This window comes from Pseudomonas sp. GW821-FHT02A08, from assembly GCF_059422045.1.
This window is the reverse complement of record NZ_JBWKWD010000048.1, coordinates 1-44541: the sequence shown is the minus strand read 5'-3', so window position 1 is coordinate 44541 and position 44541 is coordinate 1. Positions and strand designations below refer to the sequence as shown.

38 protein-coding genes and 6 tRNA genes are annotated in these 44541 nt (G+C 60.9%); 12 read left to right on the top strand and 32 right to left on the bottom strand.

Annotation, left to right across the window (positions count from 1 at the left end):
* Window position 1: 1 nt before the first annotated feature.
* The 17 genes from AC07W4_RS25170 to leuC form a co-directional block, all read right to left on the bottom strand.
* Window positions 2-77: transfer RNA gene (locus AC07W4_RS25170), tRNA-Val, on the bottom strand.
* Between the two features lie 218 nt (window positions 78-295).
* Window positions 296-1072 (bottom strand): SDR family oxidoreductase, encoded by a 777-nt coding sequence (locus AC07W4_RS25165; protein ID WP_495034377.1) that lies wholly within the window; start codon window positions 1070-1072, stop codon window positions 296-298.
* A complete protein-coding gene (locus AC07W4_RS25160; protein ID WP_008047312.1) occupies window positions 1069-2280 on the bottom strand; it encodes an O-succinylhomoserine sulfhydrylase in 1212 nt (403 codons plus the stop codon). Before AC07W4_RS25160 ends, AC07W4_RS25165 begins: the two co-directional genes overlap by 4 nt.
* A 73-nt stretch (window positions 2281-2353) precedes the next feature.
* On the bottom strand, window positions 2354-3859 hold the full coding sequence (purF, locus tag AC07W4_RS25155; protein WP_007975670.1) for an amidophosphoribosyltransferase: 1506 nt from the start codon (window positions 3857-3859) through the stop codon (window positions 2354-2356).
* Between the two features lie 41 nt (window positions 3860-3900).
* On the bottom strand, window positions 3901-4461 hold the full coding sequence (locus tag AC07W4_RS25150; RefSeq protein ID WP_007975669.1) for a CvpA family protein: 561 nt from the start codon (window positions 4459-4461) through the stop codon (window positions 3901-3903).
* 98 nt (window positions 4462-4559) lie between these two features.
* On the bottom strand, window positions 4560-5228 hold the full coding sequence (locus tag AC07W4_RS25145; RefSeq protein ID WP_495034376.1) for an SPOR domain-containing protein: 669 nt from the start codon (window positions 5226-5228) through the stop codon (window positions 4560-4562).
* Window positions 5212-6519 carry a bifunctional tetrahydrofolate synthase/dihydrofolate synthase gene (folC, locus tag AC07W4_RS25140; RefSeq protein ID WP_495034375.1) on the bottom strand — a complete coding sequence of 436 codons (1308 nt, stop codon included), beginning with the start codon at window positions 6517-6519 and terminating at the stop codon, window positions 5212-5214. Before folC ends, AC07W4_RS25145 begins: the two co-directional genes overlap by 17 nt.
* Window positions 6516-7436: an acetyl-CoA carboxylase, carboxyltransferase subunit beta gene (gene accD / locus AC07W4_RS25135; RefSeq protein WP_008047319.1), complete on the bottom strand. Its 921-nt coding sequence runs from the start codon at window positions 7434-7436 to the stop codon at window positions 6516-6518. The genes folC and accD overlap by 4 nt, the downstream gene beginning before the upstream one ends.
* Before the next feature lie 216 nt (window positions 7437-7652).
* Window positions 7653-8279 carry a phosphoribosylanthranilate isomerase gene (locus tag AC07W4_RS25130; protein WP_495034374.1) on the bottom strand — a complete coding sequence of 209 codons (627 nt, stop codon included), beginning with the start codon at window positions 8277-8279 and terminating at the stop codon, window positions 7653-7655.
* Window positions 8280-8342: 63 nt separating this feature from the next.
* The gene (gene truA, locus AC07W4_RS25125; protein WP_032829430.1) at window positions 8343-9167 is read right to left on the bottom strand and encodes a tRNA pseudouridine(38-40) synthase TruA; all 825 of its coding nucleotides are present in this window, start codon (window positions 9165-9167) and stop codon (window positions 8343-8345) included.
* A 481-nt stretch (window positions 9168-9648) separates the two neighbouring features.
* A complete protein-coding gene (locus AC07W4_RS25120) occupies window positions 9649-12264 on the bottom strand; it encodes a motility hub landmark protein FimV (RefSeq protein ID WP_495034373.1) in 2616 nt (871 codons plus the stop codon).
* 205 nt (window positions 12265-12469) lie between these two features.
* Window positions 12470-13480 (bottom strand): aspartate-semialdehyde dehydrogenase, encoded by a 1011-nt coding sequence (locus AC07W4_RS25115; protein ID WP_495034372.1) that lies wholly within the window; start codon window positions 13478-13480, stop codon window positions 12470-12472.
* Between the two features lie 266 nt (window positions 13481-13746).
* Entirely contained in the window at window positions 13747-14859 is a 1113-nt protein-coding gene (asd, locus tag AC07W4_RS25110; protein WP_007975660.1) for an aspartate-semialdehyde dehydrogenase, read from the bottom strand.
* A 66-nt stretch (window positions 14860-14925) separates the two neighbouring features.
* Window positions 14926-16008, bottom strand: coding sequence for a 3-isopropylmalate dehydrogenase (leuB, locus tag AC07W4_RS25105; RefSeq protein ID WP_056722174.1), 1083 nt, complete (start codon window positions 16006-16008; stop codon window positions 14926-14928).
* Window positions 16009-16059: 51 nt separating this feature from the next.
* Window positions 16060-16827: a class I SAM-dependent methyltransferase gene (locus tag AC07W4_RS25100; protein ID WP_495034371.1), complete on the bottom strand. Its 768-nt coding sequence runs from the start codon at window positions 16825-16827 to the stop codon at window positions 16060-16062.
* 158 nt (window positions 16828-16985) lie between these two features.
* Window positions 16986-17630 (bottom strand): 3-isopropylmalate dehydratase small subunit, encoded by a 645-nt coding sequence (gene leuD / locus AC07W4_RS25095; RefSeq protein ID WP_103395076.1) that lies wholly within the window; start codon window positions 17628-17630, stop codon window positions 16986-16988.
* 10 nt (window positions 17631-17640) lie between these two features.
* On the bottom strand, window positions 17641-19059 hold the full coding sequence (gene leuC, locus AC07W4_RS25090) for a 3-isopropylmalate dehydratase large subunit (protein ID WP_495034370.1): 1419 nt from the start codon (window positions 19057-19059) through the stop codon (window positions 17641-17643).
* A gap of 148 nt (window positions 19060-19207) precedes the next feature.
* Here leuC and AC07W4_RS25085 point away from each other — a divergent pair, with 148 nt between their 5' ends.
* From AC07W4_RS25085 to AC07W4_RS25070, 4 genes are all read left to right on the top strand, one after another.
* Window positions 19208-20098 carry a LysR family transcriptional regulator gene (locus AC07W4_RS25085; protein WP_008047336.1) on the top strand — a complete coding sequence of 297 codons (891 nt, stop codon included), beginning with the start codon at window positions 19208-19210 and terminating at the stop codon, window positions 20096-20098.
* Window positions 20099-20163: 65 nt separating this feature from the next.
* Window positions 20164-23442: a PAS domain S-box protein gene (locus tag AC07W4_RS25080; RefSeq protein WP_495034369.1), complete on the top strand. Its 3279-nt coding sequence runs from the start codon at window positions 20164-20166 to the stop codon at window positions 23440-23442.
* A 255-nt stretch (window positions 23443-23697) separates the two neighbouring features.
* On the top strand, window positions 23698-24114 hold the full coding sequence (locus AC07W4_RS25075; RefSeq protein WP_495034368.1) for a DUF2515 family protein: 417 nt from the start codon (window positions 23698-23700) through the stop codon (window positions 24112-24114).
* On the top strand, window positions 24111-24725 hold the full coding sequence (locus AC07W4_RS25070) for a hypothetical protein (RefSeq protein WP_008050846.1): 615 nt from the start codon (window positions 24111-24113) through the stop codon (window positions 24723-24725). Before AC07W4_RS25075 ends, AC07W4_RS25070 begins: the two co-directional genes overlap by 4 nt.
* 168 nt (window positions 24726-24893) lie before the next feature.
* Here AC07W4_RS25070 and AC07W4_RS25065 read toward each other — a convergent pair whose 3' ends face one another.
* From AC07W4_RS25065 to gltX, 10 genes are all read right to left on the bottom strand, one after another.
* Window positions 24894-25340 (bottom strand): Hsp20 family protein, encoded by a 447-nt coding sequence (locus AC07W4_RS25065; protein WP_007986945.1) that lies wholly within the window; start codon window positions 25338-25340, stop codon window positions 24894-24896.
* A gap of 130 nt (window positions 25341-25470) precedes the next feature.
* Window positions 25471-26430 carry a tRNA dihydrouridine synthase gene (locus AC07W4_RS25060; RefSeq protein WP_495034367.1) on the bottom strand — a complete coding sequence of 320 codons (960 nt, stop codon included), beginning with the start codon at window positions 26428-26430 and terminating at the stop codon, window positions 25471-25473.
* A 168-nt stretch (window positions 26431-26598) separates the two neighbouring features.
* A complete protein-coding gene (locus AC07W4_RS25055) occupies window positions 26599-27048 on the bottom strand; it encodes an acyl-CoA thioesterase (RefSeq protein ID WP_495034366.1) in 450 nt (149 codons plus the stop codon).
* A 49-nt stretch (window positions 27049-27097) separates the two neighbouring features.
* Window positions 27098-27931, bottom strand: coding sequence for an alpha/beta fold hydrolase (locus AC07W4_RS25050; RefSeq protein WP_495034365.1), 834 nt, complete (start codon window positions 27929-27931; stop codon window positions 27098-27100).
* Between the two features lie 29 nt (window positions 27932-27960).
* Entirely contained in the window at window positions 27961-28500 is a 540-nt protein-coding gene (locus AC07W4_RS25045; protein ID WP_495034364.1) for a TetR/AcrR family transcriptional regulator, read from the bottom strand.
* Between the two features lie 185 nt (window positions 28501-28685).
* Window positions 28686-28761 (bottom strand) — tRNA-Glu (locus AC07W4_RS25040).
* Between the two features lie 80 nt (window positions 28762-28841).
* A tRNA-Ala gene (locus AC07W4_RS25035) sits at window positions 28842-28917 on the bottom strand.
* A 53-nt stretch (window positions 28918-28970) separates the two neighbouring features.
* Window positions 28971-29046 (bottom strand) — tRNA-Glu (locus AC07W4_RS25030).
* Window positions 29047-29125: 79 nt separating this feature from the next.
* Window positions 29126-29201, bottom strand: a tRNA-Ala gene (locus AC07W4_RS25025).
* Between the two features lie 295 nt (window positions 29202-29496).
* Window positions 29497-30978, bottom strand: coding sequence for a glutamate--tRNA ligase (gltX, locus tag AC07W4_RS25020; protein WP_008050837.1), 1482 nt, complete (start codon window positions 30976-30978; stop codon window positions 29497-29499).
* Window positions 30979-31208: 230 nt separating this feature from the next.
* On the opposite strand from gltX, the gene AC07W4_RS25015 reads away from it, so the two are divergent.
* The gene (locus tag AC07W4_RS25015; RefSeq protein WP_495034363.1) at window positions 31209-32297 is read left to right on the top strand and encodes an HlyD family secretion protein; all 1089 of its coding nucleotides are present in this window, start codon (window positions 31209-31211) and stop codon (window positions 32295-32297) included.
* On the top strand, window positions 32287-33837 hold the full coding sequence (locus AC07W4_RS25010) for an MDR family MFS transporter (protein ID WP_495034362.1): 1551 nt from the start codon (window positions 32287-32289) through the stop codon (window positions 33835-33837). The genes AC07W4_RS25015 and AC07W4_RS25010 overlap by 11 nt, the downstream gene beginning before the upstream one ends.
* 135 nt (window positions 33838-33972) lie before the next feature.
* Here AC07W4_RS25010 and uvrB read toward each other — a convergent pair whose 3' ends face one another.
* The gene (gene uvrB, locus AC07W4_RS25005) at window positions 33973-35988 is read right to left on the bottom strand and encodes an excinuclease ABC subunit UvrB (protein ID WP_008050831.1); all 2016 of its coding nucleotides are present in this window, start codon (window positions 35986-35988) and stop codon (window positions 33973-33975) included.
* A gap of 335 nt (window positions 35989-36323) precedes the next feature.
* Between uvrB and AC07W4_RS25000 the strand changes: the two genes are divergently transcribed.
* Entirely contained in the window at window positions 36324-37520 is a 1197-nt protein-coding gene (locus tag AC07W4_RS25000; protein ID WP_008050829.1) for an amino acid aminotransferase, read from the top strand.
* Between the two features lie 214 nt (window positions 37521-37734).
* On the top strand, window positions 37735-37944 hold the full coding sequence (locus AC07W4_RS24995; protein WP_057396152.1) for a hypothetical protein: 210 nt from the start codon (window positions 37735-37737) through the stop codon (window positions 37942-37944).
* On the opposite strand, the gene AC07W4_RS24990 is transcribed toward AC07W4_RS24995, so the two are convergent.
* A complete protein-coding gene (locus tag AC07W4_RS24990) occupies window positions 37941-38171 on the bottom strand; it encodes a hypothetical protein (protein ID WP_007978659.1) in 231 nt (76 codons plus the stop codon). The genes AC07W4_RS24995 and AC07W4_RS24990 overlap by 4 nt on opposite strands.
* Window positions 38172-38398: 227 nt before the next feature.
* On the opposite strand from AC07W4_RS24990, the gene AC07W4_RS24985 reads away from it, so the two are divergent.
* Window positions 38399-38474: transfer RNA gene (locus AC07W4_RS24985), tRNA-Asn, on the top strand.
* Between the two features lie 134 nt (window positions 38475-38608).
* Here AC07W4_RS24985 and AC07W4_RS24980 read toward each other — a convergent pair.
* Complete coding sequence (locus AC07W4_RS24980) at window positions 38609-40126, bottom strand: nucleobase:cation symporter-2 family protein (RefSeq protein ID WP_495034361.1); 1518 nt, start codon at window positions 40124-40126, stop codon at window positions 38609-38611.
* A 93-nt stretch (window positions 40127-40219) separates the two neighbouring features.
* Here AC07W4_RS24980 and AC07W4_RS24975 point away from each other — a divergent pair, with 93 nt between their 5' ends.
* Entirely contained in the window at window positions 40220-40516 is a 297-nt protein-coding gene (locus AC07W4_RS24975) for a BrnA antitoxin family protein (protein WP_495034360.1), read from the top strand.
* A gap of 55 nt (window positions 40517-40571) precedes the next feature.
* Here AC07W4_RS24975 and AC07W4_RS24970 read toward each other — a convergent pair whose 3' ends face one another.
* On the bottom strand, window positions 40572-41402 hold the full coding sequence (locus AC07W4_RS24970) for an arylamine N-acetyltransferase family protein (RefSeq protein WP_008050823.1): 831 nt from the start codon (window positions 41400-41402) through the stop codon (window positions 40572-40574).
* Between the two features lie 344 nt (window positions 41403-41746).
* On the opposite strand from AC07W4_RS24970, the gene AC07W4_RS24965 reads away from it, so the two are divergent.
* Window positions 41747-42073 carry a hypothetical protein gene (locus tag AC07W4_RS24965; RefSeq protein ID WP_495034359.1) on the top strand — a complete coding sequence of 109 codons (327 nt, stop codon included), beginning with the start codon at window positions 41747-41749 and terminating at the stop codon, window positions 42071-42073.
* Window positions 42074-42142: 69 nt separating this feature from the next.
* On the opposite strand, the gene AC07W4_RS24960 is transcribed toward AC07W4_RS24965, so the two are convergent.
* Window positions 42143-43714, bottom strand: a complete 1572-nt coding sequence (locus AC07W4_RS24960; RefSeq protein WP_495034358.1) for a sensor domain-containing diguanylate cyclase — start codon at window positions 43712-43714, stop codon at window positions 42143-42145.
* Window positions 43715-43926: 212 nt separating this feature from the next.
* Between AC07W4_RS24960 and AC07W4_RS24955 the strand changes: the two genes are divergently transcribed.
* Complete coding sequence (locus AC07W4_RS24955; protein ID WP_495034357.1) at window positions 43927-44394, top strand: hypothetical protein; 468 nt, start codon at window positions 43927-43929, stop codon at window positions 44392-44394.
* Window positions 44395-44541 lie beyond the last annotated feature (147 nt).

Below are 44541 nucleotides of genomic sequence, written 5' to 3'. Positions count from 1 at the left end.
GTGGTGGGTGATGACGGGATCGAACCGCCGACATTCTGCTTGTAAGGCAGACGCTCTCCCAGCTGAGCTAATCACCCGTTTGCATCTCCGAGGCCGCGAAATTTACGCAGGTAGAGAACCTAAGTCAATACCCTGCTTGAAGTTTTTCGAAAAAAGACAAAATTGTGTATAGGCAGCAAGACCGTTTTCGCGAGCAAACCCGCTCCCACAGGGGAATGCATTCCAAATGTGGGAGCGGCGGTGCGACGATTCGACTTGCTCGCGAAAGCAGCACATTCAACATCTATCCAGGAGCTTACTCGCTGTAAATCATCTTTTTGGTCATGCCGCCATCGACCACGAATTCCTGCCCGGTGACAAAACCGGCATTCTTCGACAGCAGCCAGGCCACCATCGCCGCGACATCCTCAACCGTCCCCACCCTGCCCGCCGGATGCTGGGCATGATCCGCCTCGGTCAATGGTTCGGCACGCCGCGCCGATGGGTCGCGCGCATCGATCCAGCCAGGGCTGACGGCATTGACCCTGATTTCCGGCCCCAGGCTAATGGCTAACGCATGGGTCAGGGCCAACAAGCCGCCCTTGCTCGCCGCATAGGCCTCGGTGTCGGGCTCCGATTGCGCGGCGCGGGTCGAGGCCAGATTGACGATGGCGCCGCTGTGAGCGCGCAGGTACGGCGCACAGTGCTTGGCCAGCAACATCGGCCCACTGAGGTTCACCGCCAACACCCGATTCCAGTGGGCCAGGTCGAGGCTTTCCAGGGTGATGTTATGCGGATCGGCAACCGCCGCATTGCACACCAGCGCATCCAGGCGCCCGAACTGGCCGAGCACCTCGGCCACGCCCAGCGCGACCTGCCCTTCATTCGAGACATCCATGGCGATGAACCAGGCGTTGTCGCCCAGCACTTTCGCCACTTTCGAACCGCGCTCCCGGTCCAGGTCCGTCAGCACGACTTGCCAGCCTTCGCTGATCAGCCAGGCCGAGATCCCCAGGCCAATGCCCCGCGCAGCACCGGTCACCAGCGCTACGCGGCCATTCGAGCCGGTGGTCGGCGCAGACAACTCGATCACAACGCAGCCAGACCGCGCGCCAGATCGGCTTGCAGGTCCGCCACGTCTTCCAGGCCGACCGCAACACGGATCAGACTGTCACGAATGCCCGCCGCTTCACGCTCCTGTGGCGCCAGGCGACCATGGGACGTCGTGCTCGGATGGGTGATGGTGGTCTTGCTGTCGCCCAGGTTGGCGGTGATCGAAATCAGGCGCGTGGCGTCGATAAAGCGCCAGGCCCCCTCTTTGCCACCCTTGACCTCAAAACTGACGACCGCACCGAAACCCTTCTGCTGGCGCAGCGCCAGCTCGTGCTGCGGATGGCTCTTGAGACCGGCGTAATGGACTTTCTCGATGCCTTCCTGCTGCTCCAGCCACTCGGCCAGTTGCTGGGCGTTGGCGCAATGGGCCTTCATCCGCAGGTTGAGGGTTTCCAGGCCCTTGAGGAAGATCCAGGCATTGAACGGGCTGAGGGTCGGCCCGGCGGTACGCAGGAAGCCGACCACCTCTTTCATCTGCTCGCTGCGACCGGCGACCACGCCACCCATGCAACGGCCCTGGCCGTCGATGAACTTGGTGGCCGAGTGCACGACGATGTCCGCGCCCATCTTCAGCGGCTGCTGCAAGGCCGGGGTGCAGAAGCAGTTGTCGACCACCAGCATCGCGCCTTTGGCGTGAGCGATTTTCGCCAGTTCGGCAATGTCGACCAACTCGGCCAGCGGGTTGGACGGCGACTCGACGAACAGCAGCCTGGTGTTGGCCTTGATCGCCGCGTCCCAGCCGGACAGATCCGCCAGGGCAACGTAATCGACCTCGATGCCGAAACGCTTGAAGTACTTTTCGAACAGGCTGATGGTCGAGCCGAATACGCTACGCGACACCAATACGTGATCGCCGGCGCTGCACAGGCTCATCACCACGGCCATGATCGCAGCCATGCCGGTGGCGGTGGCCACGGCTTGCTCGGCGCTTTCCAGAGCGGCGATGCGCTCTTCGAAGGCGCGTACGGTCGGGTTGGTGTAGCGCGAGTAAACGTTGCCCGGTACTTCCCCGGCAAAACGCGCGGCGGCGTCGGCAGCGGTGCGGAATACATAGCTGGAAGTGAAGAACATCGGATCACCGTGTTCGCCTTCCGGCGTACGGTGCTGACCGGCACGTACGGCCAGGGTATCGAACGCTACGCCTTCGAGGTCGCTGTCCAGCCGACCGGCATCCCAATCCTGACTCATGCTGTCACTCCTTTCCCTATTCTCGTCAATTAAAAGCCGGATACAAAACCGGCCCCTCAGGGCCGGTAGAAACTCAGTTGTTGTACAGGTCGATGATCGCGCTGACTGCCTGCGTCTTGACCTTGGAGGCATCGTTGCGTGCCTGTTCGATCTTGTTCAGGTAAGCCTCGTCGACGTCGCCAGTGACGTACTGGCCATCGAACACCGCGCAATCGAACTTGTCGATCTTGATCTTGCCGCCACCGACCGCTTCGATCAAGTCAGGCAGATCCTGATAGATCAGCCAGTCGGCGCCGATCAGGTCAGCCACGTCCTGGGTCGAACGGTTGTGCGCGATCAGCTCGTGGGCGCTCGGCATGTCGATGCCGTAGACGTTCGGGTAGCGAACCGCTGGCGCCGCGGAGCAGAAGTAGACGTTCTTGGCGCCGGCTTCGCGGGCCATCTGGATGATCTGCTTGCAAGTGGTACCGCGAACGATGGAGTCATCCACCAGCATCACGTTCTTGCCGCGGAATTCCAGTTCGATGGCGTTGAGCTTCTGGCGTACGGATTTTTTCCGCGCGGCCTGGCCCGGCATGATGAAGGTCCGGCCGATGTAGCGGTTCTTCACGAAGCCTTCGCGGAACTTCACGCCCAGGTGGTTCGCCAGCTCCAGCGCGGCGGTGCGGCTGGTATCCGGAATCGGGATGACCACGTCGATGTCGTGGTCCGGACGCTCGCGCAGGATCTTCTCGGCCAGTTTCTCACCCATGCGCAGACGGGCCTTGTAGACCGACACGCCGTCGATGATCGAATCCGGACGCGCCAGGTAGACGTGTTCGAAGATGCACGGCGTCAGGGACGGGTTGGTCGCGCACTGACGGGTGTACAGCTTGCCCTCTTCAGTGATGTAGACCGCTTCGCCCGGTGCCAGATCGCGAATCAGGGTGAAGCCCAGCACGTCCAGGGAAACGCTTTCCGAGGCGATCATGTACTCGACGCCTTCGTCGGTGTGACGCTGGCCGAAAACGATCGGGCGGATGCCGTGCGGGTCGCGAAAGCCCACGATGCCGTAGCCGGTGATCATCGCCACGACGGCATAACCACCGACGCAACGGTTGTGCACGTCGGTGACGGCGGCAAACACGTCTTCTTCGGTCGGCTGCAACTTGCCGCGCTGGGCCAGCTCGTGCGCGAACACGTTGAGCAGCACTTCCGAATCGGAACTGGTGTTGACGTGGCGCAGGTCAGATTCGTAAATCTCCTTGGCCAGTTGTTCAACGTTGGTCAGGTTACCGTTGTGCGCCAGGGTGATGCCGTAAGGCGAGTTGACGTAAAACGGTTGAGCTTCAGCCGACGTCGAGCTGCCCGCGGTTGGATAACGCACATGGCCAATGCCCATGTGACCGACCAGGCGCTGCATGTGACGCTGCTGGAACACGTCACGCACCAGGCCGTTATCCTTGCGCAGGAACAACCGGCCATCATGGCTGGTCACGATACCGGCAGCGTCCTGGCCGCGGTGCTGGAGCACGGTTAGCGCGTCATACAGCGCCTGATTGACGTTCGACTTACCGACGATACCGACGATGCCACACATGCGACGCAACCCCTACTTAATGGATCTGAACTGAGCACTACTCACTGAGGCGTTTTGGCCATCGGCAAGAGTTGCTCCTTGAACGGAATATCAGCGGGTACGCTGATTCCGCTGGCAAGCCACTGACTGCTCCACCCGAGAATCAGGTTTTTGGACCAGTCGGCGACCAATAGAAATTTTGGCACGAGCTGTGACTCTTTCCACCACCCGTCCTGCTGTACCGGCCCCAGGCTCAACAGCCCGACGGCGATGACCACCAGCAACCCGCCACGGGCGGCGCCAAAGGCCATGCCGAGGAATCGGTCGGTCCCGGAGAGCCCGGTGACGCGAACCAGTTCGCCGATAAGATAATTGATCATTGCGCCTACGATTAGAGTGGCGACAAACATGATGGCACAGCCCGTGATTATACGTGCCGATGGCGTTTGAATGTACCCGCCGAGGTACTCGGACAGTGAGCCACCGAACATCCAGGCTACGACTCCTGCGATGATCCAGGTCAGCAGCGACAGTGCTTCTTTGACGAAGCCGCGGCTCAGACTGATCAATGCGGAGATGGCGACGATTGCTACGATCGCCCAGTCAACCCAGGTAAATGGCACAGTGCAGCCTACAGACGGATAAGGCGGCGCATTTTAGCAGAGCCCATGCTTATCGGTAAGCTGCGATTGTCAGTGCATTTCATATCGAGGCGATAGTTTTAGCCACGTTCCGGCTGAAAGCGCACCACAAACCCCTTGAGGTTCTGCTGGCGGTTCAGCAAATCCCGCAGCCGGTCGGCTTCGGCACGCTCGATCAGCGGCCCGACAAACACCCGGTTTTTGCCATCGGCGGTACGGATGTAGGCGTTGTAACCCTGGCTGCGCAGGGTTTTCTGAAGCTTTTCCGCACTTTCACGGTTCGACAGGCTGGCCAGTTGCACCGACCAGCTGACGGACAAGCCATTGGCATCGACGCGGCTTTGCGTGGTGTCCGGCTTGCCCGGTGCCGCGGTGATCGGCTGGGCAGGCGCCGCTGCAGGCTTGGCCGCCAAAGCCGGGACCGGCGCCGGTGCAGGCGGCTTGGCTGCCGGCGCTGGAGCCGCAGGCGCTGGAGCCACCGGAACAGCTGGCACTGCCGATTCCTGCTGGGCGATTTCGTCATCGCTCGGCACGGGCTCCTGGGGCAAGGCTTGCGGCTCGGGCACCACCACGGGCTCGACCTGTACCTGGGGCAACGCTGGCGCCTGCGGAGCCGCGGGCGCTTCGACCGTCACCTGGCGCTGTTCGTCCTGGCGGGAAAACAGCATCGGCAGAAAAATCACCGCCAGCGCGACCAACACCAGGGCGCCAACCATACGCTGTTTGTATGCCTTATCCAGCAATGCCATTTGCCGCTTCCTCCGTGGAGCGCCGGGCCAGCCATTCAAGGGCCTCGGCGACACAATAAAATGATCCGAACAACAGGATTTCGTCGTCGCTCGTAGCCTGCGCGCACTGCCCTTCCAGGGCGGTCGCTACGCTGCCGTATGACGTGACCGACGCACCAAGAGCTTGCAACGCGTCGTGCAAGTCCGCAACCGGACGCGCCCGAGGCGAATCCAGAGGTGCGACAGCCCAGTGCTGGACACTAGCATTCAATTCGCCGACAACACCACCCAGGTCTTTGTCCGCCAGCAGCCCGAACACCGCCAGACGCCTGCCGACCGGCGGGCGACTGGCCAGGCGACGAGCCAGATATTCCGCCGCATGGGGGTTGTGCCCCACATCCAGCAAAAGATTCAAGCGCTTGCCCTGCCACTCGATCTCACGGCGATCCAGACGACCGACCACCTTCGTTGCCCGCAGCGCCTCGACAATCTGCCCATCCACCCAAGGCAAGCCGAGCAGCAGGTACGCCTGCAACGCCAGCGCAGCGTTTTCCATCGGCAGATCGAGCAGTGGCAGGTCGCGCAGCTCAACTACGCGCCCTTGCCCATCGACACCACGCCATTGCCAGGTGTGATCGGTCACACCGAGGTCAAAATCGCGCCCACGCAGGAAAAACGGGCAATTGAGCTCGCGCGCCTTGTCCAGCAGAGGTTGCGGGGGATTCAGGTCGCCGCAGAGCGCAGGCGCGCCCTGACGGAAGATACCGGCCTTCTCGAAGGCCACGGACTCTCGGGTATCACCCAGGTAATCCGCATGATCGACGCCAATACTGGTGACCAGCGCCATGTCGGCGTCCACCACGTTGACCGTGTCCAGACGACCGCCCAGACCGACTTCCAGCACCACTGCATCGAGCCCGGAGCGCTGGAACAGCCAGAATGCCGCCAGGGTGCCCATTTCGAAGTAAGTCAGGGATGTGTCGCCACGCCCGGCCTCTACCGCGGCAAAGGCCTCGCACAGCTCGGCGTCCGTGGCTTCGACGCCATCGACCGTTACCCGCTCGTTGTAACGCAGCAGGTGTGGGGAATTGTAGACCCCCACTTTCAAGCCCTGGGCCCGCAGCAAGGACGCCACGAACGCACAGGTGGAACCCTTGCCGTTGGTCCCGGTGACCGTGATCACCCGAGGCGCCGGCTTGCCCAGTCCCATGCGGGACGCTACCTGCTGCGACCGCTCCAGGCCCATGTCGATGGCCGAAGGGTGCAACTGTTCAAGGTAGGCGAGCCATTCGCCAAGGGTACGTTGGGTCATAGGCTGGCAGGAACCGGTGGAACCACGATCGGTTCGATGGGTGCAGCCACGAACTTCGGCGTCGGCAGGCCCATCATTTGCGCCAGCAGGTTGCCCAGACGCGGACGCAGTTCCTGACGGTCGATGATCATGTCGATGGCACCGTGCTCCAGCAGGAACTCGCTACGCTGGAAGCCTTCCGGCAGTTTTTCACGCACGGTCTGCTCGATCACGCGCGGACCGGCAAAACCGATCAACGCCTTCGGCTCGCCGACAATCACGTCGCCCAGCATCGCCAGACTGGCGGAAACGCCGCCGTAGACCGGATCGGTCAACACGGAGATGAATGGGATGCCTTCTTCACGCAAACGAGCCAGCACCGCGGAGGTCTTGGCCATTTGCATCAGGGAAATCAGCGCTTCCTGCATGCGTGCACCACCGGAAGCGGCGAAGCAGATCATCGGGCAACGTTTTTCCAGGGCGTAGTTGGCGGCGCGAACGAAACGCTCACCGACGATGGCGCCCATCGAACCGCCCATGAAGGAAAACTCGAACGCCGAAACCACCACCGGCATGCCCAGCAAAGTACCGCTCATGGAAACCAGCGCGTCTTTTTCGCCGGTCTGCTTTTGTGCTGCGGTCAGGCGGTCCTTGTATTTCTTGCCGTCGCGGAATTTCAGACGGTCAACCGGCTCCAGGTCCGCACCCAGCTCGGCACGGCCTTCAACATCGAGGAAGATGTCGATACGGGCGCGGGCGCCGATACGCATGTGATGGTTGCACTTGGGGCAAACGTCCAGGGTCTTTTCCAGCTCCGGACGATACAGCACAGCCTCGCAAGACGGGCATTTGTGCCAAAGACCTTCAGGCACCGAGCTCTTTTTGACCTCGGAACGCATGATCGAAGGGATCAGTTTGTCTACTAACCAGTTGCTCATGCTTTCTTTCTCCAGTACCGGCGGCCCGAACGCTCTGGTTCGCGGCCCCGTGTATGCCCTAGCGCTAAATTCATGTGTGCGAAGAGGGTCGAGGTCTGCCACGGTCAGCGCGAAACATGACCTGCGTGCAACCACAAACCCTCGGATCTGCCTGCTGTGTGCAGTGCATCCGCTTTGTACAGTGCAGTGGACGGCGGCAGTCTGCCAGCCGTCACATCAACAGGTGCTACCGCGTACCGCTTTGATAAATGCCTGAACCTTTGCGTGATCCTTGATGCCCTTGCTCGCCTCTACCCCGCCGCTGACATCCACGGCATAAGGCCGGACGCGGGCAATCGCTTCGGCGACGTTATCCGGCGTCAGACCACCCGCCAGAATGATCGGCTTGCTCAAGCCTTGCGGTATCAGTGACCAGTCAAATGCCTCCCCGGTTCCTCCGGGAACACCTTCGACATAGGTATCGAGCAGAATTGCGCTGGCGCCGGCATAAGCATCACAGGCCGCGGCGATGTCATCACCCGCCTTGACCCGCAGCGCCTTGATGTACGGGCGGTGCCAGCCTTCGCACTCGGCCGCGCTTTCATCGCCGTGAAATTGCAGCAGGTCCAGGGGCACCGCGTCGAGCAGCTCACCCAATTCGCACCGGCTTGCATTGACGAACAGGCCCACGGTGGTCACGAACGGCGGCAGCGCCTTGATGATCGAGCGCGCCTGCTGGAACGTCACCGCGCGGGGGCTTTTGGCGTAGAACACGAATCCGATGGCGTCCGCCCCGGCCTCGACGGCTGCCAACGCATCCTCTAGGCGGGTAATCCCACAGATCTTGCTGCGAACGGCTGACATGTCGACACAACTCCAAGACAAATCCGGGAAAGTCCCGGATGGTAACAAAAGCATTCGAGGGCGTCAGCCGCCAAGTTCCGAGAACCCGGTCAGGAAGTGTGGACCGATGTAACGCTCGGGCAATTCAAACTCGTCACGGTACTCGACCTGAACCAGATACAAACCGAATGGATGCGCGGTCACGCCACCGGTCCGTCGAATCCGGCTCTCAAGCACCTCTTTCATCCACTCCACCGGACGTTCTCCGGCGCCAATGGTCATCAGCACACCGGCAATGTTGCGCACCATGTGATGCAGGAAGGCGCTGGCGCGAATATCCAGCACGATCATCTTTCCGTGACGGGTAACACGCAGGTGATGCAGTTCCTTGATCGGCGACTTGGCCTGGCACTGTCCGGCGCGAAAAGCGCTGAAATCATGGGTGCCAAGCAGGTATTGAGCGGCCTCGGCCATACGCTCGACGTCCAGCGGGCGGTGGTTCCAGGTCACTTCTTCGTTCAGGTGCGCCGGACGGATCTGATCGTTGTAGATCACGTAGCGATAACGTCGGGCAATGGCCTTGAACCGCGCATGGAAATGCGCCGGCATGACCTTGGCCCAACTGACACTGACGTCGTGGGGCAAGTTGATGTTGGCGCCCATGGTCCAGGCCTTCATCGAACGCTCGACCTGGGTGTCGAAATGCACCACCTGTCCGCAGGCATGCACCCCGGCGTCGGTACGCCCTGCGCACATCAGCGAAACGGGTGAGTCGGCGACTTTGGACAAGGCGTTTTCGAGGGTTTCCTGCACGGTGAGCACCCCGGACGCCTGGCGCTGCCAGCCGCGGTAGCGCGAGCCTTTGTATTCGACGCCCAGCGCGATCCGGAAAAAGCCGTCGGCTGCCATTTCGGCGGCCGGGTTATCTATATTTGCCAAGGAGGGACAGCCTGATGATGTACCAAAGGCGGGCATTATAAGGCCGCCGGGCGGGGAAGCCAGAGAGATTCCCTTTGACTGTTCCGGCCTCTTCGCAGGCAAGCCCGCTCCCACAGGTTTTGTGAACGCCACAGAACCTTGTGGGAGCGGGCTTGCCCGCGAAGAGGCCATAGCAGACGACATCAATTCATCGCCCAAACAAAAACGGCAGCCTCAATGAGCTAATGCCGATCAGTTAAGCCACAACGCAATACGTAGCAGCTGGCGTAGCCTGCGTCCGGCTGCGCAGCAGTCGTAAAATCAGACTTCGCGGTACATCAGAGAGATCGTGCAAGCCGGATTTACGACTGCTGCGCAGCCGGACGCAGCCTTCGGCAGCTGCTACAAGGAAGGCGTAGCGTCTGGCATTAGCCTCAATGGGCTGCCGTTCTGTTTACAACCTGCCGATCATTCAAGCCAGGCGCGAAAGCATTTCCCGGGCTTCGCTCTTCTGCTCGGCGCTGCCTTCGCTTACCACCTCATTGAGGATGTCGCGAGCACCGTCGCTGTCGCCCATGTCGATATAGGCCTGAGCCAGATCGAGCTTGGTAGCGGCTTCGTCAGTGCCCGAAAGGAAGTCGAAGTCATCATCGTCGCCCAGTGCGGCATCTGCTTCGGTGAAAGTCGGTTCGCCGATGCTGTTGGACAGGCTCTCCAGCTCGGCGTTGACATCATCCAGCTCTGCCGCGAACGCATCCGGCATATCCATTTCGTCGGACAGCGACAGATCGAAATCGGCCGGTAATTCAAGGTCATCCAGCGCGACCTCAGGAGCAGCCGGGGTTTCGGCAACCGGGAAATCCTTCACGCCCTCATCCAGATCCAGCAGGAAATCGTCTTCAGCCAGTATCGCCGGCAACGGTTGCGCACCGAGATCCAGGTCGAGATCGAAGTCCGACAGATCGTCGAGGCTTTCCTTGATTTCAGTCTGCTGCTGCAACACCGACTCAAAACTCAGATCGTCGTCCAGCGGGAACTCTTCCAGGTCTGCCAGCGCCACCACTTCGGGCTCCGGCGCAAGCGCAGGTGCAGGTGCTACAGGAGTAATCGTGTCCAGATCATCCAGGCTCAGGTCGAAGGCGCTGTCGAGGTCATCCTCGAACGGCGCAGGTTCTGGCTCTGGTTCTGACGCCGGTGCTTGCGGCTCATCGAGCAACAGATCCTTGACGTATTGAGCATCCAGCTCGGCGGCAACGGCGGCGGCTGCGATACCACCGGCAGCGACCAGCGCCATGGCCGGGAAGCGGCTTTTGAGCTTTTCAACCTGGGCGAAGTTGTCGCCATTGGCCACCAACTGACGCTCCTGGCCGACGAACGCATCGCGGTCGCCTTGCTGTCCATAGACTTCCATCAGTTTCAAGCGCAAGTCGCTGCGCTTCGGCTCTTGCTTGACGCCGTCCTCCAGCAACGCGGCAGCCTGGTTCAGGCGACCGGCATTGATGTGTGACTGAGCCTGGCCCAGTACATCGTCGGAACGCTCGGCAGCCGGCGACACCAATGGCGCGGCGATCGGCGTGGTCATCACCACCGGGGCAATGACTGGCGCGGGCGCGGGAGCTGGCGTCGGTGCAGTCGCCAGCTTCACGCTTGGCGACGGAACTTCCAGGCCTTCGAAGCTGCTTTGCGGCAAGTCGAGATCGGCCGAGAACGGCTGTTCTTCGGCCAGGGCACGGGCCATGCGCTGATGCTTCTCGGCTGCTTGCCGGGCTTTGCGGCGGCGTGCCAGCAACAGCAGCAGGAGCAGCAGAATCACCGCACCGCCACCCACCAGGCCCAGCAGCACCGGATTGGTCAGCAACTCATTGAATTTCTGATCGTCGGATGCCGTCGGTGTTGCCCCAACGGGCTTCTCGGCCGGCGCCGGAGTTGCCTCGGGGGCAGGCGCTGCGGCAACCGGAGCAGGCACTGCCGCCGAGTTCGCAGCCAGCTCAGCCGACATTGCCGGCGCTGTCGCGGCCGCTGGTGCAGCCGTAGCGCCCTCGGTTTGCAACTTGGCCAGCTGGTTGTTCTTCAACTCGATCAGGCGTTGCAGCTTGTCCACCTGGCTCTGCAGGTCGGCCATGCGGCTTTTCAGTTCGGCGTTATCACGACGACTGGAGTCGAGGCTTTCCTGGGTCACCGCCAGCTTGTTGCTCAGAGCCTTGGCATCTGCGGCAGCCCCTTTGCCAGGGTTCTTGCCGGACTCGGCAGACACCAGGCTCAGCTTGTCGGTGGCCGCTTGCGCCGGAGCGCCATCGGTACGAGCGCGATGGGTGGCGTCGAGCTGTTGCTGCCCTGCCCCGGGTTTGGCCACATAACGGCGACCCTGGCGCCAGGCCTTGTTCTGTGCGGCCACTTCGGCAATCGCCTTGGCTTGCGGCAGGCCAGTGCTCTGTGCCTGGTCCGGCATGCGCAGCACCTGGCCGGTTTTCAGGCGGTTGATGTTGCCGTCGATAAAGGCATCCGGGTTCAGCGCCTGGATGGCCAGCATCGTTTGCTGGATCGAACCGCCATTACGCGCCTTCGCGGCGATTTCCCACAGGGTATCGCGCGGCGTGGTGGTGTATTGCGACGGTTTGGTCGCACCGGTGACGGGCGCGGCAACCGTTGACGTCGGTTGCGCGGCCGCTTCAGCGGTTTGCGGCGAGAATTTGGACGGATCGAGCAGCACACTGTAGTCGCGCAGCAAACGGCCGTTCGGCCACATGACCTGAACCAGGAATTTCACCATGGGTTCGGAAAGCGGCTTGCTGGAGGTCACGCGCAGGATGCTTTTGCCGCTGGCGTTGAGCACCGGGGTAAAGGTCAAGTCATTGAGAAACGCCTGGCGGTCGACACCGGCCTTGGCGAAATCTTCCGGCGAAGCCAGGCTCGGCACCACTTCGGCGGCGGTGAGTTCCTTGACATCGAGCAGCTCGATTTCCGCTACCAGCGGCTGGTTGAGCGTCGATTTCAGGGTCAACTCCCCGAGCCCGAGGGCATGCGCCATACCGGAGGACAGCGCCGAGGCGGCCGCTATTGCTAACACCAGTTTGCGAACTTGAACCATTAGCTCATCCTTAGTTTGAACATTCCTCGGCCAGCGAGAAGGTATTGACAGTCGCTGCCGTAAGGCATTGCGCGCAACGGCGAGGGTCGTCGCGCGCGATCATTTCATTGATGCCTGGCGAAGCCCCGCAGAGGGGCCCGCCTTCAACACTCCGGCAAGCATAGGCTCGCGGGGAATCATTCGACAAATTGTTGCAAAGTATCTTTTACAGCAGGTCTTTTATCAACAACTCAGCCAGCTGCACAGCGTTGAGCGCCGCGCCTTTGCGTACGTTATCTGACGTCAGCCACAGATTAAGTTCCGACGGGTCGTCAATGCCCTGGCGAACCCGACCAACGTAGACCACATCCTGGCCTACCGCATCGCCCACCGGGGTCGGGTAATCGCCGGCTTCCACCAGCTCGATGCCGGGTGCGTCTTCCAGGGCCGCATTGACTTTCCCCAGGTCGATTTCACTCGCGCACTGCAGGGTCACGCTATAGCTATCGCCAAAAAACACCGGGGCTTGAATGCAAGTGACGGAAATCTTCAATGAAGGCAGCGCCATGACCTGACGCAGCTCACGCACCAGGCGTTTTTCCAGCAGCGTATGACCTTGCTCATCCGGTTTGCCAACCTGGGCCAACAGGTTGAAGGCCATCTGCCGGTCAAAGAATTTCGGCTCCAGCGGCCGCACATTCAGCAGTTCGGCGGTTTGCCGCGCCAGCTCGCTCACGGCTTCGCGGCCCTGGGCCGATACCGCCAGGCTGGCGGTCAGGCTGATGCGCTGCAGATCGAGCAAATCCATCAGTGGCGCGAGCACCACCGCCAGGGTGGTGGCCGACGGGCTTGGGCTGCTGACCTGAAAGGGTTTTTTCAAGCCGGCCAACACCTGGGCGTTGGCCTCGGGCACGACCTGCGGCGCCTTTTCGGCCGTCAGGGCGCCGGAGAGATCGATCACCGAGCAACCGGCATCGGTCGCGCGGGAAGCAAAACTCAACGAGACCGCCGGGCCGGCCGCGAAAAATCCAAGCTGCACCTTGCTGAAGTCGAACTCATCGACCTCCCGCACCCGCACGTTCTTGCCGCGAAACGGTACCGAACTGCCGGCCGATTCGCTGCTGGCCAACAGGTGAAGAGTGCCGATCGGGAAATCGCGCTCCTCGAGAATCTGCACGAGTGTTTCGCCGACAGTACCGGTGGCGCCGATCACGGCAATATCAATGGTCTGGCTCATGGGTTTTACCTCTGGCGAAACGGGGGGAGCGGCACTTTACCGGGTGGGTGGGATACAGGCAATTCTGCCGGGCCTTGTGGTGCCTGTGATGGCCCCTTCGCGAGCAAGCCCGCTCCCACATTGACCTCATGAGCACCGGAGATCAAATGTGGGAGCGGGCTTGCCCGCGAAGAGGCCGGTATGGGCAACCAATAAACTTCAGACTGTCAGGGATAAAAAAACCCGCGCCTCTTTCAAGGCGCGGGTTCTTTCATTTCATCAACCGATCAACGCTCGAGCAGGATCCGCAGCATGCGGCGCAGCGGTTCGGCCGCGCCCCACAGCAACTGGTCGCCGACGGTGAACGCGCCGACGAACTGCGAACCCATGTTCAGCTTGCGCAGACGGCCAACCGGGATGTTCAGGGTGCCGGTGACCTTGTTAGGGCTCAGCTCCTGAATGCTGGTTTCGCGGCTGTTCGGCACCAGCTTGACCCAAGGGTTGTGCTGGCTGATCAGCCCTTCGATATCGGCGATCGGCACGTCTTTGTTCAGCTTGATGGTCAGCGCCTGGCTGTGGCAGCGCATGGCGCCGATGCGCACGCAGATGCCGTCGACCGGGATCGGGCTCTTGAAGCGACCGAGGATCTTGTTGGTCTCGGCCTGGGCCTTCCACTCTTCGCGGCTCTGACCGTTCGGCAGTTCCTTGTCGATCCACGGGATCAGGCTGCCGGCCAGCGGTACGCCGAAGTTTTCGGTCGGGTACGCGTCGCTGCGCATGGCTTCGGCCACACGGCGGTCAATGTCGAGGATCGCGCTGGCCGGATCGGCCAATTGATCGGCAACAGCGGCGTGGGTCGCGCCCATTTGCTTGATCAGTTCACGCATGTTCTGCGCGCCGGCACCGGAGGCCGCCTGATAGGTCATGGCGCTCATCCACTCCACCAGGCCAGCCTCGAACAGGCCACCGAGGCCCATCAGCATCAGGCTGACGGTGCAGTTGCCGCCGATGTAGTTCTTGGTGCCCGCATCCAGCTGCTGGTCGATCACCTTGCGGTTGACCGGATCCAGAACGATCACTGCGTCGTCCTGCATGCGCAGGCTGGAGGCGGCGTCGATCCAGTAACCCTGCCAGCCGGCTTCACGCAGCTTGGGGAAGACTTCGCTGGTATAGTCGCCACCCTGGCAGGTCAGAATCACGTCGAGGGTTTTCAGCTCTTCAATGCTGTATGCGTCCTTGAGCGGAGCAATGTCCTTGCCCACGGACGGGCCTTGGCCACCGACATTGGAAGTGGTGAAAAACACCGGCTCGATAAGATCGAAATCCTGCTCTTCCAGCATCCGCTGCATGAGCACGGAACCGACCATGCCGCGCCAACCGATCAGACCTACACGTTTCATCGCAACTACACCTTCTTGAAATGTGGGCCGCTACCTTGTCTTGAATTTGGCAGCGGGCCCGAGAGATTACAGATTCCGCAGCGCGGCGACTACTGCGTCACCCATTTCCTGCGTACCGACTTTAGTGCAACCGGCCGACCAGATGTCACCGGTGCGCAAGCCCTGATCGAGCACCAGGCTGACGGCTTTCTCGATGGCATCGGCCGCGGCCTGCTGGTTGAAGCTGTAGCGCAGCATCATCGACACCGACAAAATGGTCGCCAGCGGGTTGGCGATGCCTTTGCCCGCGATGTCCGGCGCTGAACCGTGGCACGGCTCGTACATGCCCTTGTTGTTGGTGTCCAGGGACGCCGACGGCAGCATGCCGATGGAACCGGTGAGCATCGAGGCCTGGTCGGACAGGATGTCGCCGAACATGTTGTCGGTGACGATCACGTCGAACTGCTTCGGTGCACGCACCAGCTGCATCGCGGCGTTGTCGACGTACATGTGGCTCAGTTCGACTTCAGGATAATCCTTGGCCACTTGTTCGACCACTTCACGCCACAGTTGGCTGGAGGCCAGTACGTTGGCCTTGTCCACCGAGCACAGCTTCTTGCCACGGACCATGGCCATGTCGAAACCGACACGGGCGATGCGGCGGATTTCGCTTTCGCTGTACGGCAGGGTGTCGTAGGACTGACGCTCGCCGTTTTCCAGGGTACGGGTACCGCGTGGCGCACCGAAGTAGATGCCACCGGTCAGTTCACGAACGATCAGGATATCCAGCCCGGAAACGATTTCCGGCTTCAGGCTGGAAGCCTCGGCCAGTTGCGGGTACAGGATCGCCGGACGCAGGTTGCCGAACAGGCCCAGTTGCGCACGGATCTTCAGCAGGCCGCGCTCAGGTCGGATATCACGTTCGATGGCATCCCATTTCGGGCCGCCAACGGCGCCCAGCAACACGGCGTCGGCCGCGCGGGCACGTTCCAGGGTTTCATCGGCCAGCGGCACGCCGTGCTTGTCGATGGCAGCGCCACCGATCACGTCGTGGCTCAGCTCGAAACCCAGGGCGAACTTGTCGCTGGCCAATTCCAGCACCTTGACCGCCTCGGCCATGATTTCCGGGCCAATACCGTCACCTGGGAGAATCAGAATCTGCTTGCTCATGCTTTCCTCATGTCATCAGTCGGTGCGCCCATGGACGCACCCGGAAAAATTCTATCGTTCAGCCATCAGCACCAATACATCGGTACTGAACGAACCATCGGCCTCAATCTCAAAATATTCGCGTACTTCGTTGCCCATCGACTGCTGCAATTCGCGGATCGCCGCGCGCATCACTTCAGGCGTACGCATGCGCTCGACCCAGCTGTTGTACTCCAGACGCAGGCGCTGACGCGTGGTACTGCGGGTGTGCAGCCCCGCCTCACTGACCTGGCGCAACCACTCGCCAGCGGAATAATCGCGCACATGGCTGGTGTCGCGCAGCACTTCGACGCTTTGCAGGTAAGTGTCGAACAGCGGGCTACCTGGTGACAATACGTCGACGAACGCTGCCACGCCGCCCGGTTTCAGGACTCGACGCACCTCACGCAGCGCCACGCCCAGATCACTCCAATGGTGCGCCGAATAACGGCTGAAGACGAAATCGAATTCGCCATCGGCGAACGGCAGGCGCTCGGCGGCACCGTTGACCGTGGACACATTGCTCAAGCCACGATCGACAGCGGCAGCGGTCACCACATCGAGCATCTGTTGCGACAGGTCGTAGGCCACGACTTCCTTGACCAGCGGCGCTACGTGGAAACTCACGTGACCGGCACCGCAGCCAAGGTCCAGGACCCGGGCATCGCCCTGCCCCGCCAGCTCGGCCTGTAGCAGCGCGAATTCGGTGCCTTGAGCGTGTACGGCGCTGCTCAGGTAGGCCGCGGCCTGTTCGCCGAATTGCTTCTGGACTACTTGGGTGTGCTGGGCGGTGCTGGTCATGGGGGACTTCCTTTTTGGGGTTTAGCCTGGTGTCGCCTGAACTGCCGTCTTCGCGAGCAAGCCCGCTCCCACAGGGGTTTTGTGTGCGCCACAAATCCAATGTGGGAGCGGGCTTGCTCGCGAAGAGGCCGGCCCTGACTACATCAATCTCGGATCAATCAAGCGTCGCGAAACAACCAAGGCTGGCTCGCACGATGTTTGGCTTCAAACGTCGCAATCGCATCGCCGTCCTGCAAGGTCAGGCCGATATCGTCCAGGCCGTTGAGCAGGCAGTGTTTGCGGAAGGCATCGATTTCGAAGCTCAACACCTTGCCGTCGGGGCGGGTCACGGTCTGGGCTTGCAGATCGACCTGCAACTGGTAGCCCGGATTGGCCTCGACCTGCTGGAACAGTTCGTCGACTTCGGCATCGCTCAGGATGATCGGCAGCAAGCCATTCTTGAAGCTGTTGTTGAAGAAGATGTCGGCGTAGCTCGGCGCGATGATGCTGCGGAAACCGTACTCTTCCAGCGCCCACGGCGCGTGTTCACGGCTGGAGCCGCAACCGAAGTTCTCCCGGGCCAGCAACACGCTGGCGCCCTGGTAACGTTCGGCGTTGAGGACGAAGTCCTTGTTCAGCGGACGCTTGGAGTTGTCCTGGTACGGCTGCCCCACATCCAGGTAGCGCCATTCATCGAACAGGTTCGGGCCGAAACCCGTACGCTTGATCGACTTCAGGAATTGCTTCGGAATGATCTGGTCGGTGTCGACGTTGGCACGATCCAAAGGCGCGACAAGTCCAGTGTGCTGGGTAAAAGCTTTCATGCTGCGCTCCTTAAATCAATTCACGGACGTCGACGAAACGACCGTTTACGGCAGCGGCCGCGGCCATGGCCGGGCTGACGAGGTGGGTACGACCACCGGCGCCCTGACGGCCTTCGAAGTTACGGTTGGAAGTCGAGGCGCAATGCTCGCCAGACTCCAAACGGTCCGGGTTCATCGCCAGGCACATCGAGCAACCCGGCTCGCGCCATTCGAAACCGGCTTCGAGGAAAATCTTGTCCAGGCCTTCCGATTCGGCCTGCGCCTTCACCAGACCAGAACCCGGCACGACGATGGCCTGCTTGATGGTCGAGGCCACTTTGCGACCCTTGGCAATCACGGCCGCCGCACGCAGGTCTTCGATCCGCGAGTTGGTGCAGGAACCGATGAACACGCGGTCGAGCTGAATGTCGGTGATCGCCTGGTTGGCGGTCAAACCCATGTATTTCAAGGCGCGGACGATGGAATCTCGCTTGACCAGGTCCATTTCCTTCGCAGGATCCGGCACGTTCTGGTCCACCGCCAACACCATCTCAGGCGAAGTGCCCCAGCTGACTTGCGGCTTGATCTGGGTGGCGTCGAGCTCGACAACAGTATCGAACCTGGCATCGGCGTCAGACACCAGGTCTTTCCAGGCTTCGACGGCCAGGTCCCATTCCGCGCCTTTCGGAGCGAACGGACGGCCCTTGACGTAAGCCACGGTCTTTTCGTCAGCCGCTACCAGACCTACGCGAGCACCGGCCTCGATGGACATGTTGCAGATGGTCATGCGGCCTTCGACGGACAGGTCGCGAATCGCGCTACCGGCGAATTCGATGGCGTGGCCATTACCGCCGGCGGTGCCGATCTTGCCGATCACGGCGAGGACGATGTCCTTGGCGGTCACGCCGAACGGCAATTGGCCTTCGACGCGTACCAGCATGTTTTTCATTTTCTTGGCGACCAGGCACTGGGTGGCGAGCACATGCTCGACCTCGGAAGTGCCGATACCGTGCGCCAATGCGCCGAATGCGCCGTGGGTCGAGGTATGGGAGTCGCCGCAGACCACGGTCATGCCCGGCAAGGTGGCGCCCTGCTCCGGGCCGATGACGTGGACGATGCCTTGGCGAACGTCGTTCATCTTGAACTCGACGATGCCGTATTCATCGCAGTTGTCATCGAGGGTCTGGACTTGCAGGCGCGAGACCTGGTCAACGATGGCGTCGATGCCGCCCTTGCGCTCCGGGGTGGTCGGTACGTTGTGGTCCGGGGTCGCGATGTTGGCATCGATGCGCCATGGCTTGCGCCCGGCCAGACGCAGGCCTTCAAAGGCTTGCGGCGAAGTCACTTCGTGGATGATGTGACGGTCGATGTAGATCAGCGCAGAGCCATCGTCGCGCTGCTTGACCAAATGCGAATCCCAGAGCTTGTCGTAGAGCGTTTTGCCGGCCATCAGACGGTTTCCTCATCAGCTTGTTTCTATGCCCCGGATTTTGAATGACTCAATAACCCCTTGGCTTGTGAGGCTGATCCTATGGGGTTACATTAAATAACTCAAATTCATATTTTTTATGCTTTGGATAACCAACTGGAATGCAACCATGGACCTGGCCAACCTCAATGCTTTTATTGCCATTGCCGAGACCGGAAGCTTCTCCGGCGCCGGCGAACGGCTGCACCTGACCCAGCCCGCGATCAGCAAACGCATCGCCGGGCTGGAGCAGCAATTGAAGGTGCGGTTGTTCGATCGCCTGGGGCGTGAAGTGGGCCTGACCGAGGCCGGGCGCGCCCTGCTGCCGCGGGCCTACCAGATTCTCAATGTCCTTGATGATACGCGCCGTGCCCTGACCAACCTCACGGGCGAAGTGACCGGCCGTCTGACCCTGGCCACCAGTCACCACATCGGCCTGCACCGCTTGCCTCCCTTGCTGAGGGAGTTCACCCGACGCTACCCGCAAGTGGCACTGGATATTCAGTTCCTCGATTCGGAAGTGGCCTACGAGGAAATTCTCCATGGCCGTGCCGAACTGGCGGTCATCACCCTGGCACCAGAACCCCATGCGCTGGTCAAGGCCACCCCGGTGTGGGACGACCCGTTGGATTTCGTGGTCGCCCCGGAGCATTCGTTGCTCAATAACGGCAAGGTCAGCCTGGCGGACATCGCCCGACACCCGGCGGTCTTCCCCGGCGGCAACACCTTTACCCACCACATTGTGCAGCGGCTGTTTGAAGCCCAGGGCCTGACGCCAAACATCGCCATGAGCACCAACTACCTGGAAACCATCAAGATGATGGTCTCGATCGGCCTGGCCTGGAGCGTTTTGCCGCGCACAATGCTCGATGACCAAGTGGCGCGCATACCTTTGCCGGGCATACAGCTCACTCGCCAGCTAGGCTATATCCTGCACACGGAAAGGACACTGTCGAACGCCGCGCGGGCCTTCATGGCGCTGCTGGATGCTCAACTCGATCCGCCAGGGACTCAAGGCTAGTTTGTGCTACTCCTATAGAGCCGCGAAATCCCGTGCCAAACGCCCATTCAGCCTAAGGCTTGCCAATGCCCAAATCTGTTGACCGTATTCCGCCAATGCCGCGCATACAGGCTCTTGACCCGAAAAACTCCGAGCAGAGCTGGGAAAGCGCCTCACAACTGTTGGCCGCGCTCAACGGCGCGCGCCTGGGTGCCTGGTACTGGGACATCGAGCGCGGGCAGATCAGCTGGTCCCGGGGTACGCAGGCGCTGTTCGGCTTCGATCCCCGCAAACCGTTGCCATCGGATCTGGAATACCTCGACTTGCTGCCTCCGGAAGATCGCGCGAAAACCGTTCGCGCGTTCCACGCGGTCATCGCTGGCGCGCCGCTGGAGCAAATGATGCATCACCGCATCCGCTGGCCCGATGGCAGCCTGCACTGGCTGGAAATCAGCGGCAGCCTGTTGCCGGACAAGCACGGCCGGCCACGGATGATCGGTGTGATCCGCGAGATTACCCACCAGCGTCAGCGCGAACAGGCATTGAGCAGTTCGGAAAAACGCTTCGCCACCCTGTTCCACCTGTGCCCGAACATGGTCCTGCTGACCCGCCAGGACGACGGCCTGATCTCCGAAGCCAACCAGTATTTCGAAAGCCTGTTCGGCTGGCCGGTGCAAGACGCGATCGGCCGCACCACCCTGGAGCTGGGCCTGTGGGTACATCCCGAGCAACGGGACGACCTGGTCAAGGCCACCAAGGCCAAAGGCGACCTGGTCAGCATGGAAGTGCAGTTTCGCGCCAGCAATGGCCAGGTCCACGATGGCATCCTCAGTGCGCAAAAGGTCGAGCTCGAAGGCCAGCCCTATCTACTGAGCACCTTCCTTGACACCACCGAACGCAAAGTCGCCGAACAGGCCCTCAAGGACAGCCAGGAGCGCCTCGACCTGGCTCTGGACTCGGCGCAACTCGGCACCTGGGACTGGCACATTCCCAGCGGCATGCTCTATGGATCGGCACGGGCCGCCCAACTGCACGGCCTGGACGCCAAACCCTTTCACGAGTCCTTCGACGAGTTCTTCGAAGGCGTGCCCGACGAAGAACGCGACACCATGCGCGACGCTTACCGCAGCCTGCGTGAAGGCCCGGCCGGCAACTACCAATTGACCTACCGCGTGCAATTGTCCGACGGCAGTTCGCGCTACCTGGAAAGCCGCGCCCGCCTCTACCGTGATGACAGCGGCGTGCCGGTGCGCATGGCCGGCACATTGCTCGACATCACCGACCAGGTGGAGCGCGAACAGCGGCTGGTGGCTTCCGAAGAAAAATTTGCCACGCTGTTCCAGGTCAGCCCCGATCCGATCTGCGTCACCCACCAGGACTCCGGCCAGTTCATTGAGATCAACTCCAGCTTCACCCAGACTTTCGGCTGGAGCACCGCCGATGTGATCGGCCGCAGCGCAGACGAAATCGGCCTGTGGGACGCCTCGGCAAAAAGCCTGCGGCGGATCGAACAAGTGATCCGCGAACAAGGCCTGAACAACGTGGCCATTCTGGTCCAGCACAAGGACGGACAGGCCCTGACTTGCGTGATTTCCAGCCGCCAGATCAGCGTCAGCGACCAGCCCTGCATCGTCACCACGCTGCGCGACATCACCCAGCAACAGCGCTCGGAAGCGGCGCTCAAGGCCAGTGAAGAGAAATTCGCCAAGGCGTTCCACTCCAGCCCCGACGCCATCACTATCACCGAACGCGACACCGGACGCTACCTGGAGGTCAACGACGGTTTCTGCCGCCTGACCGGCTACCGCGCCGAGGAGGTGGTGGGCCGCACGGTGTACCAGGTGGGGATCTGGGCGGAAGAAAAACAACGCTCGGCGCTGCTGGCCGAATTGCAGATCAAGGGCCGGGTTCATCACCAGGAGATGCTCGGGCGCAACAAGCGCGGCGAACTGCTCACCGTCGAAGTCTCGGTGGAACCGATCACCCTCAACGAAACCGCCTGCCTGCTGCTGACCGCACGGGACGTCAGCCTGCTGAAAAACGCCGAAGCGCAGATCCGCCACCTGGCCTACCACGACCCACTGACCAACCTGCCCAACCGCGCCTTGCTGATGGACCGCCTGAGCCAGCAGATCGCCCTGCTCAAACGGCATAACCTGCGCGGCGCGCTGATGTTCCTCGACCTCGACCACTTCAAGCACATCAACGACTCCCTCGGGCACCCGGTGGGTGACACTGTGCTGAAAATCATCACCGCGCGCCTGGAGGCCAGCGTGCGCATGGAGGACACCGTTGCGCGCCTGGGCGGTGACGAATTCGTGGTGCTGCTCAGCGGCCTCGAAGGCTCGCGCGGCGAGGTCAGCGAACAGGTTCGAGAAGTGGCCGACACCATCCGCGAACTGTTGTCCGAACCGATGTTCCTCGACGGCCAGCGCCTGCAGGTGACCCCAAGCATCGGCATTGCCCTGATCCCCGATCACGGTTCGACCCCGACCGACCTGCTCAAGCGCGCCGACATCGCGCTTTATCGCGCCAAGGACTCGGGGCGCAATACCGCGCAGATGTACCACAACACCATGCAGAAGGCCGCGAGCGAACGCCTGCGCATGGAGACTGACTTGCGCCTGGCGCTTTCCCGGGGCGAATTTCGCGTGCACTACCAACCCCAGGTCGACGCCCGGGGCGACCGCATCGTCGGTGCCGAGGCCCTGGTACGCTGGAATCATCCGGAACTCGGCGCGCAGTCCCCCAACGAGTTCATCAAAGTGCTGGAAGACAGCGGACTGATTCTGGAGGTCGGCACCTGGATCCTCGACGAGGCCTGCCAGGCCTTCAAACAGTTGATCGACCAAGGCCTGGTGAATCCGTACAAATTCAGCCTGTGCGTGAACATCAGCCCGCGCCAGTTCCGCCAGAACGATTTCGTCGAACGAATTGAAAACAGCCTGGCCAGCTATGGCCTGCCCTGCTCCTTGTTGAAGCTGGAAATCACCGAAGGCATCGTGATCCAGAACCTGGAGGACACCATCAGCAAAATGCGCCGCCTGAAAAAGCTCGGTGTGAGCTTCGCCATGGACGACTTCGGTACCGGCTATTCCTCACTGACCTACCTCAAGCGCTTACCGGTCGACACCCTGAAAATCGACCAGTCGTTCATCCGCGACGCTACCAGCGACCCGAACGACGCCGAGATCATCCGCGCCATCGTCGCCATGGCCCACAGCCTGGATTTGAAGGTGATTGCCGAAGGGGTGGAAACAGCGGAGCAGCTGGAGTTCCTGCAGGGGTTGGAGTGTCATTTCTATCAGGGGTATTTGCACAGCCAGCCGTTGCCGGTGGAAGAGTTTCAGTTGTTACTCAAGTAACAGGGAACCACTGCCACCTCCAAACCTGCACATCCTCCCTGATGCTCTGTAGCGGCCAGAAGGCCGCCACAGATCGATCCTCTATTTCCTACACGCATCCCGGAATCGTCCTCTATACCTTTAACTTCCCTGCGTTGACCCTGTGCGCCGCGCTTGGCCATGCCTGCCTTTTCACTCGGGGGCAGGAGCCATTTGCTTGTTGGCGGACGCCCAGAGCGCCTGCCTCAAGTCGTCAACAGACAGGGAAATCAAGCAATGACAGAGGGATATTTCATTCGCAAGGATGACTGGACCACCTGCGGCGGCAATATCGCCGAAAGCGTCGCGTTTCTTGCCACGCACGAACAGGTCAACATCCTGCAACCGTCGATGTACGATGACACGGGGCTGAAATGGCTGCTACGTGGCAACCATGCCTCCTACGTCACCAACTTGCCCTCTGGGGCCGCTCAAGCCATCGAGCTGACCCTGGCCAGCCAGTGCCATCCCGTCGATGACGGGCGCACCATTGGGTTTGACAACAACCCCGTTGCCAACCTGGCCGACGTCAAGCAACGCATGGCCTTCGTACTCAGAGCCGCAGAGCAGTTTGATAGCTTGTTGCATAGCGACAAACGTGAACAGATTGAGCAATCGATTCGGGATATCGCCCTAGGCGGGGGCATCCGATGAGCCTCATGCACCGCGTAGGCTGGCGGCATGGCATGTTGGCACTGTCGGTCGTATCCCTCCTGACGCTGTCGGCAATTCAAGCGTTATCGGATGAACCGGAAATCGCTCTGATGATTGACGAGCCTTGGGAAGATATGCGCCAACGCTCTAGTGCTGCCATAGATCCGGCCATTCCCGGACAGGTATCGTTCAACATTCCGAAGTCCGATGCCCGCCTGCGATTTATAGATCCCCAGTATGGTTTTGTAACTCCGCCGGCCCGGTTTTTTGTGATTGTTTATAACAAAGAGATAATCATCAGTGTCCGCATGTCCCCACAAATCGAGCCGCTGTTACTCAACGACACCCTCAAGGTCGTACTGGATCTGCAAGAGCAATGGCGTAAAGCCGGCTGGGTACCCATTCGGGTCAACGAGTTCCCATCGCTCGCCGACACGCCGCAATGGCGAGCCCAATTACGGGATGTGAACAAAGGCGGTAAAACTTATTGGCATGCGGGCAATCAGTATCAAGTGATGCTGGTGGTTAATCGCTTCAAGGATTACAGGCATCCCTCCGAGGAACGTTATCTCATCAAGCTGTCACTGGCCACGCCATGGACGAACCCTTGACCCAGGGCATCGAGCAGGCTGGCGACACAGCGTGCTTTGCAGCACCGATCTTCTTTCACCTGGTGCGCTACAGCTGGACCTGAGCGCAAAAAAAGACCCCGACAAGTCGGGGTCTTTTTGTTTTAGCCGGCCGTTTGATCAATCACAACACCCGGCATCAGGCTCGACTCAGTGTTGCAGAGCCGGCTTTTGCGTCCCGTTGATCGGGATGCGCTTGGCTTTCGCCTCTTCCGGAATCACCCGCAGCAGGTCGATGCTCAACAGACCGTTGCTCAGGCCGGCAGCCTTGATCTCGATGTGGTCCGCCAGACGGAAGGACAGTTTGAAGGCACGTTGCGCAATGCCCTGATACAGATAAGTGACGTCTTCGTTCGCGTCACGTTTGCCGCCACTGATGGTCAGCACACCCTTCTCCACTTCGAGTTCCAGATCTTCTTCCTGGAAACCCGCCGCGGCAATGACGATGCGGTATTGATCGTCGCCGTGTTTCTCCACGTTATAGGGTGGATAGCTGCTGCCTGGCTCGTTACGTAAAGCGGTCTCGAACAGGTCGTTGAAACGGTCGAAACCTACCGAGGAACGGAACAGTGGGGCCAGGGAAAATGTAGTAGCCATGATTCAAATCTCCTGAAAACAATCAGCAAGGTTTTTGTCTCCGCGACCCGAATTCGGCATCGCGTAATCCTTAGATAGGGACCGCTGATTGCATTTCAAGAGATTATTTTCTGCTTTTTTAAAAAAAGTTTCAGGCCGCTTCCGCCACCGGCAGCCCCAGCAAACGCGAGACGTTATCCAGTTCGGTCTCACGACGCAGCACGGTGAACAGCTCCACCGCCTCGGGATAATTGCGGGTCAGCATCGCCAGCCATTGCTTCAGGCGACCCGGCGACTGGCGTGGCGTCATCTGCGCCTTGGCTTGCAGCCAGAAGCCCTGGATCAACGGCAGCAGCTCGGCCCAGGTCATCTCGACCACTTCTTCACCGGCCCGCGCCGCAGCGATCTGCCGGGCAAGGTCCGGACGCGAAACCAGGCCACGACCGAGCATGATGTCTTCCACGCCGCTGATCTCGCGGCAGCGACGCCAGTCTTCGACGCTCCAGATATCGCCGTTGGCGAACACCGGCACCTTGACCACGTCCTGTACGCGCGGGATCCACTCCCAGTGCGCCGGCGGCTTGTAGCCGTCGACCTTGGTCCGCGCGTGCACCACGATGTGCTCGGCGCCACCTTCGGCCAGGGCCGTGGCACACACCAGCGAACCGTCCGGGCTGTCGAAGCCCAGGCGCATCTTGGCGGTGACAGGAATGTGCGCGGGGACGGCACGACGGACATGCTCGACGATCTGGTTGAGCAGCTCGGGCTCCTTGAGCAATACCGCGCCACCACGGGATTTGTTGACGGTCTTGGCCGGACAGCCGAAGTTCAGGTCGATCACTTCGGAACCCAACTCGCAGGCCAGCGCGGCATTTTCCGCCAGGCACACCGGATCGGAACCGAGCAGTTGCACACGCAGCGGCACGCCGGAGGCCGTCCGGGCACCGTTGAGCAACTCCGGGCCGAACTTATGGAAATAGGCAGGTGTGAGCAACTGGTCGTTGACCCGAATGAACTCGGTCACGCACCAGTCAATACCACCCACGCGGGTCAGTACATCGCGCAGGATGTCGTCGACCAATCCCTCCATGGGCGCCAAAGCAATTTGCATGAAAAACACACTCGAGGAAAAACGTGCGGCAGTTTACTGGGTTCAGAGAAAATCTGCAGAACATCGCGACCGCCTGTGGGAGCGGGCTTGCTCGCGAAAGCGGTGGATCAGCCAATATCATCTCTGATGACAGACCGCCTTCGCGAGCAAGCCCGCTCCCACATGAGATCAGGGTTGTACCAACTCCTGCGCCCGGATCGCCGGGCCATAGCCCTCGATGAATTCTGCCGGCATGCGCTTGGGCTTGCCGGTGGACAGCTCGATGCAGACGAACGTGGTCTGCGCGCGCAATAGCGTGGTGTTGTCGCTGGGGCGGATCAACTGGAAGTGCCGGGTCATTTTCAGGCGCTGGTCCCAATCGACGATCCAGGTCGCCAATTGCAACTCATCGTCCTCATAGGCTGCCGCCAGGTAATCGATCTCGTGCCGCACCACCGCCATCGCCCGGTCCAGCCGCCGGTATTCGACCAGGTCCAGGCCCAGGCGCTGGGAGTGGCGCCAGGCACAGCGTTCGAGCCAGGTCACGTAGACCGCGTTGTTCGCGTGCCCCAACCCGTCAATGTCCTCGGCGCTCACTTGCAGATCAATGATGAACGGCGTTTCCCGATCCCAGCCCATGCCCGACTCCCTGGTCAGATAATTTCGACCGAGGCAGTGTAACGGAAGCTCAGGCGGATTGGCGCGATTGCAGACTGCGCCCGGCCAGCAGTGATAACACGCCATCAATCACCCTGGGGTCGGCCAACACCCGCTGATGACCACCGTCTTTCAAACGCAACAAGCGGCTGTCGAACCAGGCCTCGTGAATCAGCCGGGATTCCTTCACAGGGACCAGGTTGTCGTCTTCGGCATGGACAATCAGGCCGGGCATGTCGAGTTGATAGTGCGCGACATCCAGCGTCGCGGCTCGCATGCCGACGTCTTGTTCGACCTGGCGAATGAATGCCGAGCGGGCTTTCGGTGGCAGCCCGACATAGCGGGCAAAACCACGCAACACGCCAAGAATCCGCGCCGGAGCGGCAATGGTGACCAGGGTTTCGGTGCGCAGGCCCAACTGAACCGCGAGCATGGCACTGGCGCCGCCCATGGAGTGGCCGATGACCGCTTGCAGGGGGGGCAGTTCGGCAGCCGCTTCAAGCATGGCGCGGGCGAACAGCACCACATTCGCTTCGCTGCCCGGCGAGCGACCGTGGGCCGGACCATCCAGGGCCACGACCGAGTAACCGGCATCGACCAGCGCGGTGATCAGGCTGGCAAACTGCGTCGGCCGCCCTTCCCAACCATGCATCAGCAAGACTGCCGGGCCCTGGCCCCAACGCAGGACCGAGAGGCCGAAACGCAGGGTGATCCGCTCGGACTTGGCCAACAGTGGCAGCTCCCAGTCACGCAGCGGCAGATCCCGTGGCGTCATGAACGCCTGTCGCATTTTGCTTGCGACCAGTTTCGGGGCAAACCAGCCCAAGGTGCCATTAACGCCACGAACCCACTTTAACGCGCTCATCGCATTCTCCTCAGGCCGCAGCCTTCAGGTCAACGCACTGCCGATTTGGCGGCGCGCAGTAATCGATCGGACAACTCTCCCGGCCCCAGCGCCCGCGCCAGAGCCAACCCACCCACCATCAAGGCCATGTCGGCCAGGGCTTTTTCGGTGTCTTCAGGACTGGCCGCCAACTGCGCGACCATCAATTCCACATGCTCATTGAGCGCGGCACGAAACGCTTCCGGCAGCCGCCCCAGTTCGCCGACCGATGCAGGGATCGGGCAGGCCGATTCGGAGGAATCACGGTGCTTGCGCGAAAGATAGAACGCTGCCACCAGCGCGCGGCGCTCTTCACCCGTCAACTGCGCATCCATATCGGCAATCAGGTCGCGGCGGTGACCGAGCAATTGCCTGAACGCCTCGAGCATCATCGCGTCCTTGCTTTCGAAGTGTGCGTAGAAGCCGCCGACCGTCAGGCCCGCCGCACCCATCACTTCGCCCACACTTGGCTCGGCCGGGCCGCGCTGAATCAGCGCTGCGCTGGCAGCCTTGAGGATGCGTTCGCGGGTTTGAGCTTTTTTATCGTTCATCGTCGCCTCCGAATATTACGATTGAAATATTATTCTCATAATAAATTTTAGCAAGTCATGGGTGTGACCGCTGGTCTGAAGAACAGTTTTTTTGGATAGGGAGGAATTTGGCCAAACGCCAGACAAACAAAAGGGCCATTCAATAATTGAATGACCCTTATAAAATCCCGCAGAGCGGGTAATCGTGGCGTCCCCTAGGGGACTCGAACCCCTGTTACCGCCGTGAAAGGGCGGTGTCCTAGGCCACTAGACGAAGGGGACACAAACCCTTCTATACAACTGATCAGTGCTGAGTGCTGATCGATTCAAGGCCGGTGTGGCCAGACCTTGAACTGTAAAATTGGTGGAGCTAAGCGGGATCGAACCGCTGACCTCCTGCATGCCATGCAGGCGCTCTCCCAGCTGAGCTATAGCCCCGGATTTTTCGCCTCGCGGCGGAGCGACATCTTGCAACATCGCTTCTGTAAAACTGGCGTCCCCTAGGGGACTCGAACCCCTGTTACCGCCGTGAAAGGGCGGTGTCCTAGGCCACTAGACGAAGGGGACGCAAACCCTTCTATACAACTGATCAACGCTGAGTGTTGATCGCTTCAAGGCCGGTGTGGCCAGACCCTGAAGTGTAAATTGGTGGAGCTAGACGGGATCGAACCGTCGACCTCTTGCATGCCATGCAAGCGCTCTCCCAGCTGAGCTATAGCCCCTCATCGTTGATGTCATCGCTGAGGACGGGGCGAATCTTAAGGGCGTATCGAAAGCCTGTCAAACTTATTTTTGAAAAATTTCAAAATTTTTTGTCGGCATAACAACCACTTACCGCCCTCCCCCCGGAAATCCGGGGCATATCCGCCCCTGTAGCAGCTGCCGCAGGCTGCGTTCGAACGCGAAGCGCTCGTGATTCGGACCCTCCGTCCTTTCAGACAGATTGCGTCAAGGCCATCGGGGCCGCTACGCAGCCCAACGCAGCCTGCGGCAGCTGCTACAGGGTAACGGTGGGAATCAGGCGATAGCGCCCAGCAGCTTTTCCCACTCTTTGTTTTCTTTCTTCGACACGCCGCCCAGCAGGTCAATGGCCTGGCGCAGACGGAAACGGGTCAGGTCCGGCCCGAGGATTTCCATCGCATCGAGCACCGACACCGAGCTGGCCTGGCCGGTGATCGCGGCGAACATCAGCGGCATGGCATCACGCAGCTTCAGCTCCAGGGACTCGACCACCGCCTGAATGGTGGCGGTGATGCTGTCCTTCTCCCACTGGCGCAGGCTTTCGAGTTTCCACAGGATCAACTGCATCAACTGGCGAACCTGATCGCCCGACAGCTTCTTGGATTCGAACAGCCTGGCATCGGGGTTCACGCCACCGGCAAAGAAGAACCCGGCCAGGGGTGCCACCTGGCTGAAGGTCTCGACCCGGCCCTGCACGTGCGGCGCGATCTTCATCATGTATTCGCAATTGAACGCCCACTTCTGCACCCGCGCGGCGAACTCCTCCACCGGCAGGTCACGCAGCCACTGGCCGTTGAGCCACGACAGCTTCTCGATATCGAAGATTGGCCCGCCGAGGGATACGCGCTTGAGGTCGAAGTTGTCGACCATTTCCTGCAGCGAGAACTTCTCGCGCTCGTCCGGCATCGACCAGCCCATGCGGCCCAGGTAGTTGAGCATCGCTTCGGGCATGAAGCCCATGCGCTCGTAGAAGGTCACCGAGGTCGGGTTCTTGCGCTTGGACAACTTGCTCTTGTCCGGGTTACGCAGCAGCGGCATGTAGCACAGCTCCGGTTGTTCCCAGCCGAAGTATTCGTAAAGCAGGATCAGCTTCGGTGCCGATGGCAGCCATTCTTCGCCACGCAATACGTGGGTGATGCCCATCAGGTGGTCGTCGACCACGTTGGCCAGGAAGTACGTCGGCAGGCCGTCGGTCTTCATCAGGACTTGCATGTCCATGCGGTCCCACGGGATTTCAACGTCGCCACGCAGCATGTCCGGCACCACGCAGACGCCTTCGCTCGGCACCTTCATGCGGATCACATGGGGTTCGCCAGCGGCCAGGCGACGGGCGACTTCTTCCTTGGACAGCAGCAGCGCGCGGCCGTCGTAACGCGGGGTTTCTCCGCGAGCCATTTGCTCGGCGCGCATCTGGTCCAGCTCTTCGGCGGTGCAGAAGCACGGGAAGGCATGCCCCATGTCGACCAGTTGCTGGCAATACTTCTGATAAATATCGCCGCGCTCGCTTTGCCGATACGGACCGTGCGGGCCGCCGACGTCCGGGCCTTCGCTCCAGTCGATCCCCAGCCAGCGCAAGGCGTCGAAAATCTGCTGCTCGGACTCGCGGGTCGAACGCAGTTGGTCGGTGTCTTCGATCCGCAGGATGAACTCACCGCCGTGCTGCTTGGCAAAGCAGTAGTTGAACAAGGCGATGTAAGCGGTACCTACGTGGGGATCCCCGGTAGGCGATGGCGCGATGCGAGTGCGGACGGTGGTCATGGCATGTCTCGAAAAGAAAAAAAGCAAAGTTCAAACAAGGCGCGAATGGTAACAGGCGACACCCGCCCGGCTCCAGCGAACAGGGCATTTAAGCCAAGGTTGCGGCTGTAACGCCCGTATGGCGAGGTGAATGGCCGAATATCAGCTGATGGCATTTACCGCTTATCGGCTGTATGCCAGATTTGCCTGCTGATAACTTCCCTTACAATTTCTCGACTACAGTTTGCCTCATGCCTGCCCAACTCAAGCGTCGCCTCTTCACGTTCCTGCTGATTGTCCTGCTGATAGCCGGGGGCCTGTTTGCCCATTGGTTCTTCAAGGGGCGCTTTTATGAAAGCACCGACAACGCTTATGTCCAGGGCGAGATCACCCGCGTGTCGAGCCAATTGGGGGCGCGCATCGATCAGGTGCTGGTGCAGGACAACCAGCATGTCGAGAAAGGCCAGTTGCTGGTCAAACTCGAAGGTGACGACTTCCGCCTCGCTGTCGACCGCGCCAATGCCGCCCTGGCCACCCGCCAGGCCGAGCGCCTGCAAGCCCAGAGCAAACTGACCCAGCAGGCCAGCCTGATTGCCGCCAGCGAAGCGCAAGTCGCCTCCAGCCAGGCCAGCCTGGGTCGCTCGCAGATCGACCTGACCCGCGCCGAGACCTTGCGCAAACCCGGCTATATCTCGGAAGAACGGGTGACCACCCTCTCCGCCGACAACCACATTGCCCGCTCGCAAGTGGCCAAGGCCCAGGCCGATGCGCAAAGCCAACGCCAGCAGGTCAATGCGCTGAATGCGGAAATCAAACGCCTCGACGCGCAGATCGCCAATGCCAAAACCGACCTGGCCCAGGCCGAACTGAACCTGACCCGCAGCGAAATCCACGCGCCCATCAGCGGCCTGATCGGCCAGCGTGCAGCCCGCGAAGGCCAGTATGTGCAGGCCGGCGCTTACCTGCTGTCGATCGTGCCGGACGAAGACATCTGGATTCAGGCCAATTTCAAGGAAACCCAGATTGGCCACATGCAGCCCGGCCAGGAAGCCGAACTGACCTTCGACGCCTACAGCGACACCCCGATCAAAGCCCGGGTCGACAGCCTGTTCGCCGCCTCGGGGGCGCAGTTCAGCCTGTTGCCGCCGGACAATGCCACAGGCAACTTCACCAAAGTCGTACAACGGATTCCGGTAAAACTGACCTTCGCCGCGGACAATCCGCTGCGCGGCAAGATCCGCCCGGGCATGTCCGTCACCGCCAAGGTGAATATCAAGGACGCCCCTGAAGAAACCGCCCCCAAAGTGAGCCATAAAGACGCCCCTGACGATGGCCGGTGATCAACTGATCCGCCCGAACGGCGAACCGACCCGGCGGGACTGGATTGCGGTGATGAGCGTGATGCTCGGTGCTTTCATGGCGGTGCTGGACATCCAGATCACCAACTCATCGCTCAAGGATATCCAGGGCGCGCTGTCAGCCACGCTTGAAGAAGGCTCGTGGATTTCCACCTCGTACCTGGTGGCGGAAATCATCATGATCCCGCTCACCGCCTGGCTCGTGCAGTTACTGTCGGCGCGACGCCTGGCGGTCTGGGTGTCACTCGGGTTTCTCGCAGCCTCCCTGCTCTGCTCCATGGCGTGGAGCCTGGAAAGCATGATCGTCTTCCGAGCGCTACAGGGATTTACCGGCGGCGCGCTGATTCCGCTGGCGTTCACCCTGACCCTGATCAAACTCCCGGAACACCACCGCGCCAAAGGCATGGCCATGTTCGCCATGACCGCCACCTTCGCGCCCTCCATCGGCCCGACCCTCGGCGGCTGGCTGACGGAAAACTGGGGCTGGGAATACATCTTCTACATCAACATCCCGCCCGGCCTGATCATGATCGCCGGCCTGATGTACGGCCTGGAGAAGAAAGAAGCCCATTGGGAATTGCTGAAAAGCACCGACTACGCCGGCATTCTCACCCTCGGCGTCGGGCTTGGTTGCTTGCAGGTGTTCCTGGAGGAAGGCCATCGCAAGGACTGGCTGGAGTCGAGCCTGATCGTGACCCTGGGCAGCATCGCGCTGGTCAGCCTGATCAGCTTTGTGATCGTGCAGTTCTCCAAACCCAATCCGCTGATCAATCTCGGTATCCTCGGCAACCGCAACTTCGGGTTATCCAGTATTTCCAGCGTCGGGATGGGGGTTGGACTGTACGGCTCGATCTACCTGTTGCCGCTGTACCTGGCGCAGATCCAGAACTACAACGCCCTGCAGATCGGTGAAGTGATCATGTGGATGGGCGTGCCGCAGCTGTTTCTGATTCCGCTGGTGCCGAAGCTGATGAAGTTCGTCTCGCCGAAATGGCTGTGCACCCTGGGTTTCGGGCTGTTCGGGTTGGCGAGTTTCTCTTCGGGCGTGCTGAATCCGGACTTTGCCGGGCCGCAGTTCAATCAGATCCAGATCATCCGCGCCCTCGGGCAGCCGCTGATCATGGTCACCATCTCGCTGATCGCCACCGCCTACATCCTGCCCCAGGATGCGGGATCGGCCTCGAGCCTGTTCAACATCCTGCGCAACCTCGGCGGTGCCATCGGCATCGCCCTGCTCGCTACGCTGCTGGATGCGCGGACCAAGGTTTACTTTGACTACCTGCGTGAATCCATCGTACCGAGCAATCCGCAGGTAGCTGAACGGATTGCCTCGCTGACTGACCGGCTGGGCAACGAAACGGCGGCACTGGGCAAACTCAGCGAGATCGCCCACCAACAGGCGTCGATCATGGCCTATAACGATGCGTTCCATTTTGTCGGGATTGCACTGGGGATCAGCATGCTGGCGGTGTTGCTGACCAAGAAGTTGCCGGCGGGGTTGAAGGCTGGGGAAGCACACTAGTCAAGTATTGTGGCGCCAGGACCGGCCCCTTCGCGAGCAAGCCCGCTCCCACAGTTGATCGGGTTGTCCTGACGGGCGCGGTCCAATATGGGAGCGGGCTTGCTCGCGAAGAGGCCCGCACACTCACCGCAAATCTCAAACAGTGATCAACCGCTCGCGCAATTTGCCAATCTCATCTCGCATCTGCGCCGCTGCTTCAAACTCCAGATCACGCGCCAACGCATACATCTTCTCCTCCAGGGCCTTGATACGCTTGGCGATCTCACCCGGCGAGCGCAATTCGGCTTCGTATCTGGCGTTCTCTTCGGCCGCCTTGGCCATGCCCTTGCGCTTCTTGCTGCGCGAACCGGGCACGGTGGCGCCTTCCATGATGTCGGCGACGTCCTTGAACACGCCTTTGGGGGTGATGCCATTGGCCAGGTTGAAGGCGATCTGCTTGTCGCGACGACGTTCGGTTTCGCCGATCGCGCGCTCCATGGAGCCTGTGATCCGGTCGGCATAGAGAATCGCCCGGCCATTGAGGTTACGTGCCGCCCGGCCGATGGTCTGGATCAGCGAGCGCTCGGAACGCAGGAAACCTTCCTTGTCGGCATCGAGGATCGCCACCAGCGAGACTTCCGGCATGTCCAGGCCTTCGCGCAGCAGGTTGATCCCCACCAACACATCGAAGGTGCCCAGGCGCAGGTCGCGGATGATCTCGACCCGCTCCACGGTGTCGATGTCCGAGTGCAGGTAACGCACGCGCACGCCGTGGTCGGCCAGGTAATCGGTCAAATCCTCGGCCATGCGTTTGGTCAGCGTGGTGACCAGCACCCGCTCTTCCAGAGCGACGCGCTTGGTGATTTCCGACAGCAAGTCGTCGACCTGGGTCAGTGCCGGGCGGATCTCGATTTGCGGGTCCACCAGCCCGGTCGGGCGCACTACCATGTCAATCACGCGTCCGGCGTGCTCGGCTTCATAGTTGCCCGGAGTCGCCGAGACGAAGATCGTCTGCGGGCTGATGCTTTCCCACTCATCGAAACGCATCGGCCGGTTGTCCAGGGCCGAAGGCAGGCGGAAACCGTATTCCACCAGGGTTTCCTTGCGCGAGCGGTCGCCCTTGTACATGGCGCCAACCTGCGGAACGCTGACGTGGGATTCGTCGATCACCAGCAAGGCATCAGCCGGCAGGTAATCGTAAAGGGTTGGTGGCGCCGCGCCAGCTTCGCGACCGGACAGATAACGCGAGTAGTTTTCGATGCCGTTGCAGTAACCCAGTTCGAGGATCATCTCCAGATCGAAACGGGTGCGCTGCTCCAGGCGCTGGGCTTCCACCAGCTTGTTGTTGGAGCGCAGGTATTCCAGGCGTTCCTGCAACTCGACCTTGATGCCTTCGACCGCGCCCATCAGAGTTTCCCGGGGCGTGACGTAGTGGCTCTTCGGGTAGAAGGTGAAGCGCGGCAGCTTGCGAATGACTTCGCCGGTCAGCGGATCGAATGCCGACAGGCTTTCCACCTCATCGTCGAACAGCTCGATGCGGATCGCTTCGAAATCCGATTCCGCCGGGTGGATATCGATCACATCGCCCCGCACGCGGAAGGTCGCCCGGGCAAAATCCATGTCGTTGCGGGTGTATTGCAGGTCGGCCAGGCGCCGCAGCAATTCGCGCTGGTCGAGCCGGTCGCCGCGATCCACGTGCAGCACCATCTTCAAGTAGGTTTCCGGGCTGCCCAGACCATAGATGCACGACACCGTGGTGACGATGATCGCGTCCTTGCGCTCCAGCAATGCCTTGGTCGCCGACAGACGCATCTGCTCGATGTGGTCGTTGATCGACGCATCCTTCTCGATGAAGGTGTCCGAGGACGGCACGTAGGCTTCGGGCTGGTAGTAGTCGTAGTAGGAAACGAAATACTCCACCGCGTTGTTCGGGAAGAACGCCTTGAACTCCCCGTACAACTGCGCCGCCAGGGTCTTGTTCGGCGCCAGCACCAGGGTCGGACGCTGCACCTGGGCGATCACGTTGGCGATGCTGAAGGTCTTGCCCGAGCCGGTCACACCGAGCAGCGTCTGGTGCGCCAGCCCGGCTTCGATGCCCTCGACCATCAGGCGGATGGCTTCCGGCTGATCGCCGGCGGGCTCGAAACGGGTGACTAGCTGGAATTCAGACATGAAATACCTCTGGATCACTCTTGCCGGTCAAACCGGCACGAACGAGAAAGACCGCAAACGACCAATGTCGCCCGAAGAAAAAACTGGATTGTGCTCAATGTGGAGCCGATTGCCAGCGCTTTCAAGGCAAACGTCCTGCATCGCGCAAAACCTTTGCCGACGCCAATCGACTACCGGTCGAGAAATAATAGGAAAAACTTACCCGAAATGCTGATTCGCCTGTCGCCAGCCATCGCCGATGGCCTCTATACTAGCTCCCCGTTTGTGCACCGCTCTAGTGCATTCGGCTGGAGCGCGACACGTCCCTCCACTCTCCATTCAGAGCCGCCGCAATAATGAGCCTGTTCTCCGCTGTCGAAATGGCACCACGCGATCCAATCCTGGGCCTCAACGAAGCATTCAACGCCGATACCCGGACCAACAAAGTCAACCTGGGGGTCGGTGTTTACTGCAACGAGGAGGGGCGAATTCCACTCCTGCGCGCCGTTGTCGAAGCCGAAACCATTCGCGCCGCTCAACACGTTTCCCGTGGCTACCTGCCAATCGACGGCATCGCCGCCTACGACCAGGCGGTGCAAAAACTGCTGTTCGGCAATGATTCGCCACTGATCGCTGCCGGCCGTGTAATCACCACCCAGGCCGTTGGCGGTACTGGCGCACTGAAAATCGGTGCCGACTTCCTCAAGCAACTGCTGCCGAACGCCGTCGTGGCGATCAGCGACCCGAGCTGGGAAAACCACCGCGCCCTGTTCGAAACCGCCGGTTTCCCGGTGCAGAACTACCGTTACTACGACGCCGCGACCCACGACGTGAACCGTACCGGCATGCTGGAAGACCTGAACGCGCTGCCAAACGGCTCGATCATTGTGCTGCACGCCTGCTGCCACAACCCGACCGGCGTGGACCTGAGCCCGGCGGACTGGAAAAACGTCCTGGAAGTCGTTAAAGCCAAAGGCCACGTGCCGTTCCTCGACATGGCGTATCAGGGCTTTGGCGATGGCATCGACGAAGACGCCGCTGCCGTGCGCCTGTTCGCCGAGTCGGGCCTGACCTTCTTCGCCTCCAGCTCGTTCTCCAAGTCGTTCTCGCTGTACGGCGAGCGCGTGGGTGCCCTGTCGATCGTCAGCGAATCGAAAGAAGAAAGCGCGCGCGTGTTGTCGCAAGTCAAACGCGTGATCCGCACCAACTACTCCAACCCGCCGACCCACGGTGCCAGCGTTGTTGCTGCCGTACTGAACAGCCCGGAACTGCGCGCCCAGTGGGAAGCCGAACTGGCCGAAATGCGCTTGCGCATCCGCGGCATGCGTACCCAGATGGTCGACCTGCTGGCACAAAAAGCGCCTCAGCGCGATTTCAGCTTCGTCGGTCGTCAGTGCGGCATGTTCTCCTACTCCGGCCTGACGGTTGAACAAGTTCACCGCCTGCGCAACGAGTTCGGCATCTACGCCCTGGACACCGGCCGCATCTGCGTGGCCGCGCTGAACCAGAGCAACATCAAGGTGGTGACGGACGCTATCGTCCAGGTCATCTGATTACGCCTTGAAATGAAAAAACGGGAAGCCATGTGGCTTCCCGTTTTTTATGGACCATCGATATTCCCCTAGACTGAATCAGATCAACGTGTGGGAGCGGGCTTGCTCGCGAAAGGGCCAGCAGCTCCAGCACCGATGTCTCAGTCAGATCGCATTCGCGAGCAAGCCCGCTCCCACAGGTTTGCGTACACCTGAATGACCTACGAGATCCCACATGAAAAACGATGACCTGCGCGCCGACCGCGATGACCTGGATGACCTGGATCACTTCATCCCCCGCGCCCCGACCAAACGCGGCAACAACCTGGTAATGCAAGTCGCTGCGGGTGTATTCCTCGGCGGCCTGGCCCTGTGGCTGGTGCAATTGGGTGCCACAGCGCTCTACGCCAAACTGATGGTTGCCACCATTACCTTCGGCGGTTAAGCCAGTTCGGTCGCACGCTGGCTGGCAGCGTCGTCGTAGGCGACATACAGCGATTCAGCGACCTGGCTCTTGATCGCTTTAGTGCTTTCCAGGCCCAGGACAAAACCTTCGGCCTTGCCGCCAGCACGGTTCAATGCTTCAGCGGTGCCGGCCTGAGTGATGGCGTCGAACAACTTTTCGGCATGGGGGCCGACACCCTTGGGCAGGCTGATCTGAGAGATGCTCATGGGTGCACCCCGTGGTGTCGAGGTGTAAGGGTCAAATGATTCATGGCGCGTACCTTTTCGGCGAATGGCCGGCAGCGCGTGTCACCACTTCCGGGTGGCCATGGTAGACCTCTGGGACGATCCTGGTAACCGCCAATCGCCGCTAAACCACCGCCCGTCCCGCTGATTCGCTCCATTTGTTATTCGATGCTTGACTTCTCTTTTTGAATCAGTAAGATACGCGCCATTCCGCGATAGCTCAGTTGGTAGAGCAAGTGACTGTTAATCACTGGGTCCCTGGTTCGAGTCCAGGTCGTGGAGCCAGACAGCAACATCGAAAAGCCCCTGAATCGAAAGATCCAGGGGCTTTTTTGTGGCCGATTGAAAAGCCAACTGCTGAAAAGCAAAAAGCCGATCTGTCTATTCGACAGATCGGCCCTTTTCAGTCGCCGTGAGCGTCAGACATGCTCACTGCTTTTCGCGTGCGCCGCTCGCGGTTCCGCCAGGCCGTGTTCCGATTCCAGCACCGGAATCTCCTTGCCGTCGCAATCGTGCAGTTTACCGTCGCTGAAGTAATCCCCTTCACGCAACGCCGCCAGATCCTGATAACGCAGTACCCGCTCGGTACCGGCCGCAAACACCGATTGCTGGTCGGAGTTACCGGCGGTGAGGTGGTTGAAGGTCAGGTTCAACACGATGGCCATGATCGCCGACGAGCTGATGCCCGAATGGAAAATGGTCGCGAACCAGCTTGGGAAGTGGTCGTAGAAGTTCGGTGCCGCGATCGGGATCATGCCGAAGCCGATCGAGGTAGCAACGATGATCAGGTTGACGTTGTTGCGGTAGTCGACCTTGGACAAGGTTCGAATGCCGCTGGCCGCGACGGTGCCGAACAGTACGATGCCGGCGCCGCCCAATACCGAGGTCGGCACGGCGGCAATGACCCGGCCCATGAAGGGCAGCAGGCCGAGGATCACCAGGAACAAGCCGCCGGTGGCCACTACGTAGCGGCTCTTGATGCCGGTGACCGCCACCAGACCGACGTTCTGGGCGAAGGCGCTCTGGGTGAAGGAACCGAAGATCGGCGCGAACATGCTCGACAGCATGTCGGCGCGCAGGCCGTTGCCGAGGCGCTTGGAGTCAACCTTGGTGCCGATGATCTCACCGACCGCCAGAATGTCCGCCGAGGTTTCCACCAGCGTCACCATCACCACGATGCACATCGACAGGATCGCAGCGAAGTGGAAGGTCGGCATGCCGAAGTGGAACGGCGTCGGGAAGCCGAACATCGGGCCCTGGGTCACGGACGAGAAATCCGCCATGCCGAGGAACACCGCGATCACCGTACCGACGACCATGGCCAGCAGGATCGACAGGCGGGAGATGGTCGCACTGCCGATTTTGCTCAGCAGCAGCACCAGTACCAGCGTCACCGCCGCCAGACCGATATTCGCCATGCTGCCGAAATCCGGCGCGTGGCTGTTGCCGCCCATGGCCCAGCGCGCGGCTACCGGCATCAGCGTCAGGCCGATGGTGGTAATCACGATGCCGGTCACCAGCGGCGGGAAGAACTTGGTGATACGCGAGAACACCGGGGTTATCAGCAATCCGATCAGGGACGCCGCTATCACCGCCCCCAACACCGACTGGAACCCGCCCTCCCCGCCACTGCTGACAATCGCCACCATGGTCGCGACGCCGGAGAAGGATACGCCCTGCACCAGCGGCAACTGACAACCAAAAAACGGTAGACCCAGGGTTTGCAGCAGCGTTGCCAGCCCCCCCGCAAACAATGAAGCAGCAATCAACAAACCGATGTCCGCCGGCGAGAGCCCGGCCGCCTGGCCGATGATCAATGGCACAGCGACGATACCGCCATACATGGTCAGAACATGTTGCAGGCCATAAGCCATATTCGCGCCGATCCCAAGATTTTCGTCCTCGGGCCGTTGGTGTGAAACATGGGGCGTTTTCATGGTAGGGGGTTCCCTAGTTTTTGTTATTCGCACACTGTATGCAATAGTCAGGACAAATGTCTATAGAGTTGTATACAACTTATCAGTCACAAAATGGATACCTGTCCATTTCCGCCTGCCCCCCCCCCTGGCCCCGCCAAAGGCAAGACCCGCATTACCATCATGCTCGATGACGCGGTCATCGAAGCCGCCCGGGCACTCGCGGAACACGAGGGGTACGGCTACCAGACGGCGATCAACAATACGTTGCGCCGGGCCCTGCTCAACGAAGGCAAGACCGCACAACTGAAACAAACCCTCACCCCTGCCGAGCTCAAGGGCCTGGAGCAGAAACTGGCAGAGGTCTTGCGCGAAATCCAACGGGTGATGGCGCCGGGTGTCCGGCCCTGAAACACAAAGGGCCGATCAATCGGATCAGCCCTTTGTGATGCCTGCGATCAGCCAGCTATTGCGGCGCTGCGATCAATCGCTCCAGCGTCCGCGCCAATTGCGCCTGTTCCGGCACACGAATGCCGAACTCGCTGCCCAGCAGGCCAATCAGTTCCTGCACATCCGTCACCTCCCGCCGCTCGCTGTCCTGGCCAATCCGGTGAATCGCGAAACTGCCATTGTTGAGCGTACGCCGCCACCCCTCCCCGGTGCGCGCCACCATCAACTGCTTGACGAAAGACGACTCGGGGTGGGTCGAGACGTACCAGTTGCCCACAGCAAAATCGATATCTTCCTGGCGCTGCAGGTCGAAGATGTACATCGCTCGCCACTCACCGGCAACGTTGGCGCGCAGGGTAAAACCGTCGACGTGCAGGTCGATGCGATACGGCTCGTGAGGGGTGAGTTGTTCGGCGCGGGTATCGAGCAACAGGGGCGCGGTCGGCACCATGCCGCCGAAGCCGACGTCGGTGATGTAGCGCACGTCATCGATGATGACCAGGCTCAGGCGATGGGTCCGGGCAGTCCAGGCGCCCTCCGGCTGGCCCATCACCACCCGGCCGCTGATGGCACGGGCGTCGAAACCCAAATCCTGAAGCAAGGCCAGGAACAGGTTGTTGAGTTCGTAGCAGTAACCGCCACGACCATCGTGCAAGACCTTGCGCTCGATGGACGGCAAGTCGATCAGCACCGGCTCGCCGGATAACGTGGTGAGGTTTTCAAACGGGAAAACGCTGGTATGGCGCAATTGCAGTTGGCGCAAGGTTTCCAGGGTCGGTGCCGCAGGTGCATCGAAGCCCAGGCGTTGCAGGTACAAAGCACGGTCGGTAAGGCGTGGCTCGCTCATCGTTCAATCCTTTTGCACGTTCGCTGCGGATCACTCCGCCGATGGGCGTTATGTATAAGGGATGAACCGGTACGGCCGACAATTGATTTCGCCAATCGCCCAGTGCGGGTCCTGCTGATCAGGCTGAATGGCATGTTGCACGATAGCACCGAGTGGCGGTGACGAGTGGCACGGTAAAGACAGTTGCTCCCACGGGGTTCTCGTTTGAACATGGATCGGTGGTCCTCTGCGGCCCAGTGCCGGTCACGGTCACGGTCAAATCCGTGCCACTTTTCAAGCGTCCGGCACCCACCGCGCGACCCTTCACACCAACATCAGGTGACGACTCATTCCTGGAGACGACCATGATGAACATCAGAATGACTTCGCTGCTCCTGGCTGGATTGTTGTCGGCGATGCCCCTGGCCACGTTTGCGGCGTCCGGCGATGGCATTAACGCAACCGGTACGACATCGGGCGCAACCCGCAACTCGACCATGCTGCCAGACAACAACAGACCCAGCGTACCCTCGGGCGCCAACACCAGCGGTCGTGGCCCCGGCTCATCAATCGGGAGTACTGGCGTCAATGGTCCGGGCAGTGGCGCGGGCGGCGGCACCGGTGCACCCGGTGGCGGAACCGGCGGTGCTGGCGGCGGGACGGGTAGCTGGACAGGCAAAAGCAGCCGATGACGCGCAGTCATTGGCTGCTTGTTGTCGCCTGGGGCTTACATCGGCATGACCGCCGACAGGAAAAACACTTCAACGATCGGAACGCATCAACGCCTCGACACCACCGGCCATCGACAACGTTGCCACGCGGTTTCGCCCCGAATGCTTGGCCTGATACAACGCCGCATCCGCCCGCTCGACAAACACGTCCATGCTGTCACGCCCCGACGGCACAAACGCATAGCAACCCAGACTGACCGTCACGTAGCCATTGGGCGAGCCGGTGTGACTGATGTGCCTGTCGATGACACTGCGGCGGATCTGTTCGGCAATCGTCATGGCACCGTGGATGTCGGTGTCCGGCAGCAGCACTGCAAACTCTTCGCCGCCGTAACGCACCGCCAGATCGGCCTTGCGGTGGCAGCAACCCTTCAGCGCGCGCGCCACTTCGGCCAGGCAGTGATCGCCCACCACGTGGCCGTAGGTGTCGTTGTAGCGCTTGAAGTAATCGATATCGAGCATGATCAGGCTCAACGGGCTGGCCTGCCGGGCGCCGCGCCCGAACTCGATGTCCAGCGCCCGCTCGAACAATCGGCGGTTGGCCAGCCCGGTCAGGCTGTCGTGGGTGGCGATCAGTTCCAGCGCCTGCTGGGCCCTGCGCAAATCCGACTCGACCCGCTCGCCGACACGCACCTGATGCAGGAACACCCACCCGAACAGCCCCACGCCCAGCAACACCAGGGCAACGATGAGACTGGAACGAAACGCCGTGTCGTACCAGCCCGCGAGAATGGACTCCGTGGACGACGCAGCGGCGACCACCAGCGGATACGCCTCCAACTGTCGGTAACCGTACATGCGTGTCACACCATCGATGATGGAGGTGAACATCGCATTGCCGGAGGTGGCCAGTGGCAGGAACTTCTGGAAAATCTCGCTCTGGGCCAGCGACATGCCGATCTGCGCCTCTACAAAAGGTCGACGCGCCAACAACGTGCCATCGGTCAGGCCGAGAAACATCGAGCCGTTGTCGTCGAGGCTGAAGCTTTTGAAGAACTGGTCGAAGTACGACATCTTGATGCCGGCCAGCAACACGCCCTGGAAGTGCCCGTTCCTGTCGTTGACCCGTTTGGAAACCGGAATGATCCACTCGCCGTTTTCCCGGCTGCGAATGGCCGGGCCGATATGCGCCACCGACGATACGTTCTGCAGGTGATACTTGAAGTACTCGCGATCGGCGACGCCGGGCCCCCGGGGCAGGTTTTCAAACGAGGTCACCACCCACTGGCCCTTCTGGTCGAACAGCAGGATGCCGTGCAACTGATCCAGCGCCAACACTCGCCGGGCGAAGGTCTGCTGCAATCGTGGCCGCTGGTCCGGACCGAAACCGTCGACCTGAATCCAGTCCACCAGACTGGTCAGCACCAGGTCGGCCTTCATGAAGGTGTCTTCGGCTTGTTGCGCCATGGCCCGCGTCAGGTTCGAAGATGCCACTTGCGCCAGGCTCAGGTCATGGCGACGGGACTGTTCCAGTTGCAGGTAGAGCAAACCGCACAGGCACAGGCACACCGTGGCAATGAACAATACCGCGGCCTTGCGCAGCGGTATGCGTTTCAATGCGACGCCAGGGGCGTGGTCCGGGTCGTTAAAGCGCGTGGGCAAAATTCATCCTGTCGGGGGGCAAGGCATGGGCAACGATCCAACGCCCTCAGTCTTCGGGGGGCGTAGTTTACGGGGATATCCAGGACAAATGGGTGGCCACTTGCCCAGCGGTATCACACCGGCCCTGCCTGAGCTGCAAACATGACCCAGGGCAAGCGCTACCTGTGCGTCAACGAGCTACGATTAGACATACCTCAATACAGGGAATCGACATGAGCAAGGCAGACGAACTCGCCGCAAGATTGAAACAGACACGACTGACCAGCGCGGATCAGGCGATCGATGGCTGGCCGGGCCAGGTCTACGAACTGTATCAACGGATAGAGACCTGGCTGCTGCCCTTGACCGAAGCGGGCCTGGTCCTGCGGCGCAACCCCACCCATGTGTTCGAGAGCCACCCCGATGGCGACGCTTACGACTACGCCATCGACCAGTTGGTCATCTCAGGCAACGAGCACAGCATTACCCTTGACCCGGTTGCACGCTTCACCGCCGATGGCGAGGGGCGGGTCGAGATCCATACCACAGACAACGAACTCGCCCTGTTGCGCACCGTGGACGAACACGGTGAAACACACTGGTGGCTACAGACGATCGAACAGGCCACCGCGCAGCTGGACGCCGTGGCGCTGACGGAAACCGATCTGCTTGTGGTGGTGCAACAAGGGTTGGGGCTTTAGGGGCTAATGCCAGTCAAATAAGCGGGAATGCGATCTGTAGCAGCTGCCGAGCCCGCGAGGCTGCGTTCGACTGCATAGCAGTCGTGAGTCCAGCTGACGCGGCCTGCCTGACGTACCGCAATGACTGATTTTACGACTGCTTCGCAG

Coding starts and splice junctions, on each gene's coding strand:
- AC07W4_RS25055 (WP_495034366.1), bottom strand. CDS start 27,048: ATGGGCTGGGATCGGGAAACGCCGTTCATCATTGATCTGCAAGTGAGC.
- AC07W4_RS25060 (WP_495034367.1), bottom strand. CDS start 26,430: ATGCAAATTGCTTTGGCGCCCATGGAGGGATTGGTCGACGACATCCTG.
- truA (WP_032829430.1), bottom strand. CDS start 9,167: ATGGCAGCCGACGGCTTTTTCCGGATCGCGCTGGGCGTCGAATACAAA.
- AC07W4_RS25130 (WP_495034374.1), bottom strand. CDS start 8,279: ATGTCAGCCGTTCGCAGCAAGATCTGTGGGATTACCCGCCTAGAGGAT.
- AC07W4_RS25100 (WP_495034371.1), bottom strand. CDS start 16,827: ATGACCAGCACCGCCCAGCACACCCAAGTAGTCCAGAAGCAATTCGGC.
- AC07W4_RS24970 (WP_008050823.1), bottom strand. CDS start 41,402: ATGAGCGAGCCACGCCTTACCGACCGTGCTTTGTACCTGCAACGCCTG.
- purF (WP_007975670.1), bottom strand. CDS start 3,859: ATGTGTGGCATCGTCGGTATCGTCGGTAAGTCGAACGTCAATCAGGCG.
- leuB (WP_056722174.1), bottom strand. CDS start 16,008: ATGAGCAAGCAGATTCTGATTCTCCCAGGTGACGGTATTGGCCCGGAA.
- AC07W4_RS24990 (WP_007978659.1), bottom strand. CDS start 38,171: ATGAGCATCTCTCAGATCAGCCTGCCCAAGGGTGTCGGCCCCCATGCC.
- AC07W4_RS25045 (WP_495034364.1), bottom strand. CDS start 28,500: ATGAACGATAAAAAAGCTCAAACCCGCGAACGCATCCTCAAGGCTGCC.
- AC07W4_RS25000 (WP_008050829.1), top strand. CDS start 36,324: ATGAGCCTGTTCTCCGCTGTCGAAATGGCACCACGCGATCCAATCCTG.
- AC07W4_RS24980 (WP_495034361.1), bottom strand. CDS start 40,126: ATGAAAACGCCCCATGTTTCACACCAACGGCCCGAGGACGAAAATCTT.
- uvrB (WP_008050831.1), bottom strand. CDS start 35,988: ATGTCTGAATTCCAGCTAGTCACCCGTTTCGAGCCCGCCGGCGATCAG.
- AC07W4_RS25065 (WP_007986945.1), bottom strand. CDS start 25,340: ATGGCTACTACATTTTCCCTGGCCCCACTGTTCCGTTCCTCGGTAGGT.
- gltX (WP_008050837.1), bottom strand. CDS start 30,978: ATGACCACCGTCCGCACTCGCATCGCGCCATCGCCTACCGGGGATCCC.
- AC07W4_RS24965 (WP_495034359.1), top strand. CDS start 41,747: ATGATGAACATCAGAATGACTTCGCTGCTCCTGGCTGGATTGTTGTCG.
- accD (WP_008047319.1), bottom strand. CDS start 7,436: ATGAGCAACTGGTTAGTAGACAAACTGATCCCTTCGATCATGCGTTCC.
- AC07W4_RS25085 (WP_008047336.1), top strand. CDS start 19,208: ATGGACCTGGCCAACCTCAATGCTTTTATTGCCATTGCCGAGACCGGA.
- AC07W4_RS25115 (WP_495034372.1), bottom strand. CDS start 13,480: ATGAGCCAGACCATTGATATTGCCGTGATCGGCGCCACCGGTACTGTC.
- AC07W4_RS25015 (WP_495034363.1), top strand. CDS start 31,209: ATGCCTGCCCAACTCAAGCGTCGCCTCTTCACGTTCCTGCTGATTGTC.
- folC (WP_495034375.1), bottom strand. CDS start 6,519: ATGACCCAACGTACCCTTGGCGAATGGCTCGCCTACCTTGAACAGTTG.
- AC07W4_RS25050 (WP_495034365.1), bottom strand. CDS start 27,931: ATGAGCGCGTTAAAGTGGGTTCGTGGCGTTAATGGCACCTTGGGCTGG.
- AC07W4_RS25145 (WP_495034376.1), bottom strand. CDS start 5,228: ATGGCATTGCTGGATAAGGCATACAAACAGCGTATGGTTGGCGCCCTG.
- AC07W4_RS25120 (WP_495034373.1), bottom strand. CDS start 12,264: ATGGTTCAAGTTCGCAAACTGGTGTTAGCAATAGCGGCCGCCTCGGCG.
- AC07W4_RS25010 (WP_495034362.1), top strand. CDS start 32,287: ATGGCCGGTGATCAACTGATCCGCCCGAACGGCGAACCGACCCGGCGG.
- AC07W4_RS25070 (WP_008050846.1), top strand. CDS start 24,111: ATGAGCCTCATGCACCGCGTAGGCTGGCGGCATGGCATGTTGGCACTG.
- AC07W4_RS25075 (WP_495034368.1), top strand. CDS start 23,698: ATGACAGAGGGATATTTCATTCGCAAGGATGACTGGACCACCTGCGGC.
- AC07W4_RS24975 (WP_495034360.1), top strand. CDS start 40,220: ATGGATACCTGTCCATTTCCGCCTGCCCCCCCCCCTGGCCCCGCCAAA.
- leuD (WP_103395076.1), bottom strand. CDS start 17,630: ATGAAAGCTTTTACCCAGCACACTGGACTTGTCGCGCCTTTGGATCGT.
- leuC (WP_495034370.1), bottom strand. CDS start 19,059: ATGGCCGGCAAAACGCTCTACGACAAGCTCTGGGATTCGCATTTGGTC.
- AC07W4_RS24995 (WP_057396152.1), top strand. CDS start 37,735: ATGAAAAACGATGACCTGCGCGCCGACCGCGATGACCTGGATGACCTG.
- AC07W4_RS24955 (WP_495034357.1), top strand. CDS start 43,927: ATGAGCAAGGCAGACGAACTCGCCGCAAGATTGAAACAGACACGACTG.
- AC07W4_RS25080 (WP_495034369.1), top strand. CDS start 20,164: ATGCCCAAATCTGTTGACCGTATTCCGCCAATGCCGCGCATACAGGCT.
- asd (WP_007975660.1), bottom strand. CDS start 14,859: ATGAAACGTGTAGGTCTGATCGGTTGGCGCGGCATGGTCGGTTCCGTG.
- AC07W4_RS25160 (WP_008047312.1), bottom strand. CDS start 2,280: ATGAGTCAGGATTGGGATGCCGGTCGGCTGGACAGCGACCTCGAAGGC.